Annotated in this window: 40 protein-coding genes and 1 pseudogene; 10 read left to right on the top strand and 31 right to left on the bottom strand. The window is 68.7% G+C overall.

Annotated elements, in window-relative coordinates; all coding sequences use genetic code 11:
- Positions 1-41 precede the first annotated feature (41 nt).
- The 8 genes from LRG07_RS10400 to LRG07_RS10365 all read right to left on the bottom strand — a co-directional run bounded on the left by LRG07_RS10400 (position 42) and on the right by LRG07_RS10365 (position 7,976).
- A complete protein-coding gene (locus tag LRG07_RS10400) occupies positions 42-440 on the bottom strand; it encodes a hypothetical protein (protein WP_201168191.1) in 399 nt (132 codons plus the stop codon).
- Entirely contained in the window at positions 437-2,110 is a 1,674-nt protein-coding gene (locus tag LRG07_RS10395; protein WP_238633663.1) for a secretin and TonB N-terminal domain-containing protein, read from the bottom strand. The genes LRG07_RS10400 and LRG07_RS10395 overlap by 4 nt, the downstream gene beginning before the upstream one ends.
- Positions 2,111-2,184: 74 nt before the next feature.
- Positions 2,185-2,772 (bottom strand): hypothetical protein, encoded by a 588-nt coding sequence (locus tag LRG07_RS10390; protein ID WP_238642299.1) that lies wholly within the window; start codon positions 2,770-2,772, stop codon positions 2,185-2,187.
- A 111-nt stretch (positions 2,773-2,883) separates the two neighbouring features.
- Complete coding sequence (locus LRG07_RS10385) at positions 2,884-3,552, bottom strand: hypothetical protein (protein WP_238642298.1); 669 nt, start codon at positions 3,550-3,552, stop codon at positions 2,884-2,886.
- Positions 3,549-5,276, bottom strand: coding sequence for a hypothetical protein (locus tag LRG07_RS10380; RefSeq protein WP_238642297.1), 1,728 nt, complete (start codon positions 5,274-5,276; stop codon positions 3,549-3,551). Before LRG07_RS10380 ends, LRG07_RS10385 begins: the two co-directional genes overlap by 4 nt.
- A gap of 82 nt (positions 5,277-5,358) precedes the next feature.
- Entirely contained in the window at positions 5,359-6,009 is a 651-nt protein-coding gene (locus tag LRG07_RS10375) for a hypothetical protein (RefSeq protein WP_238642296.1), read from the bottom strand.
- Between the two features lie 197 nt (positions 6,010-6,206).
- A complete protein-coding gene (locus tag LRG07_RS10370; protein ID WP_238642295.1) occupies positions 6,207-6,947 on the bottom strand; it encodes a response regulator transcription factor in 741 nt (246 codons plus the stop codon).
- Positions 6,948-7,112: 165 nt separating this feature from the next.
- Positions 7,113-7,976, bottom strand: coding sequence for a response regulator transcription factor (locus tag LRG07_RS10365; protein ID WP_238642294.1), 864 nt, complete (start codon positions 7,974-7,976; stop codon positions 7,113-7,115).
- A 390-nt stretch (positions 7,977-8,366) separates the two neighbouring features.
- Here LRG07_RS10365 and LRG07_RS10360 point away from each other — a divergent pair, with 390 nt between their 5' ends.
- Together LRG07_RS10360 and LRG07_RS10355 are read left to right on the top strand one after the other, a co-directional pair.
- Entirely contained in the window at positions 8,367-8,684 is a 318-nt protein-coding gene (locus tag LRG07_RS10360; RefSeq protein ID WP_201243074.1) for a c-type cytochrome, read from the top strand.
- Between the two features lie 8 nt (positions 8,685-8,692).
- Positions 8,693-9,997 carry an NAD(P)/FAD-dependent oxidoreductase gene (locus LRG07_RS10355; protein ID WP_238642293.1) on the top strand — a complete coding sequence of 435 codons (1,305 nt, stop codon included), beginning with the start codon at positions 8,693-8,695 and terminating at the stop codon, positions 9,995-9,997.
- A gap of 18 nt (positions 9,998-10,015) precedes the next feature.
- Here the strand turns inward: LRG07_RS10355 and pyc are convergent, their stop codons facing one another.
- Positions 10,016-13,459 (bottom strand): pyruvate carboxylase, encoded by a 3,444-nt coding sequence (gene pyc, locus LRG07_RS10350; RefSeq protein ID WP_238642292.1) that lies wholly within the window; start codon positions 13,457-13,459, stop codon positions 10,016-10,018.
- A 146-nt stretch (positions 13,460-13,605) separates the two neighbouring features.
- Positions 13,606-13,887 carry a hypothetical protein gene (locus LRG07_RS10345; RefSeq protein WP_238642291.1) on the bottom strand — a complete coding sequence of 94 codons (282 nt, stop codon included), beginning with the start codon at positions 13,885-13,887 and terminating at the stop codon, positions 13,606-13,608.
- Positions 13,888-14,015: 128 nt separating this feature from the next.
- On the opposite strand from LRG07_RS10345, the gene LRG07_RS10340 reads away from it, so the two are divergent.
- On the top strand, positions 14,016-14,606 hold the full coding sequence (locus tag LRG07_RS10340; protein ID WP_238642290.1) for a cyclopropane-fatty-acyl-phospholipid synthase family protein: 591 nt from the start codon (positions 14,016-14,018) through the stop codon (positions 14,604-14,606).
- Positions 14,607-14,679: 73 nt separating this feature from the next.
- Positions 14,680-16,224, top strand: a complete 1,545-nt coding sequence (locus tag LRG07_RS10335; RefSeq protein ID WP_238642289.1) for a deoxyribodipyrimidine photo-lyase — start codon at positions 14,680-14,682, stop codon at positions 16,222-16,224.
- 14 nt (positions 16,225-16,238) lie between these two features.
- Here LRG07_RS10335 and LRG07_RS10330 read toward each other — a convergent pair whose 3' ends face one another.
- The 5 genes from LRG07_RS10330 to LRG07_RS10310 all read right to left on the bottom strand — a co-directional run bounded on the left by LRG07_RS10330 (position 16,239) and on the right by LRG07_RS10310 (position 21,677).
- Positions 16,239-16,790, bottom strand: coding sequence for a hypothetical protein (locus tag LRG07_RS10330; protein WP_238642288.1), 552 nt, complete (start codon positions 16,788-16,790; stop codon positions 16,239-16,241).
- Between the two features lie 16 nt (positions 16,791-16,806).
- On the bottom strand, positions 16,807-18,939 hold the full coding sequence (locus tag LRG07_RS10325) for a TonB-dependent siderophore receptor (protein ID WP_238642287.1): 2,133 nt from the start codon (positions 18,937-18,939) through the stop codon (positions 16,807-16,809).
- 276 nt (positions 18,940-19,215) lie between these two features.
- Entirely contained in the window at positions 19,216-20,511 is a 1,296-nt protein-coding gene (gene hcp / locus LRG07_RS10320; RefSeq protein ID WP_201173012.1) for a hydroxylamine reductase, read from the bottom strand.
- A gap of 124 nt (positions 20,512-20,635) precedes the next feature.
- Positions 20,636-21,094, bottom strand: a complete 459-nt coding sequence (locus tag LRG07_RS10315) for an Rrf2 family transcriptional regulator (RefSeq protein WP_201241704.1) — start codon at positions 21,092-21,094, stop codon at positions 20,636-20,638.
- Positions 21,095-21,173: 79 nt separating this feature from the next.
- Positions 21,174-21,677: a hypothetical protein gene (locus tag LRG07_RS10310; protein WP_238633700.1), complete on the bottom strand. Its 504-nt coding sequence runs from the start codon at positions 21,675-21,677 to the stop codon at positions 21,174-21,176.
- Positions 21,678-22,015: 338 nt separating this feature from the next.
- Between LRG07_RS10310 and LRG07_RS10305 the strand changes: the two genes are divergently transcribed.
- Positions 22,016-23,221 carry a UbiH/UbiF/VisC/COQ6 family ubiquinone biosynthesis hydroxylase gene (locus LRG07_RS10305; RefSeq protein ID WP_238642286.1) on the top strand — a complete coding sequence of 402 codons (1,206 nt, stop codon included), beginning with the start codon at positions 22,016-22,018 and terminating at the stop codon, positions 23,219-23,221.
- Positions 23,222-23,236: 15 nt separating this feature from the next.
- Here the strand turns inward: LRG07_RS10305 and aspS are convergent, their stop codons facing one another.
- From aspS to LRG07_RS10280, 5 genes are all read right to left on the bottom strand, one after another.
- Positions 23,237-25,021: an aspartate--tRNA ligase gene (aspS, locus tag LRG07_RS10300; RefSeq protein WP_201173024.1), complete on the bottom strand. Its 1,785-nt coding sequence runs from the start codon at positions 25,019-25,021 to the stop codon at positions 23,237-23,239.
- Between the two features lie 95 nt (positions 25,022-25,116).
- On the bottom strand, positions 25,117-25,389 hold the full coding sequence (locus LRG07_RS10295; protein ID WP_207189707.1) for a circadian clock KaiB family protein: 273 nt from the start codon (positions 25,387-25,389) through the stop codon (positions 25,117-25,119).
- Between the two features lie 5 nt (positions 25,390-25,394).
- Positions 25,395-26,864 carry a circadian clock protein KaiC gene (kaiC, locus tag LRG07_RS10290; protein WP_201241700.1) on the bottom strand — a complete coding sequence of 490 codons (1,470 nt, stop codon included), beginning with the start codon at positions 26,862-26,864 and terminating at the stop codon, positions 25,395-25,397.
- A gap of 79 nt (positions 26,865-26,943) precedes the next feature.
- Complete coding sequence (locus LRG07_RS10285) at positions 26,944-27,300, bottom strand: FmdB family zinc ribbon protein (protein WP_201173038.1); 357 nt, start codon at positions 27,298-27,300, stop codon at positions 26,944-26,946.
- 84 nt (positions 27,301-27,384) lie between these two features.
- Positions 27,385-28,020, bottom strand: coding sequence for a hypothetical protein (locus LRG07_RS10280; RefSeq protein ID WP_238642285.1), 636 nt, complete (start codon positions 28,018-28,020; stop codon positions 27,385-27,387).
- Between the two features lie 85 nt (positions 28,021-28,105).
- On the opposite strand from LRG07_RS10280, the gene LRG07_RS10275 reads away from it, so the two are divergent.
- Positions 28,106-28,978: an SDR family NAD(P)-dependent oxidoreductase gene (locus tag LRG07_RS10275; protein ID WP_238642284.1), complete on the top strand. Its 873-nt coding sequence runs from the start codon at positions 28,106-28,108 to the stop codon at positions 28,976-28,978.
- A 6-nt stretch (positions 28,979-28,984) separates the two neighbouring features.
- Here the strand turns inward: LRG07_RS10275 and clpB are convergent, their stop codons facing one another.
- The 4 genes from clpB to rluD form a co-directional block, all read right to left on the bottom strand.
- A complete protein-coding gene (gene clpB / locus LRG07_RS10270; protein WP_201241698.1) occupies positions 28,985-31,597 on the bottom strand; it encodes an ATP-dependent chaperone ClpB in 2,613 nt (870 codons plus the stop codon).
- A gap of 103 nt (positions 31,598-31,700) precedes the next feature.
- Positions 31,701-32,987, bottom strand: a complete 1,287-nt coding sequence (locus LRG07_RS10265) for a diguanylate cyclase (RefSeq protein ID WP_238642283.1) — start codon at positions 32,985-32,987, stop codon at positions 31,701-31,703.
- 2 nt (positions 32,988-32,989) lie between these two features.
- Positions 32,990-33,742, bottom strand: a complete 753-nt coding sequence (pgeF, locus tag LRG07_RS10260) for a peptidoglycan editing factor PgeF (RefSeq protein ID WP_201173064.1) — start codon at positions 33,740-33,742, stop codon at positions 32,990-32,992.
- The gene (gene rluD, locus LRG07_RS10255; RefSeq protein ID WP_238642282.1) at positions 33,735-34,676 is read right to left on the bottom strand and encodes a 23S rRNA pseudouridine(1911/1915/1917) synthase RluD; all 942 of its coding nucleotides are present in this window, start codon (positions 34,674-34,676) and stop codon (positions 33,735-33,737) included. The genes pgeF and rluD overlap by 8 nt, the downstream gene beginning before the upstream one ends.
- A 69-nt stretch (positions 34,677-34,745) precedes the next feature.
- On the opposite strand from rluD, the gene LRG07_RS10250 reads away from it, so the two are divergent.
- Positions 34,746-35,507, top strand: coding sequence for an outer membrane protein assembly factor BamD (locus tag LRG07_RS10250; protein ID WP_201173069.1), 762 nt, complete (start codon positions 34,746-34,748; stop codon positions 35,505-35,507).
- Positions 35,508-35,534: 27 nt separating this feature from the next.
- Here the strand turns inward: LRG07_RS10250 and glnB are convergent, their stop codons facing one another.
- The 4 genes from glnB to sucC all read right to left on the bottom strand — a co-directional run bounded on the left by glnB (position 35,535) and on the right by sucC (position 39,650).
- Positions 35,535-35,873: a nitrogen regulatory protein P-II gene (gene glnB / locus LRG07_RS10245; RefSeq protein ID WP_201173081.1), complete on the bottom strand. Its 339-nt coding sequence runs from the start codon at positions 35,871-35,873 to the stop codon at positions 35,535-35,537.
- Positions 35,874-35,935: 62 nt separating this feature from the next.
- On the bottom strand, positions 35,936-37,567 hold the full coding sequence (locus LRG07_RS10240) for an NAD+ synthase (RefSeq protein WP_238642281.1): 1,632 nt from the start codon (positions 37,565-37,567) through the stop codon (positions 35,936-35,938).
- A gap of 8 nt (positions 37,568-37,575) precedes the next feature.
- On the bottom strand, positions 37,576-38,448 hold the full coding sequence (gene sucD, locus LRG07_RS10235) for a succinate--CoA ligase subunit alpha (RefSeq protein ID WP_201173085.1): 873 nt from the start codon (positions 38,446-38,448) through the stop codon (positions 37,576-37,578).
- A gap of 26 nt (positions 38,449-38,474) precedes the next feature.
- The gene (sucC, locus tag LRG07_RS10230; protein ID WP_238633710.1) at positions 38,475-39,650 is read right to left on the bottom strand and encodes an ADP-forming succinate--CoA ligase subunit beta; all 1,176 of its coding nucleotides are present in this window, start codon (positions 39,648-39,650) and stop codon (positions 38,475-38,477) included.
- 158 nt (positions 39,651-39,808) lie between these two features.
- Between sucC and LRG07_RS10225 the strand changes: the two genes are divergently transcribed.
- On the top strand, positions 39,809-40,093 hold the full coding sequence (locus LRG07_RS10225; protein WP_201242308.1) for a PP0621 family protein: 285 nt from the start codon (positions 39,809-39,811) through the stop codon (positions 40,091-40,093).
- Positions 40,094-40,167: 74 nt separating this feature from the next.
- Here the strand turns inward: LRG07_RS10225 and LRG07_RS10220 are convergent, their stop codons facing one another.
- Complete coding sequence (locus LRG07_RS10220; protein WP_305038535.1) at positions 40,168-40,626, bottom strand: pilin; 459 nt, start codon at positions 40,624-40,626, stop codon at positions 40,168-40,170.
- 157 nt (positions 40,627-40,783) lie between these two features.
- Here LRG07_RS10220 and LRG07_RS10210 point away from each other — a divergent pair, with 157 nt between their 5' ends.
- A complete protein-coding gene (locus LRG07_RS10210; RefSeq protein ID WP_201173096.1) occupies positions 40,784-41,404 on the top strand; it encodes an RNA ligase partner protein in 621 nt (206 codons plus the stop codon).
- Here LRG07_RS10210 and LRG07_RS10205 read toward each other — a convergent pair.
- Positions 41,365-41,850, bottom strand: a complete 486-nt coding sequence (locus LRG07_RS10205) for a transposase (RefSeq protein ID WP_201173099.1) — start codon at positions 41,848-41,850, stop codon at positions 41,365-41,367. The two genes, LRG07_RS10210 and LRG07_RS10205, sit on opposite strands and share 40 nt — an antisense overlap.
- A gap of 153 nt (positions 41,851-42,003) precedes the next feature.
- Here LRG07_RS10205 and LRG07_RS10200 point away from each other — a divergent pair, with 153 nt between their 5' ends.
- Positions 42,004-44,412, top strand: coding sequence for a Tex family protein (locus tag LRG07_RS10200; RefSeq protein WP_238642280.1), 2,409 nt, complete (start codon positions 42,004-42,006; stop codon positions 44,410-44,412).
- A 64-nt stretch (positions 44,413-44,476) separates the two neighbouring features.
- On the opposite strand, the pseudogene LRG07_RS10195 reads toward LRG07_RS10200, so the two are convergent.
- Positions 44,477-47,467, bottom strand: a pseudogene (locus LRG07_RS10195) (excinuclease ABC subunit A); the annotation flags it as partial.

The following is a 47,467-nucleotide window of genomic DNA, read 5'->3' as shown; positions in this document are numbered from 1 at the left end:
CGCGCGCAAGACCAGACCATCATCGATGCCCCGCCCCAGGATCAACCGCCGCCGTTGGCGGCACTTGCCCCGGGCAGCTCCTGAATGAAGTTGCCCCGACTGCGGCTCGTCACATAGAGCCGGCCAGAGTGAACCGCGAAAAGCGCCTCCACGCTACTGTCATCCCGCACCTGCGCCCCGCCCGATGTTGCCAGGGCGTTCCGTATCGCTGGGCCGATATCAAGGATTTGGTCCCGATCGAATCCTGCCCGTAGCATCGCCTCCGCCAGCTCATCGGCGCCTACCGGAGTAGCCTGGCCAACCGTGATCGGCGTCACCGCCTCCCGGCTCATGGCCACGCCCCGCTCTGTGGTCGCGCAGCCGCTCAATCCCAGGACGACTAGAAGCGCAAGCAGCAGCAGGCGCGGCCGACGCCGACTGCTCGCCTCTGCCCTGGTCATTCGTCCCTCCTTGCCCCGGTCTCCAGCCGGCTGAGGGCCGCTGCCAGCGCATCCCGGAACTCGTCCTCATCGATAACCTCTACCGGCGGCAGCTCGCGGCGTCCGTCGCTGAACAACCGATCCGACTCCTCGACGAGGGTGGCGGTCACGAACACGGCCACCTGCCGCGCCTCGTGGTCGAGTTGATCACTGCGGAAGGCGCGTCCGAGCAGCGGCAGCCTACCAACCCCCGGAACGCCGGTTCGCGTAAACCGCGAGCGCGTATCCACCAAGCCTGCCACGGCCGCCGTCCCCCCGTTCTCGACCTGCACCGTACTGTGCGCAGTGCGGCGGCTGACCACCGGCAGGTTCGACGCCCCCCGCCCGACCACATCGCTGACCTCGATATCCATGTCCAGGGTCAGCTCGCCGTTCGATCCGACCTGTGGCGTGATCGCGAGCACGGTTCCGGTCTCGATCTGCTCCAGCTGCGCGCGCGCGAAGGTCGTCGCATCCGTGGTTATCTCGAACCACTCCTCGGTGACGACACTGATCTCCGCCTCCTTGCCGTCCTGAGCCAACACCTGGGGGGTGGAGACGATGGTGGCCTCCTCATTCTGGGTCAGCATATTGAGCGTCATGGCCAGGGCGTTGGTGAACTCACGCCCCGGCGTGAACCCGATGCGCAGCCCCCAGGGCCAGCTCGGGCTCGTCTCGTCGTCGATGAACGTGCCCGCAGTGGCGGTGGGGAAGTCCCAGTTGACGCCAAAGTCGAGCAGATCCCCGCGCTCGAGCACTACGACCCGCGCGTCGAGCATCACATGCTGGCGCGGTATATCGATCGTATTGATATCCTCAAGGATCCGATCCGCGAGGTGGCGCGGCGCGCTGATTGCCAGGGTGTTCGACTCCGGATCGGCGCGCACGTATTCCTCGAGTGAAGCCGGCAGGAGCGCAAGCGTCTTTTTGGCACGGGCATGCTGCAGCTTGACGATGCGTGTGCGGTGGATATACGGCGTTTCGGTCGATGCAGGGCCCGGGGGCACATCAAGCCGACGGATCATTCTCAGGATTTCGGTCCGGTTTTCTTCCGGAGCGGTGACGGCAATCGTATTGCGACCGGGGTCCGTTCTGACGAAACGTTGCAGATTCTCAGGCAAAAGATTGCGCACATTCTCGGAGCGAATAAACTCGAGCGCCACGAATGTCGTGGCCTTGTCGTTACCCTGGTCGATAAGGCGCAGGTCGGCCACGATACGCTCCATGAGGTCAGTGGGCGCAGTGACTGCGAGGCGCTCGGATGCCTCGTCCACGCGCACGTAACGCTGCAGGGGCTGGGCGAGCAGGGACCGCGCCGAGTTCGGCGTGAGGTTGTCGAGCCGGATCAGCAGGGTCTGCGCAACATCCGTGAAGAAGTCCGCCGATGCGTCGGGATTGAACACGAGATAGTAGTCCGGCTGTCGCGAGACCCGAAAACCGGTTCCGGCGAGCACACGATCCAGCGCCCGCTCCAGCTCGACGCCCTCGAGACTGACCGAGATGATGCCACTCACGCTCGGGTCGGCGATGATGTTCACGCCGGTCTGCGCGGCGATGTCTTCAAGCGCCTGGCGCAGATCCGTCTGGAAGAAGACGTTGTCCACCGTCGGGGTCTCGTCTGCGGACGCCGTCGGTGGCAGAGCGATGACCATTGATAACGCCACGAGGCATGTCGCTGCGACGCCCCTGAAAGCTGAATTCACTGCCCCTCCAAGCCGTAGAGTCTTTACTCTTCCCTGGCGGTAATCGTCACCTGCACCTCGCCGCGGTAAATCCCGGGGTTGTCAAAACTGCGTGAGGCGACATCCCCCCACATCACGCCCGGCACCACATGAACCACGCCGGATATTGGCCCCTGCGCGGTATCCACCCTCGAAGTGGCTTGGTGCCCGGGATTCGTGCCACAGGGGTTTCCCAACCCGGCAGAGGAAGGCCCGCGTCCTCCGGATTCCGGCAGCTCGATGCACAGGTAATAGGGCAGCTCGGCCCCGGTATCGGAGAGCGCCTTTCCCGTGGGGCCGGTCCCGGAAGCCCGCCCCACAGGGCCCTCCGGCGGTGCATCCAGCACGGCGCCGGGCGCGGCCGAGACCGTCACTCGGGCGTTGCCGGACACGGTGAAAGGGACCTGCGCGCTGTCCAGATGCGGCGCAGGCCCGCGCGTGAACGGGCCGCTCCCTTCCAGCCCCTGTGCGCGGCTAGGGATGTGCAGCTCGAACACGGTGCCTTCGGGAAGCTCGAGCTGGGCGATGGGAGTGACGCGGATGGATATGTTTATCTTGGCGGTGTCGTCCGCAGCTGAGGCACGTTGCGCCATTGGTACACCCAGTGCGAGGACCAATGCGCTGATCACCCCCGCCTTGATTAAGCTCCAACTCACTTGCTGCAGCCTCGGTTACAGGGCCGCCCCGTAGCTGAGCGTGCCACGTCACAAGGCATCGGCGGAAACCGTTATCGTCACGTGCCCTGTGTACACCCCAGGGGATGGAATACCACCATGTACGGTCCAGTTTTCATTGGCCTCCAAGTGAATGACCCCTTCCCGTTCATAGCCGGTTTGTGTCAAATCGACCGTCAGGCCTGGAGTCGTCGGACCTGGTTCGAAACCTGGAAGGGTCGAAATCTGGACCGGTGAGGAGGGCTGCCCAAATCGCGGGAAGCGAAGCTCGATCGCGTACCCAATTTCTTCCGATCCAAGTGTTGCTTTTCCCAGCCAATCCTCCGGGCCATCGACTTTGACGAAATCATCCGGTTCAGCGGTAACCGTTGCGCTAGCGTTTCCGATTACTCTAAAACCAACTCCCTCCGCAGGGATAGTCGACGCAGGGGGCGGAATTTTCAAGCGGAGCAGGGCAGAGTCCAGCAGTTCCAGCTCAACAAACGAATCGACGGAAAGCTCCATCTGAATTTCGGCGCCGTCGGCTTCCCAAGGGTTTGCAAGCTGGGCCATTGCCGGCGCGCAGGTCAACATACCCATCAGGCAACCGGGGACCATTTTAACGGAACTTGAGCGCATGGCTTGGCGCACGGTTTTTATCTTAATCATTTTACACCCAATGATCGATTGCACTGCTAGACCATTGCGTATGCGATTCATTGAGATTCCTCCGGAGCCGTCTCCTCGACCGCGCCTTCTAATTCCGGTAATGCTTCTTCATCCGGCAAATCTATATCTGCATCGTCATCCAGTACTCGGACGCGATGAACCATGCTTCCGTTCTCGTCGGGCTCTGCGATCACTTCGATCAAAGTCTGCTCCGAAGCAGATAGCTGAAAGCCATACCCAAGCGAGGCACGAAGGGCGTAATAGCCCGGCTCGACCTCCGAGAAATCGAGCTTGCCGCCGAAATTGCGCCGCCCAAGGGGCAAAATCGGCCCCGGTTCGGCCGTCAGCCTCGCGCGGGCCAGGCTGCCACGGCCGCTCAGGACCTGAACTTCGCCAGAAGGCTCGAGATGCACATCGCCGCGGTTGGCGAAGCGGACTTGAATAATGTGTTCCGACGGCTCATCTCCCTCGGCGATCAGCAGCCGCTCGATCGCCCCCTCCGGCGCGGTTTCTACGCCGCTATGAACAAGATGCGCCACCGACCTTGTTTCGCCGGCACTCTGACCGTCGGCATAACGCCCCTGCAGGATCAGGTCGGCGTAGTAATTCGAATGGTCCAGTCCTTCCCGCGGTATGCGGCTGATCACGCGCACATTTCGCTGGCCATTGGGGCGCAGGGTAAACTCGCTCGGCCGTATCTCTGTCCAGCCCTCAGCCGAAAAGGCATCCCCGCGTAGATCGCCCATGGCGACACCGCGCAGATCGTTCGGCGTGCTTGCCGCCATCTGCACCGTAACGGCATCCTCGCCCGGGTTCGCGATGGAGACAACGGCCGTGCGCGTCGCGCCTGGCGAAACATTCATCTGCACCATCACAGGGTCAAGCACGAGCGCGGTGTCATAGGCAAGCGTGTCGATACTCGGGTCGCCCTCGAATTCCACGACCTTTTCAAGGATATCGGCGCTGCGCCCGTCGACGCGCAGCTCTCCGCGCAGCCGGTAGGTGCCCGACGGCAGACGGCGCTCGAGGTCATCGCCCAGGGAAAACGTCACCCCGGGAATGATGCTGCGCTCGGGGACATCGATCCGCGTGACAGGCCGCCAGCGATCGTTGCTCTCGCGGTCGACAGTAATCCGGCCCTGCACCCGTGAGTAGGTGCGGCCCTGATTGGTGATGGAAAGCTTGGCAAGCGTGGTTGGGTCGCGCCGGTCCTCTTCATCGACATCGTAGGTCATCATCACATCGTCGATCCGCACCTGCTGCCGCACCGACCTGCCCTGTGTCTGCATGATGATGGGGATCAGGAAGCGCACGCGCACCACCAGCCCCTGCGCATCAGCCGGGCGCGGTGTCTCGGCAATCAGCGCGCCGAAATAGGCGCCGTGCGCATCCCGGGGGACGTTCACATTAACCGTGGTTTCGACCCGGCCGGCGGCAGGCACCGTGATGCTGTCTTCCTCGAGACTCACCCAGTCGAGGAGCGAGGCATCATGGGGTGGCCCCTCCCCGCTGCCGGGGTTCACGACGTACCAACTGCCCGTGGGCGCCTGGGTCAGCTCCACCAAGCGCAGCTCGATCATCTGATCGCCGGTGGGCGAAGTGTTGTTGAGCCTCAGCGGCAGTTCGATGGTCTGGCCGGGCCGCGGCGCGGCTTCCAACATCATGGGCTGCACGTTGAAGCCCTGTGCCATCACCGGCGCGGCCGGAAAAAAGAGCAGAACGGCAACAACCGAGCAGACGACTGCCCCGCCGATATGTCTGAAACCGTGGCGCATGAGGCACAACTCCCTAGGTGCGGGGAGGGGGGTTGCACTCCCCCTCCCGCGCACTTTTCTCGTTTTACTAGAATCGAGCCGCTTACTGGGCTGCGATCGTGTAGATCACTTGAAAATCTTGGCCGTCCGTGACCTCCGGCAGGCCATGGCGCGCCTCAGCGGCGTAATCCACTTCCGTAGAGGTAGCCGAGGTGCCCGCGGTCCCGCTCAGAATAATTTGCGGGTTTCCGGGTTGCGACCCAATGTAGTCGCTATCATCCCGGCGCCACGTTACGATTTTTTCCGCCATAGCTTGATCGTGCTGACCGACCCCATTGTACTCCCCTCGATTCTGGATGTCGGCGAGAACATGGAACATCGTCCAGTCTGGAATATTCCCTTCGATGTCGACGAGCACCTCATAGTCGACATTGGCGACGTGGTAAACCGTGTCTTCGACGATACCTCCCGCAGGGATAATGCCCGCAGCGTTAGTGATTTCCAGCGATACGGCCGGGTCGCCATCACGCGCCTGTCCGGTCCCGATGGCGGACCACACTTCGCCCCACTTGCCTACGACGATTTCAACATTAACTTCCGCGCCGTCACCTTCCCACGGATTATCGAAAGCCGAAGCCGCACCCGCGAATCCCATGGCCGCAAGCGCGACGAGGCTCACTGAAAGTTTCCTGTTCATCTTTTTTCCCTCTTGAGCAATTTTTTCAACAAGAGCCGCAGAAGTGGTCTTCGTCATATTCCACCCCTAACGTTGTCTTGTGATTCCCCACACTTGGATATCCAGGGAATCCCGGCCGCACGAATCCGTGCACGCCGCATACTAGCCTCGGGGCATCCCTACGCGAATCGGCCATAGCTCCATGATGTATCCGCCACCTCGATAGCCATTGGTAGGAGTCCGCTCCACCCCGCGCGGAAGGCGGCTTCTGGACACTATCCCGCCCCCTGCCCTGACCGCGCCCCACTCAGGTACCGCCACCCGATCAGGGCCGCGGCCGTCCGGTTGGCGACACCGAGCTTGCGGTAGATGCTGTAGAGGTGCGTCTTGACCGTGCACACGCTCATGCCCAGCTCCCGCCCGATGGCCTCGTTGGTCGCGCCCTCGCCCAGCGCACCCAGGACCTCGCGCTCCTTGGCGGTGAGCCCATCCAGCCGCGCGCGCTCCGCGGCGTCACCCGCTTCGGGCATCGCAGCGGTTGCCGCGGCCGGAGTGATGCCCTCCCTGCGCAGCTGCAGCAGATACTCGTTCAAGGCCTCCCGCGGGAACCACAGCTCGCCGTCGAGCATGGCCTGCACCCCGCGGACCAGCTGATCCGGCCCCGTACCCTCCGGGAAGACGCCCAGGATCCAGCTGTACGCCAGGTAGCGTCCGAGCTCGACGCCAGGAGGCACATTCAGCAGCGCCAGGCCGGCCCCGGCGGGGGCACCGGCCTCTTCCATCCGGAAGATCCGGTCCAGGGCGGGAGCGCTCGAGGCCATGTCCAGCAGCAGGAGCCGGGCGGCGCCATCATGGAGGAAATGCTCCAGGTGAGCGTCATCCGCCATCCGGCACTCAGGGGGCAACTGTTGGTCGAGATGCTCCGCCAGCAGCCGGTTCTGCAGCCACGGCTTACAGAGCAGGCAGACCTCCGCGACGGTCACCTCATACACCATATCGTTGCCGGACGCGGGCATAGGGCATCCTTCCTCGGCGATGGCCTCTCCGGGTGCACTACCTGGCCAGCAGGCGTTCTTGCGGGTTACCCGTCGGAACCCGGATACCAGGCAAGGTAGCGCGCGGGGCTGCGCCGAAGTACCGACCAAGGGTCTAGATCACGGACGGCTCCGGCCAGGCGTGCGCTAGTAGAAAGGTGGGAGATCCGACTCTGGTCTACGACTTTCGGGTAGGGCGTCCAGCCAGCGGCACGCCCAGATGGCCGCCTCGACCCGGTTGGCGACCCGCAGCTTGCGGTAGAGCGCGTTCAGCTGGGCCTTGACGGTATGGACACTGACGCAGAGCCGGCAGGCGATGGTCTTGTTCGGCGCCCCTTCCACGAGCGCCTGAAGCAGCGCACGCTCGCGGGCTGTAAGCGCATCGAGCACCCCGCCCGATGCCACCCCCGCTGTGGCGGGTCGGCACCGCTCCGCCGCGATCCAGGCGCTGAGCGCGCGGCGCGGCAGCCAGATCTCGCCATCGAGCATGGCATCGACCCCTCGGAGGAGGATCTCCGGCGACGTGTCCGCGGTGAACCCGCCCACGAGGCCGGGGCACCCGAGCAGCGGCGCTACGTCCTCCGGACCCGGGACATCGAGCAGGGCCACCCGGCTGCAGGCCGCGAGCCCCGCCGCCTCCCAGGTAGACGTCGACGGCTGCTCTTCTCCAAGGCAGCGCCACGGAACCAGGAACAGATCCCGATCACCGCCGGCTATGGCCGCGTCCAGCGAGGCCGGCTCGATCAACTCGGCCCGGCAGACACCACTGTGCTCAATCAACTCGCGCAGCAGGCGCGACTGGATATCGGCGCGGCCCACGAGTGCTACCCGCTTCGACGGCAGTTGCGCGCTGCCGGCAGAGCGCCCCGGCGCCGGGCGTGCGGGGTGGGTCGGTGCATCTCCACGAAGTGGAGCCCCGCCGGCAGCGGCGTAGCACGCCGAGCTTGCCGCGACCGGGCCCAGCTGGTTCTCTCCGCAGCCAGCCTGTCCACTGGCCTGTTCGTCGGTCATGCCTCGCCTCCGATACCGGACATCCGGCGCCTCATCCTTGACATTCGTTAGCTCCCTGGTGACCGAGTAGAGCGAGACATTAACCGAACACAAACACCACCCGGAGTGTAGCAGTAGCCTCAGATCCCTGCCCCGCCGGAAACGCAGCGACGAAACCAGCTAAAAACCGTCCTCGGTAGCGAGGTAACGCCAGGGGAGGCTCTCCAGCGACGCGTCCATGCCGAGCGCCGCGAGCTCCAGCCCTTTCATCCCAAATAGCGCGCGGCCACCCCATCCAGTAGCACGCCTCCCTCAATCCGACCAGCCAGCCATACACTATATACATGTTGTACCATGCATATTTAGACTGTTGGTGTTTCGTCTTCCGTCAGCGAAACAAAGGAGGGAACCATGCAGCGACGCCGACTGATCACGACCGCCGCGATCGCTGTACTGGCCGGATCACCCCTCGCAGCCCAGAGCGATGACGACTCGTCCATCTCCCGGGCGGAGCTCATCGCCAACAGCTGCTTCGCCTGCCACGGTGAGGATGGCCAGGGAGCCGGGAGCATGCCCCCCATAGCCGGCTGGGACCCAGAGATCATGGAGGATTTCATGAAAGGATTCCGTGACGGCAAGCGCGATCCGACGGTCATGGATCGGCACGCCACCGGCTATACCGACGAGGAAATCCGCGAGGTCGCCGAGTACCTCAGCGAGCTGGAGTGAGGAGCATCATGAGCGCAAAGATCACTCGCCGCCACTTCCTGCAGCTGAGCGCGACAGGGCTCGGCGCTGCTGCAATCGCCCCACTTGCCGGCCCGTGGACGGCCCGTGCCGGTGAGCGGCTCGATGCCCGGATCGTCGTGGTCGGCGGCGGCTCGGGCGGGGCCACCGCGGCCAAGTACCTCAAGCACTATGCCCCCGGGGTCCGCGTGACCCTGGTCGAGCCGCAGGAGCGTTACTACACCTGCTACGCCGGGAACTGGTATCTCGGCGGCTTCCGGGAGCTCGAGAGCCTCGGACACGGCTACGGCAATCTGCGCGACCGTCACGGGGTCGAGATCATCCATGATCGCGCCACGGCGATCGATCCGACCGGCAAGGCGGTCGAAACCCGGGAAAACGGCAGCCTGACCTACGACCGGCTTATCGTCGCTCCCGGCATCGAGTTCGCCTGGGACCGCGTCGAGGGCATGGGGCCGGAAGATACCGAGACGATCCCCCACGCCTGGGAGGGTGGGCGCCCCTTCGAGATCCTGCGCCACCAACTCAAGGATCTGGAGGATGGCGGGACCGTGATCGTCTGCCCGCCCGACGAGCCGTATCGCTGCCCGCCGGGTCCGTATGAGCGCATGGCGCTCATCGCCTACTACCTCCAGCAGGAGAAGCCCCGCTCCAAGGTCCTCGGTCTCGACCCCAAAGACACGTTCTCCAAGCAGAGTCTCTTCCAGCAGGGTTGGGAGGCGCTGTACGGGGACATGATCGAGTGGATCCCGGGCTCCGAGGGCGGCGCCCCGGAGCGGATCTCCGTCACCGACCGCAAGATCTTTACAGACGGTGGCACCCAGGCCCACCCCGGAGACGTCATCAACTTCATCCCGCCGCAGCGGGCCGGAGCCATCGCCCAACAGGCGGATCTCACCGATGACAGCGGCTGGTGCCCCGTCAACCAGAAGACCTTCGAATCGGATCGCTACAGTGATGTCTACGTCATCGGCGATGCGGCAGTGGCAGGCGCCATGCCCAAGTCCGGGCACGCGGCGAACAACCAGGGCAAGCTGGTGGCCGCCACCATCGCCAGCGATCTGCGCGGCGAGAGCCTGCCCGACTTCCCGACGGTGAACACCTGCTACAGCCTGGTCGCGCCGGATTGGGGCATCACCGTGGCCGGCGTCTACGAGCACCAGGAGGGCGACATCGTCGGCGTAGACGGTGCTGGCGGCCTCAGCCCGCTCGATGCCGACCGGGATCAGCGGGAGCTCGAGGCCATGTACGCGCCCGGGTGGTACGAGTCCATCACCGACGATATCTTCGGCTAACCGGCTGTTGGCTGCCCCCTAGGCTGCGAACTCGATCAGCAGGTCCTTGGCCTCGATCTGGCTGCCGGGCTGAACGTGTACGGCTTTGATCTCGCCATCGCGCTCGGCTTGCAGCGCCATCTCCATCTTCATCGCCTCAATGGTCAGCAGCAGATCACCGGCCTGGACATGCTGCCCCGGTGTTGCGGCCACCGAGACCACCACACCGGGCGTGGGAGCGCCCACATGGGCGGAATTGCCCGACTCGGCCTTGGGGGCCTGCACCACGTTCGCCTTGGCCTTGCTGTCCGCCACACGAACGGTCCGGGGCTGTCCATTGAGTTCAAAGAACACGCGGCGCTCCCCGTCGTCACCCGGCTCGCTGACGGTCATCAGCCGGATCTCCAGGGTCTTGCCGTGGTCGATGTCAACGCTGATCTCCTCCTCCGGCTCCATGCCGTAGAAGAAGTTGCGCGTTGGCAGAGCGCTTACCGGACCAAAGCGTTCGCGACGCCGCATGTACTCGGTGAAGACCTTCGGGTACATCAAGTAGCCATGGAGGTGCTCGTCGTCGATTGCGGCGCCGTCGAGCGCGTCGCTGACCTGTTGCCGGGCTGCTTCCAGATCGAGGGGCTCGAGGTACTTGCCGGGGCGATCCTGCAGCGGCTGCTCCCCTTTGAGCACTTTCTGCTGGATACCCTGCGGCCAACCGCCGGGCGGCTGCCCGAGGTTGCCGCGCAGCATGTCGATGACCGAATCCGGGAAGCTCACCTCCACGGCCGGGTCCTCGACCTGCTCGCGGGTCAGGCCCTGGCTCACCATCATCAGAGCCATATCACCCACCACCTTGGAGGAGGGGGTGACCTTCACGATGTCGCCGAAGATCTCGTTCGCGTCGGCGTAGGCCTGCGCCACCTCGTGCCAGCGCTCCTCCAACCCCAGCGAGCGGGCCTGCGCCTTGAGGTTGGTGAACTGCCCACCCGGCATCTCGTGGAGGTAGACCTCGGACGACGGTGACTGCTGGCCGGTCTCGAAGGCGGCGTAGTGGGCCCGCACCTGCTCCCAGTAATTGGAGATCGCACGGACATCCGCCATGTCGATCCCGGTGTCCCGCTCCGTGTGCCGCAGCGCCTCGACGATGGAGCCCAGGACCGGTTGCGAGGTGTTGCCCGAGAAGGCATCCATGGCCACGTCGGCCACATCGACGCCGGCATCGGCCGCGGCGAGGATGGTGGCACCGGCAATGCCACTCGTGTCGTGGGTGTGGAAGTGGATCGGCAGCCCCACCTCCTCCTTGAGCGCCCGGAACAGCACCCGCGCCGCCGCCGGCTTGAGCAACCCGGCCATATCCTTCACCCCAAGGATGTGGGCACCGGCATCACGCAACGCCTTGCCCATCGCCACGTAGTACTTGAGGTCGTACTTGGCGCGGCCCGGGTCGAGGATATCGCCGGTGTAGCAGATGGTCCCCTCACACACCTTGCCACTCTCCAGCACCGCATCCATCGCCTCGCGCATGTTCTCGACCCAGTTGAGGCTGTCGAAGACGCGGAAGACGTCGACGCCGCTCTCAGCGGCCTGGTGGACAAAGGCGCGCACCACGTTGTCCGGATAGTTGGTGTAGCCCACGCCGTTCGAGCCGCGCAGCAGCATCTGCGTCATCACGTTCGGCATCGCCTCCCGGATCTGCCGCAGCCGCTGCCAGGGGCACTCCTGCAGGAAGCGATAGGCGACATCGAAGGTGGCCCCGCCCCAGCACTCGACGCTGAACAGCTGCGGCAGATTGGCCGCATACGCCGGCGCAACCCGGGCCATATCGAAGGTGCGCATGCGGGTTGCCAGCAGCGACTGGTGGGCATCGCGCATGGTGGTGTCGGTGAGCAGCAACTCCTTGCGACCCGCCAACCAATCGGCCACCGCCTGCGGCCCCCGCTCTTCCAGCAGGTTGCGGGTACCCGGCACCGGCTCACCGCGCGGCGCAGGCGGCACCGGCAGGGGCAGCCCAGCCGCCGGCCGGGGCCGATCGAGGACCTCCGGGTGACCGTTGACGGTGATCTCGGCCAGATAGGTCAGCAGCCGGGTGGCCCGGTCCCGGCGCTTGTCGAACGCGAAGAGCTCCGGCGTGTTATCGATAAAGCGCGTGGTGTAGGTGTTTTCGAGGAACACCGGGTGCTTGATCAGATTCTCCACGAACGGGATGTTGGTGGACACGCCACGGATGCGGAATTCGCGCAGGGCGCGATCCATCCGCGTAATCGTCTCCGCCGGTGTGGGCGCCCAGGCCGTTACCTTCACCAACAGCGAGTCGTAGTAGCGGGTGATGACCCCGCCGGCGTAGGCCGTGCCGCCATCGAGCCGGATCCCCATGCCGGTCGCCGAACGGTAGGCCGTGATGCGGCCGTAGTCCGGGATGAAGTTGTTCTGCGGATCCTCCGTGGTGACCCGGCACTGCATGGCGTGACCGTTGAGCCAGATCTCGCCCTGGTCGGCCTTGCCCGTGGCCGTATCCAGGTGCTCGCCTTCGGCGATTCGGATCTGCGCCTTGACGATGTCGATCCCCGTAACCTCCTCGGTCACGGTGTGCTCGACCTGGATGCGCGGGTTGACCTCAATGAAGTGGAAGGCACCGGTCTCCATGTCCATGAGGAACTCGACCGTACCCGCATTCCGGTAACCCACATGACGGGCGACCTTGAGCCCCAGCTCACAGACCTCGGCGCGCTGCTCCGGGGTCAGGTACGGCGCCGGTGCGCGTTCCACCACCTTCTGGTTGCGCCGTTGCACCGTGCAGTCGCGCTCGAAGAGGTGGTAGAGGTCGCCGTGGGTATCGCCCAGCACCTGCACCTCGACGTGGCGGGCCCGCTCGATCACCTTCTCGAGATACCCTTCGCCACTGCCGAAGGCCGCTTCCGCCTCGCGCCGCCCCTCCAGGACTTTCGCTTCCAGCTCTTCGGGGCCGTGGATCGGTCGCATGCCGCGTCCACCGCCACCCCAGGAGGCCTTGAGCATCAGCGGGTAGCCGATCTCGTCCGCCCAGCGCCGGGCGGCCGCCATGTCCTCTCCAAGCACCTCGGAGGCGGGGATCACCGGAACACCGGCAGCGATGGCCACCCGCCGTGCGCTCGCCTTGTCCCCAAGCTCGCGCATCGTCTCCGCCCGCGGCCCGATAAAGGTGATACCGGCGCGCTCGCAGGCGTCGACTAACTCAGGGTTCTCCGAGAGCAGCCCGTAACCAGGGTGAACGGCGTCCGCCCCGGCCATCTTCGCGACCCGGATGACCTCGTCGATGGAGAGGTAGGCCTCGACCGGCCCCATGCCCTGGCCAATCTGATAGGCCTCGTCCGCCTTGAAGCGGTGGAGCCCGAGCTTATCCTCCTGGGCGTAGACGGCGACGGTGCGCTTGCCGAGCTCATTCGCCGCACGCATCACCCGAATGGCGATCTCGCCGCGATTAGCGATCAGGATTTTGTGAAACAGAGCCATGGATTCCCCGTGCAAACAGTGAGTATTGCGTCAGTCTACACGGCACTGAGCTCTGCAGTCCGCCCCTTCATGGAGCCGTTAGACGAGCCAGGACGCCCCCAGGAAGCTGGGGGGCGCGGCGTCCTTGAGTTCCATTGAGGGCCCCGCTACGGCATTTCGGCGGCGAGTTCCTCGAGTTGGCGGACCTCATGGGGACCACCACCGGTTAGGGAGCGCACCTCCCCATCCGGATCCTCGTAGACCAGTCGCGGCACCTGCGCGATACGGGCTGCCTGTGCCTTTTCCGTGTTGGCATCCACAGCCGCCGCGGCATCATCGAGGCGGCGCTCCGCGTCGAGCCAGTCGATGGCCCCGGCCCGCGCTTGATCGCCCAAGTAAGCCACGGGCACCCAGCGCCACTCGATGTTGGGGGTGGGCTGATCCGCCACGGCTCGGCGTAACTCAGTGCACGAGGGAGAGTGAGTCGTGGAGCCCTCATTAACCGCGCGATGGACGCCGCGCCCCGACCCGGGTAGCGTCCCGGAGCAACACATCCGGAAAACGCGCAAGCGCGAGCATGTGGGACGAACGTTACGCAGACCCCGACGAGTACGCCTACGGCACGCAGCCAAACACGTTCTTCGCCAGTGAGGCCTGGCGCATCCCCGACGGCCCGGTGCTCTTCCTGGCCGAGGGCGAGGGGCGCAACGCGGTCTGGCTGGCCGAGCGCGGCCACGCCGTTACCGCGGTGGACGGCTCTGCCGTGGGGCTGGAAAAGGCACGCCGGCTCGCGGCTGAGCGCGGCGTGGAGATCGAAACCGTCCACGCGGATCTGGCCAGCCACCCCATCGAGCCCGGGGCGTGGGCGGGGATCGTGTCGATCTTCGGCCACCTGCCCCCCGACATCCGCCGCGAGGTGCATCGACGCGCCGCAAGCGGGCTGCGCCCCGGAGGCCTCTTCCTGCTCGAGGCCTATACCCCGCGGCAGCTGGCCTACGGCACCGGCGGACCACCAACGGCGGAGATGATGATGGACCTGGCGGGCCTGCGCGCCGAGTTGCCGGGCCTGGAGCTGCTGGTCGGTCAGGAGATCGAGCGCTGGGTCGAGGAGGGGCGCTACCACAGCGGCCTGGCCCACGTCGTTCAGGTAGTGGCGCAGGCCCCGTAGCGTCGAGCGGGATCGCGGGCAGCCGGCGCACGGCCGGGCCAACCCCACCCCAGGACATCCGTGCGGAGGAGTCGTGGCTACCGAGATTCAGCTGGTCTGGTTCAAGCGCGACCTGCGCATCCACGATCACGCCCCGCTCACCGAGGCCGCACGTCGTGGCGCGGTCCTGCCTCTTTACGTGGTGGAGCCGGAGCTCTGGCGCCAGCCCGATGCCTCCGCTCGGCAGTGGCACTTCGTGCGGGCGAGCCTGAAGGATCTTCGCAAGGCGCTGGCCACCCTCGGCCAGCCGCTGGTGGTCCGCCGCGGGGACCTCTGCGAGGTACTGGCGGAGCTGCAGCAGCACTACACCATCGCCGCCGTCCACGCGCACCAGGAGACCGGTAACGGCTGGACCTACGCCCGCGACCGCCGCGTTGCCGCCTACCTGAGAGCTGCCGGCATCCCCTGGCTGGAGTACCGACAGCACGGGGTGGTCCGCGGCCTGCGCTCCCGTGACGGCTGGGCGGATCAGTGGGAGGCGCTGATGGGCGCATCCCGGGCAAGGGCGCCGCAGGCCATTGCGCCCCTGCCCGGCCTGGACATCGGTCCCATCCCCGAGTGGCCAACGCCGGAGCTCGCCCCGGAGCCACCCGAGATGCGCGTGCAGCCCGGAGGGCGGCGCATGGGACGCACCGTGCTCTTCGACTTCCTCTCCAACCGCGCCGAGCACTACTCCGGCGGGATCTCCAGCCCTGGTCCGGCCTGGCTGGCCAGCTCGCGCCTGAGCCCGCACCTGGCCCACGGCACGCTGAGCCTGCGCGAGGTGGTCCACGCCACCCGTGCCCGACGCGCGGCGCTGCGCGAGCAACCCCGCTCCGCTGAGCGCGGTCAGTGGCTGCGCTCCCTGAAGGGCTTCGAGGAGCGGCTGCACTGGCATTGCCACTTCATGCAGAAACTCGAATCGGAGCCGCGCTTCGAGCACGAGAACATGCAGCGCGCCTGCGACGGGCTCCGCGAGGCAGAGTTCGACCCGGCGCGATTCGAGGCCTGGTGCCACGGCGCCACCGGGTTTCCGCTGGTGGATGCCTGCATGCGCCAGCTCAACGCCCGGGGCTGGCTGAACTTCCGCATGCGCGCGATGGTGGTTGCCTTCGCCAGCTACCACCTGTGGCTGGACTGGAAACGGACCTCGCCCTTTCTGGCGCGACAATTCACGGACTACGAGGTGGGCATCCACTGCTGCCAGATGCAGATGCAGTCCGGGACGACGGGGATCAACACCCTGCGCATCTACAACCCGGTCAAGCAGAGCCAGGAGCAGGACCCTGCGGGCGCCTTCATCCGGCAGTGGTTGCCGGAGCTGGCCCACGTGGCAGACCGCTGGCTCCACGAGCCGTGGCATATGCCCACCTCGGTGCAGCGGACCACGGGGTGTTGGATCGGCCGTGACTACCCGGCGCCGGTCGTGGATCACCAGCAGGCCGCCCGGCACGCCCGCGAGCGTTTTCGCGCCATCCGCCGAGACCCTGCCGCCCATCGTGAGGCGGATGCCATCCAGCAGGCCCACGGCAGCCGCCGCCGCGCCCCCAGCCGCCGAAGGCGCCCGAAACCGGACGACCACCAGGGCCGGCTCTTCTGATCAACGGGAGCACCTCACTCAAAGCGATAGGCGCTGTGGCAGGCCACGCAGTTGTCCTGGAGCTCGGTCAGCTGCCGCTGGGTGCGGGCCGGATCGGCCACCTCGCGGGCGTCGCGGGCGATCTCCTGAAAGGCCTCGTGCTGGTGGTGCATCATGCCCTGATACGCCTCCGGCGTGGCCGCCTCCATCCGCTCCGGGCGGCCGGAACGCCCCATCCCGGCCCCGCCCTGGCCGCCCCCGCCCTGGCCCGCCTCGCCGCGGCCTTCACCGTCCGCCCCGGCGCCCCGCGCCGGTACCTCGGCATCCGCCAGGTCATCCTCCCGGTAACGATGTGGCACCGCGGTCAGGGCGTGGCTGCGCACGGCCTCCATATCCGGCTCGAGCGTGGCGCGCAGGATCTCGTTGCTCACCTCCAGGTACAGGCGCATCCGCTCCAGGCAGTGCGTCCGATCCTCCTCGGTCAGCTCGATGGCCCTGCGGTCGTCGGCCGCCAATCCGCCGATGGCCATCATCAGACCCACGGCGGTGGCCGCTGCAAGCGTGCGCCGGGACAGTCGGTTGCGCATGGTATCGCAGCCCTCCTCAGAAGCTAGCCCGCAGGCCGAGCCGGGCGTAGCGACCCGGATCGGCGTAGAGCGAGGTATCGTTGCTGGTATCGAAGACGTTGTCGATGCCGGCGTAGAGGCGGACCTGCTCCCAGGCAGGCGGCCGGTAATGGCCCTGCAGATCCACTTGGGTGAAGGCCTCCTGCGCCTGCTGGTCATCCGGGTCGATCTCATCAACATGGGAGCCGGTGTACTGCACCCGCGCCCGCCAGCCGAAGCGCTCCCCGTGCTCGCCGGCCAGGGCCGCCCGGGCGCTCCACTCCGGGGCGTAGGGCAGCTCGTGTCGCTCGCCACGCTCGATGGCGTCGAGCCAGGTCACCCCCAGATCCACCCGCAGCCCGGCTGGCAGGGCCAGCTCGAGGCTGCCCTCGCTGCCGCCAATCCGTGCCTCGTCGTCAAGGTTGTAGAAACTGACATAGGGCTCGCCCCGCCGTTCACGGGTGATGCGATCCTCGATGATAGTGTGGAAGACCGCCAGGTCGTAGCGGCTCTCGCGCACCGGGCCCAAGGCCCCGAGACTGCCGCTGAGACCGATCTCAACACTCTCGCTGCGCTCTGGATCGAGGTTGTGGGGGGCTTTCTCCGACGTCTCAACGGCGGCACCGAGCTGGCGCCTCCCGGAGGGCTGCGCCGTGTCGGCGTAAAGATCACGCGCTGCAGGCGCACTGTACCCTTGGGCGTAATTAAGCCGCAGCCGCGCCGCCGGCGCGAGGGCATAGACGATACCGCCTTCGACCGCGGTATTGTCGGCGTCGTCCAGGCTGCTGTCGTCGTAACGGGCGCCGTAGACCAGATCCAGCCGGTCGGTAACCGCCCACTCGTGCTGCGCGAAGGCGGCGGCATCCCAGCGGGTTTCGCTGCCGCTGACCAGCTGGTGGTCCTCGTACTCGTGGTCGCAGTGCTCGGCACCGAGTTGCACGGTGTGCGCCGGCCCCGGGGTCCAGCTGGCGATCAGTTCCTGGCGCCAGTCCGTGAGTGTCACGTCCCGGTCGCGCTCCTTGGGCCGCTCCCCCGCGGAATAGCCCAGCGTGGTCCACGGCTCGCTGGTGACGATCCGCTCCTTCTCGTAGACGCTACGGTAGCTGCGGAAGAAGAGGTTGAGCGTCTCGGTGGCCTGCCAGTCCGCCGCCGCGGCGAGCCCCAGGCGCTGGTTGTCATCGAGCCAGCGGGCGGGGATGTTCGCCACCGCGCCGTCATTCCCATCATCAACCTGCGTCGGTCCGATGTTGATGTAGTCGCGCTCCCGCTCTTCGTGCAGGTAATCGGCCTGCAGGGTAACCTGCAGGTCATCGGTGAAGAAGTGCTCCAGCGTACCGGCCAGGGTGTAGACGTCGGCTTCGTCCCGGCGAGCTTCGTCGATGGTATAGCGTTCTTGGACGTCGTAATCCGCAAACTCGTCGGGCTTAATGCCCCGTCGCCCCTCCGGCAGCGCCGTGGCGGTCTCGCTGTATGCCGCCCGGGATGTAGCCTGGGCGTCGACCCGGAAGCGGGTGTCGAGACCGCCGCCGTGCAGACCGAGGGCGGCCTTGTAACGATCCGCCTCGGCATCCTCCATGCGGGCACCGGCCTGCACGTCGATGTCCCCATGGAGACCGGGTTCCGGCTTGCGGGTGATGACATTGATCACGCCCCCGAGGGCGTCGGCGCCGTAGAGCACGCTGCCCGGCCCCTTGACGATCTCGATGCGCTCGATGCTCCCCGTGGGGATGCGGTTGAGCTCGTAGCGCCGGCTGGGCTCGCCGAGGACCCGGCGGCCATCGATGAGGATCACGTTGTCCTCGCGCCGCGCCCCGCGGATGCTTGCCTGGGTGCCGTCGGGGCTGACGAACAGGCTCGACTCGCGGCGCAGGACCTCACCGAGATCCGCGCCGCCGCTGCGCTCGATCTGCTCACGGTCGATGACTTCCACACTGCTCGGACTCCGCTCCCGCGCCCGCTCGCTGCGGGTGCCCGTGGTGACGGTCACCTCGGGCAGAACCTTGGCGTGGGCCGGATCGACGCCGCCGCTTGCCGGCGCCTGCTCAGAGCCGGCCATCGCCCATCCAGAGCTGACAGCCAAGCCGAAGATCCCCAATAGGATCAGGGAACGGCCCGGTTTCCAGGTGGTCATATCGATGCCCTCTCTCGGATGCCTGCAGGATACGGGCGTAATCTAAATGAGAACGCTTCGCATTGCTATTGATGCAGCGCAATCACCGGGCCGGAAGAGGGCAGTGCGCCTTTCTGCCGCACATGGCAGGCCCCAGCGTCGGCCCAACTAGGCGGCCGGATCGAACGGCCCAGGCGAGCCGCTCAAAGGCATCGGGCTGATTCCGGCATGGAGCGACGGCGGAGCCACAGGGCTCCGCCGCCGATGGGCTGGTTGTATGGTGGTGGTGACGCCAGCTCAGGCCGTGGCGGCCGCCTGCTGCGCGTCCAGCTGCGGGGTGTCGCCGGTAAGTCGCAGGTCGTAGCGCTCGGCCAGGGCCCGGAACAGGTTGTCGCTGAGGAAGGCCGGCGGGTTGGGCCCGAGGGTGATCCCCCGCACGTCAAGGCTGAGCAGTGTCAGCAGCACCGCCACCGCCTTTTGCTCGAACCAGCTGATAACCAGGGTCAGCGGCAGGTCGTTGACGTTGCAATCGAGCGCCCGGGCCAGGCCCAGAGCCACCTGGATGGCGCCGTAGGCGTCGTTGCACTGGCCCATGTCGAGCAGCCGCGGGAAGCCCAGGTGGGTACCGAACGACTGGTCGCGGATGCGGAATTTGCCGCAGCCGAGGGTCAGCACGAAGCTGTCCGCCGGGGTGGCCGCCGCATAGTCGTTGAAGTAATTCCGGCTGCGGTGGGCGCCATCGCAGCCGCCGATCAGGTAGAACTGGCTGATCTGACCGTTCTGGTAGGCCTCGAGCAGCGTGCCGGCGTTCTCCAGCAGGACGGTGTGGTGGAAACCGACGGTGGATTCGCCCGTGATCGCCTCGTCACAGGGCGCGCAGCGACGCGCCGCCTCGATCACCGGGGTGAAGTCGCCGTCGGTGATGCGCTGGCCGCCGCTGACCGCCGTGCTGCGCGTGGTGAACAGTCGCTCCGCATACCGCTCGGCGGGCGGCATGACACAGTTGGTGGTAACCAGGATGGCCCCGGGGAACGCCTTGAACTCGCGCTTCTGCTCCTGCCAGGCCCCGCCGTAGTGACCGGCCAGGTTGGGGTGCTGGTGGAGCGTCGGGTACATGTGCGCCGGCAGCATCTCGCCGTGGGTGTAAACCTGGATGTCGGTCCCCTCCACCTGCTGGAGCAGATGGTAGAGGTCGAGCAGGTCGTGGCCGCTGACCAGGATCCCCGGACCCGCCCGGGTACCCTCGGGTACGGTGGCCGGCTGCGGCTGACCGAAGGTCTCGACATGGGCGGCGTCGAGCATCTCCATGACCCGCAGGTTCATCTGCCCGCAGCGCAGGCAGAGCTCGAGCAGCGATTCGAGATCGAAGTTGACGTTGGTCATGGTGGCGAACAGCGCCTCCTCCATGAAGGCTGCCACCTCCGGGTCGTGACGGCCGAGCCGGCGGGCGTGGTGGGCGTATGCGGCCATCCCCTTGAGGCCGTAGAGCAGCAGCTGCTGCGCCGAGTGGCAGTCCTCATCCTTGCCACAGACGCCGGGGGAGACATTGCACGCCTCCTGACGGCGGACTTGCTCGCACTGATCGCAGAACATGAGCACCCCCTCACTTAACGATGTATTTTTGGTACACCGAATAGTGCCCAGTCGGCTGCCCTCGGTCAAGGGACCGGGGCCCGGCGGTGGCCGGCAGCGATGGCGAGCGGCCGCGGGCGGTGGATCAGCCCCCGGCGAAGGTGGCCGGGGTCTCGTTGAGGGGCAGGCGCCGCAGCTGTTGCGCCGTGCCGGGGTCGGCAAGCAACTGTTCGAGGGTGAAACCGTCCAGGTACTGGATGAATTGGTCCCGGGCGCCGTTGAGGACCCGTTTGAGCGAGCAGTGCCCACACAGGGGGCAGGGACCGCGGTCGCAGTGGATGAGCTCCAGACTGTCCTCCATCAGGCGCACCACCTCGCCGACGCGGATCTCCGCCGGCTCACGGGCGAGCTGCAATCCGCCCGACCGGCCCTGGGTGGTGTGCAGGTAGCCGTGGCGGGACAGCCGATGGACCACCTTGCGCAGATGCTCCTGAGAGATCCCGTAGGCGCCGGCGATCTCGCGCATGGTCACGCGCCTCGCGCCCTGGGCGCCGGCGTAGAGGAGCACGCGCAGGGCATAGTCGGTGTAGTAGGTCAGCTCCATGGCGATGGGTCCTTGATCGAACCCACCCAGTATACCTATACCGCCATCGCCCCGCGTTCGCCGTGCCGGGCGCGCACCCTCAGAAGCGTGCCAGGACCGCCTGCGCCTGCTGCCAGTCGGCGCCGTCCGGGGCGGTGGCCACCGAGACGCCGGCGTCGTGGTCCCGCACCAGATAGAGCACGCCGTCGAGCATAGCAACGAGGACCTCGTGCTCGGTCTCGGCCCGCACGATCTCCTCGAACCACCGCTTGCGGGCCGGCCACGCCAGCTGGGGGTCCACCAGCACGACCTTGCGTGCAGCCACCAGTCCCTGGTGGTTACGCTGCAGCCGCTCCCGGGTCTCCATCAGCAGGGCGGCGACCGCCCCGCGGGGGTCGAGCGGCGTGGCCTGGCGCGCCTCGTCGAGCCGACACTGGACATGCTCAGCGAAATCGATCAGCCGGACCACCGCCGCCCGCTCGGCGGCGAGCGCCCCGGGCGAGGCGTTGAGCGCCAGGATCATCTGCATGCTCTGGAACTGCGCCTCGCTGGTCAGGCAGGTGCAAAGGGTATCGAGTTCTCGCGGGGTCCGGATCGCCGACATGGCAGGGTTGCTCCGTGTGGGTGACTGCTCCAGTGCAGGTTCCCTTGCTTGAGCAGGTTCCGTGCCAATGCGCTGCAGGCGTTGCCCGGCGGGCGCTCCGCGCCGCAATGCCCGGCCCTTGAGCTGGATTTGTAAGATTTCCAGACAGACGGCTGAGCCGCGGCCTGGCGCGCCCCCCCACCGCCCGGCCCGGATAAAGACGCGAGCGGCCATTCGTCGGTTTTTTTGACACCCGCTCGGGCAGCCCGCGGAATGCGGTCGCCGCGGCGGACGCGCCTGACAGCGTGCGCGCGCTGGGCTACATTGCAGGCTGGGTACCATGATGCGGGAGGTCGCAGGTGAACACGCCCCGGCTTTGCCACGATGTGGTGGTCGTCGGCGGTGGCATGGTGGGCGCCGCCGTGGCCGCCGACTTCGCCGGCCGCGGCTGGCGGGTGGGACTGATCGAGACCACCGGCCCCAAGCCCGTCGACGCCGGCACCCCCTACCGCCTCCGGGTCTCGGCACTGAACCTCGGCTCGGAGCACTACCTCGATGAGCTCGGGGCCTGGCACGCAATCCGCACCACCCGCGCCTGCCCCTACCGGCGGCTGCAGGTCTGGGACGATGACAGCCCGGCCCGGCTGACCTTCACCGCCGGGGTGCTCGGCCCCGACACCGATCACCTCGGGCACATCGTGGAGAACGACCTGGTCCAGGACGCGCTCTGGTCGGTGCTCGAGCACGCCGGCACGGTCCACCGGTACTGCCCGAACGAGACCAGCCGCCTGGAGCCGGCCCCCTTCGGCGCCACGGTGCGCCTCGATGACGGCCGCCGGGTCCACGGCAACCTGGTCATCGCCGCCGACGGTGCGCAGTCACGGCTGCGCCAGTCGGCGGGGATCCCGGTGACGGTCCGCGACTATCGCCAGCACGCAGTCGTCGCCGAGGTGACCACCCGGCCGGGACAGCAGGACATCACCTGGCAGCGTTTCCTGCCCGAGGGACCGCAAGCCTTCCTGCCACTGCTCGGCTCGCGGGCTTCGCTGGTGTGGTACACCACCCCGGACCGGGCTCGACAACTCGCCGAGCTGGCGCCGGAGCAGCTGGGCCAGAGCATCGAGGCGGCCTTCCCGGCCGAACTCGGCGGGATCGAGTCGGTGGTGCAGCGGGCCAACTTCCCGATCCGGGCGCAGCACGCCCACTGCTACCAGGCGCCGGGCCTGGTCCTGATCGGGGATGCCGCGCACACCATCCACCCGCTGGCCGGCCAGGGCGTCAACCTGGGGCTGCGGGACGCCCGGGCATTGGCCCGCCACGTGTCGGCAGCGGTCGAGGCGGGCTACGCACCGGACGACCCGCGGGTGCTCAGCGCCTACGCCCGCGAGCGACGCCAGGACAACCAACTGATGCAGTCGGCGATGACGGCCATCCACGGGCTCTTCGGCGCCCCGTGCCGGCGCCTGGCCTCTCTGCGCCGCTTTGGGCTGCGCCTGGCCGACCACGCCGGGCCGGCCAAGCGCCTCGCCCTGCGCTACGCCAGCCACGGCCGGTGGGCCGGCTGACGCGGCGCCGGGCGGCTACTCGGAGCCGCTGACCCGCCGCAGGCGGATGCCCAGCTCGCGCAGCTGCGCCTCGCCCACCTCGGCCGGCGCCTCGGTGAGCATGCAGGTGGCGGTCTGGGTCTTGGGGAAGGCCATGACCTCACGGATCGAGTCGGCGCCGGCCATGAGCATGACCAGCCGGTCCATGCCGAAAGCGATCCCGCCGTGGGGCGGGCAGCCGTACTGCAGGGCGTCGAGCAGGAAGCCGAACTTGGAACGGGCCTCTTCCTCGCCGATACCCAGAAGCCCAAAGACCGCTTGCTGCATCTGCGGGTCGTGGATACGGATCGAGCCGCCGCCGAGCTCGACGCCGTTGAGCACGCAGTCGTACGCCCGCGAGACCAGCGCCTCGGCGTCCTGTTGCTGCAGCTCGGCCGGGTCCTGGACACACGGTGCGGTGAACGGGTGGTGCAGGGAGTAGAGACGCCCGTCCTTCTCGTCGTACTCGAACATCGGGAAATCGACCACCCACAGCGGGCGCCAGGCGTCCTCGACCAGTTCCATGTCGTGGCCGATACGCACTCGCAGCGCGCCGAGGGCGTCGTTGACGACGCTGGCCCGGTCGGCCCCGAAGAAGACCACATCGCCCGCCTGGGCGCCGGTGCGCTCGAGGATACCCTGTACGGCGTCCTCGGTGAGGAACTTGACGATGGGCGACTGCAGCCCCTCCACGCCCTGGCCCGGGTCGTTGACCTTGATGTAGGCCAGCCCCTTGGCGCCGTAACGGCCGACGAACTCGGTGTAATCGTCGATCTGCTTGCGGGTCAGCGCCCCCCCGCCGGGTACGCGCAGGGCCGCCACGCGGCCGCGCGGATCCTGCGCCGGCGCCGAGAAGACCTTGAAGTCCACGTCGCGGACCAGGTCGGCCACCTCGATCAGTTCGAGCGGGATGCGCAGATCCGGCTTGTCGGAACCGAAGCGGTCCATGGCCTCGGCATAGCGCATGCGCGGGAAGGGATCGGGCAGCTCGACGCCGAGGACCTGGCGGAAGAGCTGGCGGAGCATCCGCTCGGTGACCCCCATGACGGCCTCTTCGTCGACGAAGGCGGCCTCCATGTCGAGCTGGGTGAACTCCGGCTGGCGGTCGGCGCGCAGGTCCTCGTCACGGAAGCAGCGCACGATCTGGTAGTAGCGGTCGAAGCCGGCCATCATCAGCAGCTGCTTGAACAGCTGCGGCGACTGCGGCAGCGCGAAGAAGCGGCCGGTGTGGGTGCGGCTGGGCACCAAGTAGTCGCGCGCGCCCTCGGGGGTGGCCCGCGTCAGCATCGGCGTCTCGATGTCGAGAAAGCCCTCGTCCTCCAGGTGGCGACGGATCACCGAACTCACCCGGGCGCGCAGCTGCAGTCGCTGCTGCATCTCGGGACGGCGCAGATCCACGTAGCGGTGGCGCAGGCGCACGTCCTCGCCCACCTGCTCGTGCTCGTCGAGCTGGAACGGCGGGGTCTTGGCGGTGTTGAGCACCTCCACCGCCTGGCCCAGGACCTCGACCCGGCCGGAGTGCAGGTCCGGGTTCTCGGTGCCCTCCGGGCGGTGCCGGACGCGGCCGGTGATGCGCAGGACGTACTCGTTGCGAGCGCGGTCGGCGGCAGCGAACGCCGCCTCGGTGTCGGGATCGACCACCACCTGCACCAGGCCGGCCCGATCGCGCAGATCGATGAAGATGATGCCGCCGTGGTCCCGCCGCCGGTGCACCCAGCCGCAGAGCGTGACTTCAGTGTCCAGGTGGGTTTCGCAGATCTCGCCGCAGTAGTGACTACGCATGGTTTTTTCCGGATTGGTGGTCGGGCCAAAGGGGGGCAATGGTAAGCACGCCCCCCGGGGGGTGCAAGCAAACGGGTCGCAACGCGGCGGGACGCTCAGCCCTCCTTGAGGTCGAGCCCGATGAGCACCTTTTCTCGTTCGGAGAGGTCGCCGACCACCCGGCGCACGGGGGGCGGCAGCTTCTTGATGACCACCGGAGTGGCCAGGATGCGCTCGTCCTCGGCCAGCTGGGGGCGCTCGAGGATATCGATGACTTCCAGGTCACAGGAGGCGTCGTCGCCGTAGGCCTCCCGGATGATGCGTTCAAGGTTGCGGATGGCTCGTTCCGCCGCCGGCGTCCGCCCGGCGATGTAGAGCCGCAGGACCATCTCGCTCACGACGCTCCCCCCGTCTCGGCACCATTGGCCACGTGCACGCCGTCTCCGGACAGGTAGTACTCCAGAACCCGGTCCGAGGTCGGCAGACCGCGCGCCTTAACGACATTCAGCAGCCTGCACAACCTGCCGTCACGCTCGTCGCGGCGCAATTTGATCCAGACGTCGATAATGGAGGAGACATCCATGTTGCTGACACCATCACTGTAGTCGGGCAGCAGTTCCGTAGCCAGGACGGTCACGCCCTCGCGCTTGAGCATGTAGAACAGGCGCAGCAGCATCTCCTTGCCCTGGCGGTCGTCGTGGGGATCGCCCAGCGCGCTGGCCGGGTCGAGGACCACCACGCCCGGGGTCTGCCCCTGCACCGAGCGCATCACCCGCAGCAGGTGTTCCTCCCAGCCCAGTTCCACCGCCAGCAGCGGCTCCAGCACCAGCCGGCCGCTATCGATGCACGACGCCAGATCCAGGCCCACACTGCGCTGATTGCGCAGCAGCTCCTCGGTGGCCTCCTCGAAGCTGAGGTAGAGCACGGAGTCGCCGGCCCGGCACGCGGCGGCGGCGAAGGCTGCGGCGAAGCTCGTCTTGCCGGTGCCCGACTGCCCCGAGACCATCACCGCCGAGCCGCGGTACGGGCCGCCGCCCCCGAGCATGGCGTCGAGGCCCTCGACGCCGGTGGTGTGCCGCTCCGAGGAGGGCCGGGCCTCGAGCCGCGTACCGGTGATCGGGGACAGGAACACCCCTTCGTGATCGAGGAGGAAGGGGAACTCGTTGGTGCCGTGTCCGCCACCGCGGCGCTTGAGGATGCGCAGCAGGCGGGTCATGCGCCGGTAGCGCACCTCCTGGCGCAGGAGGATGACGCAGTCGGCAATGTAATCCTCCAGCCCGAAGCGCTCGCTGAAGCCGGAGTGTTCGCCGGAGGTGATCAGGGTGGTGGCGTCGCGCTCGCGGATCCAGTCAAACACCCGGGTCAATTCCGCGCGCAGGCTGTTGCCCGGGGCGAAGCTCTCGTCCATGCCGTCGATGGCGTCCACCACCAGCCGCCGTGCGCCGAGGGCGTCCAGGGCGTAGCCGATGCGCGCGAGCAGCGCCGTCAGCTCGACCTCACCGCCGGAGACCAACTCGGAGCGATCGGGGCGCATGTCGAGGATGCGCCCCCGCCCCGCCGCCAGGTGCTCGTCCAGCGGGAAGCCGAGCGCGTGGGCGTGGCGCGTAAGGGCTTCCGGCGACTCGTCGAAGGTGGCCAGCACCGATGGCTCGCCCTGCTCCAGCCCGTGGCAGAAGAAGGTCAGCGCAATCGCCGTCTTGCCGGCCCCCGGGCCGCCGCGCAGCAACGTCGGCTGCCCCTCGGGTAGCCCGCCGTCGAGGATGAAGTCCAGACCCTGAATGCCAGTGGCCGCGGTCTGCGCCCCGCGCCGGGCGGCGCTGCTGCGCCGGGCGCGTTCGCTCGCGGAGGTGCTGCCTTGTGCCATGCCTTGCTCCGAGGTGGGCTGCCCGTCTGGCAGCGTGCCAAAAAGCGCCGACGGGGTCCAAGGCCGGCGCCGCGGCGTTTCAGCTGGAAGCAGAACCGGAGGAGCCAGCCGCCGCAGCCCCCGACTGCCCACCGCCACTGCCTGCGGAGGTGCCCGCCGATGACGCCGACTTGTCGCCGCTCTTGTCACTGCTCTTGTCGCTGCCGCCCTTGTCGGCGCCATTGCCGCCCCCCTCGGCGACGTTCTTGCGTTGGCCCGACTTGAAGTCGGTCTCGTACCAACCGCCGCCTTTCAGGCGGAACGCCGCCGCCGAGACCAGCCGCTTGAGCGACGCCTGGCCGCACTCGGGACAGTCGGTCAGCGGGCCGTCCGATACGGACTGGATGGCCTCGAGACGGTGGCCGCAGCCACAGCACTCATACTCGTAAATCGGCATCGATCCTCTCCCTCCTGGTCAACCACCCAAGCCGTGACGGCTTTTGAATGGGGACTGCCACGGCTGAAAACAAGGCCCGCCCGCTCAGCGGCAGAAGGGCCAGAACTGATACCACCGCCAGCACTGCAGCTCGTCCTCGCACTCGGCCAGCTGCTGCTCGTAGCGCCGGGCCCGGGACTCAACATTGCGGGCGACGCGCTGCAGGGTCGGCTTCTGGCGGTACGTGCCCCGCCGGTACCCGCCGTGCCCCTCGTGATAGGCCAGATACAGCCGCCTCGGGTCGTCCAGATCGACCCCGACCCGCTCCCGGGTGCGCTGGTTGTACCAGCCGATGAAATCCAGCGCGTCGCTCATCCGGGTCCGGTGGGCGTCCCAGTGAGCGGCATCCTCCCGATATTCGCCCCAGACCGGATCCTGCGCCTGTGCGTAGCCGTAGGCGGAACTCGGCCGGCGCCAGGGGATGATCCCGAGCAGCCGGCGCCGCGGCGGGCGGGCGTCGGCGATGAACGACGACTCCTGATGGACGAAGGCCATCTGGATGGGGATCGGCGTCCCCCAGCGCTCCTCGGAGCGCCGGGCGTGATCATACCACTCGGGGTTCTCCTCGAAGATGACGCAACTGTCGTCGATGTCCGATGGCTGCGGGCGATGGGCGCATCCGACCAGCACCACCAGCAGCACCGCAACCCCAAGGATCCGCAGGATTCGCCCTGGCGTCATGCCCGCCTCACGCGACCGGTCCTCAAAGAGGCGACAGGATACCCGATGTGGAGATCGGCGGGCGCAGGCTTTAGCCTGTCGGGCCATGAACGACGACCACACCGATCACCGCCCCGCGCTGCTGATCACCGGCTGTTCCAGCGGCATCGGCGAGACCGCTGCAGCGCACATGGCCCGGCGCGGCTGGCGGGTCTTCCCCAGCGCCCGCCGCAGCGAGGACGTGGCCCGCCTGCGCGAGGCCGGCTGGGAGGACGCCCTGGTGCTGGACCTGGCCGACAGCGCCTCCATCGAGGGCGCGGTGGAGCAGGTCGCCGAGCGCACCGGCGGGTGCATCGACGCCCTGTTCAATAACGGGGCCTATGGTCAGCCCGGCGCGGTGGAAGATCTCTCCCGGGCGACGCTGCGCGAGCAGCTAGAGACCAACCTGCTCGGCACCCACGAACTGACCACGCGGGTGCTGCCGTACATGCGCCGCCAGGGCCACGGGCGCATCGTGCAAAACAGCTCGGTACTCGGTTTCATCGCCCTGCCCTACCGCGGCGCCTACGTCTGCTCCAAGTTCGCCCTCGAGGGGCTCACCGACGCCCTGCGCCAAGAACTGCGCGGCAGCGGCATCCACGTGAGCCTGATCCAGCCCGGGCCCATCGCCAGCCGTTTTCGCGACAACGCCCACCGCACCTTCCAGGCCCGGATCGATCCACAGAACAGCGCCCACGCTGCCACCTATCGTGCGGTGGAGCAGCGCCTGGCCGGCGCCGGGGCCTCGACGCCCTTCACGCTCGAAGCCGAGGCGGTGGCCACCAAGCTGGTCCACGCCCTGGAGCACCCGCGCCCGAAGGCCCGCTACCACGTCACCGTTCCCACCCACCTCTTCGCCGCCCTCAAGCGCCTGCTGCCCACGCGCTGGCTGGACCGGCTCCTGCTGGCGGCCACGGCCTCGGAGCGCCGCATCCGCTAGCCCGGCTCAGACCACCTCGCCCTCGACCACCGGCTCGCCGCGCTCGAAGCGGAACGCGCCGTCTTGCACATCGACCCGGATGCGATCGCCCTGCCCGAAGTTGCCCTCGAGCATCTCCCGGGCCAGCGGGTTCTCGACCTCGTGCTGCAGGACCCGCTTGAGCGGGCGGGCGCCGTAGACCGGGTCGAAGCCCGCTTCGCCGATGCGGTCCAGGGCCGCTTCGCTGAGTTCGAGCGCCATGTCTCGCTCGGCCAGCCGCTCGCTGAGGTAGCGGACCTGGATGCTGGTGATGGCGCGGATCTGCTCCCGCGACAGCGGCCGGAAGACCACCACCTCGTCGATACGGTTGATGAACTCGGGACGGAAGTGGGTCCCGACGATGTCCATCACCGAGCTCTTCATCCGCTGGTAGTCCTCTTCCTCCTCCCCGGCCATGCTCTGGATGATCTCCGAGCCGAGGTTCGAGGTCATCACGATGACCGTGTTGCGGAAATCCACGGTGCGGCCGTGGCTGTCGGTCAACCGACCGTCATCGAGGACCTGCAGCAGGACGTTGAAGACGTCAGCGTGGGCCTTCTCGACCTCGTCGAGGAGGATCACCGAGTACGGCTTGCGACGCACGTGCTCGGTGAGATAACCGCCCTCTTCGTAGCCGACGTACCCCGGCGGCGCACCGATCAGCCGCGCCACGGAGTGCTTCTCCATGAACTCGGACATGTCGATGCGCAGCATGGCCTCTTCCGTGTCGAACAGGAACTCGGCGAGCGCCTTGCACAGCTCGGTCTTGCCCACGCCGGTGGGGCCCAGGAAGAGGAACGAGCCATTGGGGCGGTTCGGGTCCGACAGCCCGGCCCGGGAGCGGCGGATGGCGTTGGCCACCGCGGCGATGGCCTCATCCTGGCCGACCACCCGCTCGTGCAGGGCCTGCTCCATGCGCAGGAGCTTGTCCCGCTCGCCCTCGAGCATCTTCGAGACCGGGATGCCGGTCCACTTGGAGACCACCTCGGCGACCTCCTCGTCGCTGACCCGGTTGCGCAGCAGCTTCATGTCGTACATGTCCGCCTGCGAGGCCATGTCCAGCTGGCGCTCCAGTTCGGGGATGCGGCCGTACTGCAGCTCGGACATGCGCTGCAGGTCGCCGGCGCGACGGGCGGTCTCCACCTCCTGGCGGGCGCGCTCAAGCTCCTCCTTGATCGACTGCGTGCCCTCGACCGCGGCCTTCTCGGAGTTCCAGATCTCCTCGAGGTTCCCGTACTCCTGCTCCAGCTCGTTGATCTCGTCCTCGAGGGTCGCCAGGCGCTTTCTGGAGGCGTCGTCCTCCTCGTTGCGCAGCGCCTCGCGCTCGATCTTGAGCTGGATCAGCCGGCGCTCGAGGCGATCCATCGACTCCGGCTTGGAGTCGATCTCCATGCGGATCCGCGACGCCGCCTCATCGACCAGGTCGATGGCCTTGTCCGGCAGGTTGCGATCCGTGATGTAGCGGTGCGAGAGCGTCGCCGCGGAGACGATGGCCGGGTCCGTGATCTCGACACCGTGGTGGACCTCGTAGCGCTCCTTGAGCCCGCGCAGGATGGCCACCGTGTCCTCGACGCTCGGCTCATCCACCTGGACCGTCTGGAAGCGGCGCTCCAGGGCGGCGTCCTTCTCGATGTTCTCGCGGTATTCGTTGAGGGTGGTGGCACCGATGCAGTGCAGCTCGCCCCGGGCGAGCGCCGGCTTGAGCATATTGCCGGCGTCCATGGCGCCTTCGGCCTTGCCGGCGCCGACGATGGTGTGGAGCTCGTCGATGAACAGGATGATCTGCCCCTCCTGCTGACCGAGCTCCTTGAGCAGCGCCTTGAGCCGCTCCTCGAAGTCGCCGCGGTACTTGGCCCCGGCGAGCAGTGCACCGAGGTCGAGCGACAGGACCCGCTTGTTCTTGAGCCCCTCGGGCACCTCGGCGTTGACGATGCGCTGGGCCAAGCCCTCGACGATGGCGGTCTTGCCGGTGCCCGGCTCACCGATGAGCACCGGGTTGTTCTTGGTCCGGCGCTGGAGGACCTGCACCGTGCGCCGGATCTCGTCGTCGCGGCCGATGACCGGGTCGAGCTTGCCCTGCTCGGCGCGCTCGGTCAGGTCGATGGTGTACTTCTCCAGCGCCTGGCGCTGGTCCTCGGCGTTGGGATCATCCACCGCCTGGCCGCCGCGCACCTGCTCGATGGCCTGCTCAAGGGGCTCCCGCGCGGCACCGGCCTGCTCGAGGATCTTCGCCAGCCGGCTCTTGCCATCCTCGAGCACGGCGAGCACGAAGAGCTCGCTGGAGAGGTACTGGTCCTTGCGCTTCTGTGCGAGCTTGTCGGTGAGATTGAGCAGCCGCCCCAGCTCGTTGGACAGGTGCACCTCGCCGCCGGTGCCGGAGACCTGCGGCATCTGCTCGAGGGCCTCGCCGAGCTGCGAGCGCAGCTTGTTCAGGTTGACGCCGGCCTGCTGGAGCAGCGGACGCACGCCGCCGCCCTCCTGATCGAGCATGGCCAGCATCAGATGGACCGGTTCGATGAACTGGTGGTCGCGCCCCACCGCCAGGCTCTGCGCCTCGGCGATGGCCATCTGGAATTTGGTGGTCAGCTTGTCCATCCGCATGTCTCTACCCCCTTGGCCGCATCACGGGCCGACAATCCGCTCCACCGCGCCGCGGCGGTGGCTGGTTTCTTGTCAGGATAGATGGGGCAGCGGCGACGGGTTTTCAATCCGGCGCGGGCACGCCGGCGACACGGTTGCGGCCCTGGCGCTTGGCCTCGTAGAGGGCCAGATCGGCGGATTTCAGGACCTCCTCGACGGAGCCGCCGTCGAGCACGGCCACGCCGACGCTGGCGCTGAGGGCCACGGTCTCGCCCTCGTAGACCAGCTCCAGGGTCTCGATGCCATTGCGGATACGCTCGGCCAGGGTCCAGGCACCGGGACCATCGATCCCCACGGTGACAATGAAGAACTCCTCGCCGCCGGAGCGGATGAGCACGTCGGCGCGGCGGACGGTCTCGCGCAGCTGCGCAGCCACCCGCTGGAGCACCGTATCGCCGCCGAAGTGGCCGAGGCGGTCGTTGATCGCCTTGAAGTGATCCAGATCGACCACCAGCGCCGCCAGCGGCTGCCGCGTCCGCCGCGCTGTCTCGCCGAGCTGATCGGCGATCTCGTCGAGGTAGAGCCGATTGTGCAACCCGGTCAGCGGGTCGCGCCGGGCCCCTTCGCGGGCCTCGCGCAGCAGCTCCATCAGGTCCACGTTCTGGTTGACGCGGACGCTGAGCTCCTCCTCCAGGAAGGGGCGGGTCAGGAAGTCGTCGGCCCCGGCCTTGAGCAGCCGCGCGGAGAGCAGCCCCGAGCCGTGACTGGAGACACCGATGATCCCCAGCCGCGGGGCCGCGTGCCGGCGGCGCAGCTCGCGGATCAGGGTGATGCCGTCCATGCCCGGCATGTTCTGGTCGCAGAGCACCAGGCGGATGGTGGCGTCCTCATCCGAGGTGATCCGTTCCAGCGCCTCTTGGCCATTGCCGGACTGGTAGCAGCGGAACCCCCAGCGGCTGAGCAGGTGCACCAGGTACTCGCGGGCCGAGCGGGAGTCGTCGACCACCAGCACGCCGATGGACCGGTTGCGGTGGATGCGCTGCAGGGTACGCAGCACCGAGTCCACCGCGTCCGGGGCATCCTTGAGGATGTAGTCGCACACCCCGGCCCCCACCAGCTGATCGCGCAGGTCGTCCTCGATGGTGGCGGTCAGAACCACGGAGGGGATGTCGCGCTCCACCAGGTCCCCGACCACCTCGCCGCGCGGAGCATCCGGCAGGTCGAGATCGAGCACGGCGGCGACGATCCGTTCACCGTCATGCTCCAGCAGCTGCCGCGCGGCGGCGCGGCTGCCGGCGACCAGCGCCTTCAGCCCCAGGGCGTCCTCGATGCGCCCGGCCAACCAGCCGGCCACGGAGCGACTGTCCTCCACCACCAGGATGCGGCCGGCGGCGTACTGCTCCTCGGACATGATTACGGCTCCTCTCGGTAGATCAGGCTCGCCATCCGGCCGGTGGATCCGTCCCGGCGATGGGAGAAAAAACGCGCCCGATCCGTGTGCGTGCACCAGCCGCCACCGTGGACCGATGTCACCCCGGCCTGCCGCAGGCGACTCCGAGCCAGGCTGTAGAGGTCAGCGTACCAGCGATCACCGGCCGCGGGGGTGAGCCCCTCGGCCGCAGCCGGATCCCGTGCGCGCAGCGCCTCGGCCACCTCCGGCCCTACCTCGAAGGCGTCGGGCCCGATGGCCGGCCCCAGCCAGGCGTGGAGTTCGCCGGCCGGCACCGGCAGCGCCGCCACCACGGCCTCGAGGATGCCCGCGGCGAGGCCCCGCCAGCCGGCGTGGGCGGCGGCCACCGCCCGCCCGTCCCCGGCGGCGAGGAGCACCGGCAGGCAGTCGGCGGTGAGCACGGCGCAAACCACGCCGGCGCGATCGGTCCAGGCCGCGTCGGCACGTGCGCCGGGGGCGACCCGGTGCGCGGCGACCACCTCGGTGCCGTGGACCTGCTCCAGCCACACGGGCTCGGCGGGCAGACCGGCGCGGGTGCGCAGCAGATGCCGATTGGCGGCCACGGCGGACGGGTCATCCCCGGTATGCTCGGCCAGATTGAGGCTGTCGCGCGGCGCTGCGCTGCAGCCGCCGCAGCGCAGCGTGCTCAGGGCCCGCACACCCTCCGGCGCCGGCCACCGGGGCTTGAAGAACAGGCCACCGTCCACCTCATCCATGGCGCAGGGCCTCCAGCAGGTGGTGCCAGTCCTCCGGCGGCGGCGCCTCCCAGTGCATGGTCTCGCCGGTGCGCGGGTGCTCGAGGCGCAGATGGCGGGCGTGCAGGGCCTGGCGGCGGAAGCCGTCGAGGACGGCGCGCAGGGTGTCGCTCGCGCCCCGCGGGTAAACCGGCCGACGGCCGTAGACGGGATCACCCACCAGCGGCAGCCGGACGTGCGCCAGGTGCACGCGGATTTGGTGGGTGCGGCCGGTCTCCAGTTCCACGTCGAGCAGGGTGTGGGCGCTGAAGCGCTCCGCGACCCGGTAATGGGTCACCGCCGGGCGACCGGTGGCCACCACGGCCATGCGTTTGCGGTCCCGGGGGTGGCGGGCGATGGGGGCGTCCACCCGCCCGCCGGCGGTGGGGCGGCCGACCACCACGGCCTGGTAGCCGCGCCCCACCGTGCGCGCCTGCAGCTGCGCGACCAGGGCATGGTGGGCGGCGTAGGTCCGCGCCACCACGAGCAGCCCCGAGGTCTCCTTGTCCAGCCGGTGCACGATGCCGGCCCGTGGCAGGGCTTCGAGCCCCGGATCGTGGTGGAGCAGCGCGTTGACCAGGGTGCCGCCCGGATTGCCGGCCCCCGGATGAACCACCAGCCCCGCCGGCTTGTCCACGACCAGCAGATCCCCGTCCTCGTAGAGCAGTCGCAGCGGGATGGGCTCCGGGGCCAGCGGGGTCTCCGGCTCGGGCGCGGCATCGACGTGGATTCGCTCGCCGGCGTAAACCGGATCGCGGGGACGGCGCACGGCGCCGTCGACGGTGATCCAGCCGGCCTTCACCCACTGCTGCAGGCGGCTGCGTGAATAATCGGGAAACAGGGCCGCCAGGGCCCGATCCAGACGCTGCCCGGCCAGTTCCTCGGGGACGTCGGCTTGGTGACGGGGTCGTTCCATACGTATAGTACGAGCCTTTGCTATCGCTACAATGACGAGCCTGCATCAGGCCGCGGAGTCACGGAAATCATGCACCGCATCCAGCGCTGGGCCACGATCGCCCTGGTGGCACTCTTTCTGGCCGGCTGTGCCGGCACCGACCCCGACGGGGCCGCCGAGCGCAGCGTCGAGGAACTCTACGCCGACGCCCGCAGCAGCTTGAGTTCCGGGAACTACTCACAGGCCGTGGAGCGCTTCGAGAACCTGGTGGCGCGCTACCCCTTCGGCGATCACGCGGTTCAGTCCCAGCTGATGATCATCTACGCCCACTACCTGGCTGGCCAGCACGAGTCGGCGATCGCCGCCGCGGAACGCTTCCAGCGCATGCATCCGCGCAATGAGCACGTCGCCTATGCACTTTACATGAGCGGCGTGGCACGGCAGGCCCAGGGGCCCGGCGGCCTCGGCGATCTGTTCAATGTCGACCCGAACTTGCGCGACCCCGAGCCCAAGCGCCGCGCCTTCGCCGACTTCCGCGACCTGACCGAGCAATACCCGGACAGCGAGTATATCGACGACGCCACCGAGCGCATGGAGCAGATCCGCACGGCGCTGGCCGAGCATGAACTCCACGTCGGGCGGTTCTACCTGGAGCGGGGCGCCTACATCGCCGCCGCCAACCGGGCGCGGACGATCATCGCCCGCTACCCCGGCACGCCGGCCGTGGGCGAGGCCATGGGGATGCTCGCCGAGGCCTACCGCAGCCTTGGCCTCGACCCCCTGGACGAGGACGTGGAGCGGGAACGGCGCGAGCGCCACGAGGTTCCCGCCCCGGAGTTCGGCGGGCGGTAGGCCGCACAGCGGCCCCCGCCCGGGGAACTAGATGGCGTTCTCGTCCTCTTCGCCGGTGCGGATGCGGATGACCCGCTCGACGTTGGTGACGAAGATCTTGCCATCACCGATCTTGCCGGTCTGGGCCGCCTGGGTAATAGCCTCGACGCAGCGGTCGACATCGGCATCCGCCACGACGACCTCGAGACGCATCTTGGGCAGGAAGTCGACCACGTACTCGGCGCCCCGATACAGCTCGGTGTGCCCCTTCTGACGGCCGAACCCCTTGACCTCGGTGACGGTCATGCCCGTGATCCCGATGTCCGAGAGGGCCTCCCGGACGTCGTCGAGCTTGAAGGGTTTGATGATCGCCTCGACTTTCTTCATGGGAGCAGCTCCTTGGGGTGGGGCACGGTTCGGTTTGATTTTCCAGATTCAGGACTCAGTTATCAGGATAGCGTGGGCCAGTCCCCACAGCCCTGACAACCGGACCAGCCCGAGGTAATCGGGTAACGCCGGTCACGCCCGAAGGCGCGCCGGGTCACCTTCACCCCGGGGGCCGCCTGGCGGCGCTTGTACTCGTTGCGGTAGAGCAGCCGGATGACCCGGCAGAGTTCCGCCTCGTCCAGCCCATCGACACGGATCTCGTGCTCGGCGGCGTCGGCCTCCAGGTACTGGCGCAACACGGCATCGAGGACCGGATACGGCGGCAGGCTGTCACTGTCACGCTGATCGGCGCGCAGCTCGGCGGTGGGCTCGCGCTCGATGATGGCCTGCGGCACGGCGGGCCCGAGGCTGTTGCGGTAGGCGGCCAGGCGGTAGACATCGGTCTTGTAGACGTCCTTGAGCGGGGCAAAACCGCCGCACATGTCGCCGTACAGGGTCGCATACCCCACGGCCAGCTCACTCTTGTTACCGGCTGCCAGCAGCATGAGCCCGAGCTTGTTGGACAGCGCCATCAGGCAGTTGCCGCGGATCCGCGCCTGGATGTTCTCCTCGGTGGCGTCCGCCGGGCGCCCGGCGAAGGCCGGCGCCAGGGCCTGCTCGTATTCGGCGAAGAGCGACTCGATGGGGATGCTCCGGTAGTCCAGTCCGAGCGTCTGCGCTGCCGCGCGAGCGTCTTCCAGGCTGCGCTCGGCGGTGTAGCGGGTGGGCATCATCACCGCCAGCACCTGCTCCCCGCCCAGGGCGTCGGCGGCCACCGCAGCCACCAGGGCCGAGTCGATCCCGCCGGAGAGCCCGAGCACCACGCCGGAGAAGCCGTTGCCACGGACATAGTCGGCGGTGGCCCGGACCAGCGCCTGGTAGATCGCCGGCGGCCCGGTGGTGCGCTCGGCGCATTCGCCGCGCAGCGCCCCGCCCTGCCAGTCGAGGGGGTGGAGCCCGTCGGCGAACGCCGGCGCCCGGGCAGTGACCGCACCGGTATCGTCCAGTGCGAAGGAGCTGCCATCGTAGACGACCTCGTCGTGGCCACCGACCAGGTTGGCGTAGAGCAGCGGGATCCCGGTCTCCGCCACGCGGCAGGCCGCCACCTCCTCGCGCTCGGCCTGCTTGCCGTCGTGGAACGGCGAGGCGTTGATGCTGATCAGCAGCTCGGCGCCGGCGCCGGCGGCCTCGGCGGCCGGCGTGGCCGCCCAGATGTCCTCACAGATGGTGACCCCGATGCGCCGGCCGGCGACCTCGACCAGGCAGGGGGCGTTTCCGGCGCGGAAGTGGCGGTTGTCGTCGAAGACGCTGTAGCTCGGCAGGCAGCGTTTGTAGGCCACTTCGGCCTCGGCGCCGTCGGCGAGGACCACGGCGGCGTTGCGCACCACGCCGTGGCGGTGGAGCGGCGTCCCCACCACCGCGGTGATCCCGGTGCACGCCGCAGCGATCCGGCCGAGCGCCCGCTCGACGGCGGCATGGAAGTCGCTGCGCAGCAGCAGGTCGTCGGGCGGGTAGCCGGTCACCGCCAGCTCGGGGAAGACCACCAGATCGGCGCCGAACTCATCCCGCGCCCGGCCGATGGCGTCGATGATGCGCGCGGCATTGGCGTCGATGGCGCCGACGGGGAAGGCCAGCTGGGCGGTGACGATACGCACGGTGCGCCTCAGCCTGCCGTCAGCTGCCGAATGCGTTCGCCGATCTCCGTCGGCGAGCGCACCGTGGCCACGCCGGCGGCCTCGAGGGCCGCGAACTTGTCATCCGCCGTCCCCTTGCCGCCGGAGATGATCGCCCCGGCGTGACCCATGCGCTTACCCGGCGGCGCAGTCACCCCGGCGATGTAGGCGACCACCGGCTTGCTCATGTGGTCACGAATGAACGTCGCCGCCTCCTCCTCGGCGCTGCCGCCGATCTCGCCGACCATGACCACGCCGTCGGTGGCCGGGTCAGCCTCGAACTGCGCCAGGCAGTCGACGAAAGACCACCCCTGGATCGGGTCGCCGCCGATACCGACACAGGTCGACTGCCCCTGCCCGGTGTCCGAGGTCTGCTTGACCGCCTCGTAGGTCAGGGTCCCGGAGCGGGAGACGATGCCGATTCGCCCGGGCAGGTGGATGTGCCCGGGCATGATGCCGATCTTGCACTGGTCCGGGGTGATGATCCCGGGGCAGTTGGGCCCGATCAGGGCCACGTCCTCGCCCCGCAGGGCCTCCTTGACGTGCAGCATGTCGAGCACCGGGATGCCCTCGGTGATGCAGGCGATCACCCGGATGCCGGCGTCGGCGGCCTCAAGGATGGCATCGGCGGCGAAGGGCGCCGGGACGTAGATGACCGAGGCGTCGGCGCCGGTCTCGGCCACCGCCTCGCGGACCGTATCGAACAGCGGGCGGTCCAGGTGTGTGCCGCCGCCGCGCCCCGGGGTCACGCCGCCGACCACCTGGGTGCCGTAGGCGATGGCCTGCTCGGCGTGGAAGGTCCCCTGCTTGCCGGTGAACCCCTGGACGAGCACCCGGGTGCTCTGATCGACGAGAATGCTCATGTTCTGCTCCTCTCTTGACCTGGGGATCAGGCCGCGTCACCGGCGATGTCGACGATCTTGGCGGCGGCGTCTGCCAGGTCGTCGGCGGGGATGAGGTCGAGCCCGCTGTCGGCGAGGATCTGCTTGCCCTGCTCGACGTTGGTGCCCTCGAGCCGGACGACCACTGGGACGTCGACCCCGACGTCGTGGACGGCGGCCACGATGCCCTCGGCGATCATGTCGCAACGCACGATCCCGCCGAAGATGTTCACCAGGATCCCCTCCACCGAGGGGCTGGAGAGGATGATCTTGAAGGCCTCGGCCACCCGATCGGCGTTGGTGCCACCGCCGACGTCGAGGAAGTTGGCCGGCGAGCCGCCGTGGAGCTTGATCACGTCCATGGTGGCCATGGCCAGGCCCGCGCCGTTAACCATGCAGCCGATGTTGCCGTCCAGGGTGATGTAGTTGAGGCTGTGCTCGGCGGCCCGGACCTCGGTCTCGTCCTCTTGGGTCAGATCGCGCATGTCCTGAATCTGCGACTGCCGGCCGATCTCCACGGCATTGTCGTCGACGGTCACCTTGGCATCCAGGGCTAGCAGCCGCCCCTCGCCGGTGACGATCAGCGGGTTGATCTCGACCAGCGACAGGTCCCGCTCCAGGAACAGACGGTAGACCCCCTGCATCATCCGCGTCAGCTCCCCCACCTGCGCCTTGTCCAGGCCGAGGGCGAAACCCAGCTGCCGGCACTGGTACGGCTGCAGCCCGGCGGCCGGGTGGACCCGCACGGTGTGGATGCGCTCGGGCTCGCTGGCCGCCACCTCCTCGATGTCCATGCCGCCGGCGGCCGAGGCCATGAAGACCACGCGCTGGCTGGACCGATCGATCAGGGCGCCGAGGTAGAGCTCACGGGCGATCTCCAGCCCCTCCTCGACCAGCAGGGCGTGGATCGGCTGACCGCGATCGTCGGTCTGGTGGGTCACCAGGCGCTCGCCGAGCAGTGAGTCCGCGTAGCGCTCGATCTCGTCGGTCTTCCGGAGCACCCGGACCCCTCCGGCCTTGCCCCGTCCGCCGGCGTGGACCTGGGCCTTGACCACCCAGGCCGAGCCACCGAGGCGCTCGGCGGCGGCGCGGGCCTCGGCGCTGGAGCGCGCCACATACCCGCGGGGGATGGCGATCCCCGCCTCGGTGAAGAGGTGCTTGGCCTGGAACTCGTGCAGATTCATTGAACAGCTCCTCCCATGGGGTCGCGGTCGCCGGGCGGTCGATTATAGTGGTTCAGCGACCCGCGCTTTTCAAAACCGTCCGGCCGTGCCAACTTGGTTGGCCGCGCGCCCGGGCCTCTGCGCCCGAGGGCTCAAGGTAATCACGGAAAAGCACGTGCATGCTAGGCCAGATCCTTCTTGTCATCCTGCTCATCCTCGCCTGGATCGGTGCGCGCAGCCTGCTTCAGAAACGCCTGCGCGATGATGGCGAGGGACAGCGCAACCAGGGCGGCGGCGACGGCGGGCGCACCGAGGAGATGGTGCGCTGCGCCCGATGCGGCGTCTTCCTGCCGCGCTCGACCGCCTATCCCCGCGACGGCGCCTACTACTGCTCGCCGGAGCACCGTCGGCTGGGACGGGATGACCACCCGTCGGCCAGTTCCGGCCGCGACCGGCGGGGGTAGCGCGACGGGCAGGCCGGGGCGGCCTGATCCCCCGGCCCGGCCGGCGAAGGCCGGGCCGGCTCGGGCGGCGCCGGTCACTCGGCACACAGGCCGGTGGCGATCTCCGCCAGGCCGCCTGGATCGCAATCCCACCCCCAGGCGCCCTCATCGTCCTCCTGGCCAGTGAAGGTCACCGACTCGCCGGCCAGCTCGGTGTTGACCCCCTCGTCGGCGAACTGCATGGACACATCCACCGTGTCCCCGCCGGCGGAGACGTCGATGGCATCGACGTAGTCGCCACCATCGGCCCCCACCAGCTCCTCGATGCGTCCGGCGTCCAGCCCGTCGGGGCCACGCAGATGGACCTCGGAGTCCACCGCCGTACGCACACCGGAGAAGAGGGTCAGGGCCTCGGCGAACTGGGTGCGGGCGACGTAGTTCTGGTACTGCGGGACCGCGATGGCGGCCAGCATGGCGATGATCGCCACCACGATCATCAGCTCGATGAGGGTGAAGGCGGCGCAGAGCCGGCGCCGCTGGATACGCGATTGCATGGCTCACCTCCCTGTGAGTCCGGAAAAGTGCGTTTGAACGGATCAGTCCGTGCCGCCGGCGGTCAGGCGGCGGATCACGCAGCCCGGGGCCGATGGCCAGGACGCCGCGCAGGTTGTAACGTGCCGGGTGAAACCTCGCCACGACGGGCCCGGAACCATGCGCCGATTCGTGCTCGATACCAGCGTCTTCACCAACCCCGACGTCTACCTGCGCTTCGATGAGGAGCCGATGCAGGCCATCTCGGTCTTCCTCGGGCTCGCCCGGCGCGCCGACGCCGAGTTCTACATGCCGGGGCCGGTCTATCAGGAGCTGTGCAACCTGCGCTCGATGGACATGATCGGCGCCGAGTTCGAGACCGAGGTGCACATCCGCTCGCCCCGGCGTTTCTCGATGACCATCCCCTCGGAAGTGCTCTACGAGTTCATCGAGGAGGTGCGCACGCGCATCCAGCGGGGCCTGCGCATCGCCGAGGAGCACGCCCGGCAGGCCGGCCAAGCGGAATCGCTGCCGCCGGAGCTGATCACCCAGCTGCGCGAGCGCTACCGCGAGGCTATGCGCCGCGGGATCCTCGACTCGCGGGAGGACATCGACGTGGTGCTGCTCGCCTACGAGCTGGACGCCACCCTGGTCTCCGCCGACGAGGGGATGCGCAAGTTCGCCGAGCGGATCGGCATCAAGCTGGTCAATCCGCGCTACCTGCGCGGGGTGATGCAGAACCTCGCCGGCGAGGAGCCCAGTCACACCGCCCCCGACGGCCCCGACCAACCGACCGGGTAAAGCCCGGCGGCCTGGCAGCGGCGAAAGGAGCTATAGCGCCACCCCTCGGGGCGGCCGGCCAGCCCGCGGCGCACCGGCTCCCAGTGGATCTCGTCGAGGGCCTCGCGCCACCGGTCCGGCTCCACCTCCCACCAGTGCACACCGGGCTGCCAAAGCCGCCCGCGGGGCAGCCCCGGCCAGTTGCGCAGGTGGCGGGTGCAGTGGGCCTTGGCCGCCTGCCAGCGGGGCCGCGGGTCCGGGTCATCCCGGGGCAGGCGCCACAGGCCGTGGACGGCGTCGGGCAGGACGACGGCGGCGTCCCAGGTCAGCGGACGGCGCCGGGCCACCTGGCGGAAGGCGGTGCGCAGCCGCTGTACGGCCTCGGGCCGGGCCAGCCACGGGTGGTTGCCGTGCGTGGTCAGGCAGAAGCGGACGCACCGCTCCTGCCGGCTCACCTCCTGGTGCATGCGCGCTCCTCCCTGAACGCGTTGTCTCCTGCTTATCGTGCCAGCCCGCCGCCGGCTGTCAATCGGCCGGGGCACAGCGGCGCGCGTCGCTGGCAGCCGGCGGCGGCTCGGTTATCATGGCGCCTTTTCCACGGCACCGAGGTTTCACGAGAGATGGTCAGTGAGTCGATCCCGCAGCGCATCGCCCAGGAGCTGGGCGTGGGCAACCGGCAAGTCGAGGCCGCCATCGAGCTGCTCGACGGGGGCGCCACCGTCCCCTTCATTGCCCGCTACCGCAAAGAGGTCACCGGCGGCCTCGACGACAGCCAGCTGCGTTCGCTCGAGGAGCGGCTGACCTACCTGCGGGAGCTCGACGAGCGCAAGGAGACGGTGCTCAAGGCCATCGACGAGCAGGGCAAGCTCACCGACGAGCTGGCCGAGGCGATCCGCGCCGCCGAGACGAAGACCCGCGTCGAGGACCTCTACCGCCCCTACCAGAAGAAGCGCCGCACCAAGGCGCAGATCGCCCGCGAAGCCGGGCTGGAGCCGCTAGCCGACAGCCTTCTGGCCGATCCGTCCCTCGTCCCCGAGGAGGCGGCGGCCCCCTACGTCACCGGCCCCGCCGAGGAGGAGCAGGAGACCCCGGCCGTGGCCGATGTCGACGCTGCCCTCGACGGCGCCCGGCAGATCCTCATGGAGCGCTTCGCCGAGGACGCCGATCTGCTCGAGGAGCTGCGCGACTACGGCTGGCGCAAGGGCTACCTGGTCAGCCGCGTGGCCGCGGGCAAGGAGAAGGACGGCGCCCGCTTCCGGGACTACTTCGAGCACGCCGAACCGCTGCGCAAGATCCCCTCCCACCGCGCCCTGGCCATGCTGCGCGGGCAGAGTGAGGAGATCCTGCGGCTGGAGATCGCCTGGTCCGACGCCGAGGCGCGGGGCGAGAGCGACGAGCCGAGCGTCGGCGAGGCCGCCATCGCCCGGCGTTTCGGCATCGCCGACCGGGGTCGGCCGGCCGACGCCTGGCTGGCGCGCACCGTGCGCCTGGCCTGGCGGGCGAAGCTCTCCACCCACCTGGACCTGGCGCTCAAGCGCCAGCTGCGCGAGCAGTCCGAGGAGGAGGCGATCCGCGTCTTCGGCGCCAACTTGGAGGACCTGCTGCTGGCCGCACCGGCGGGCCCGCGCCCGACCATCGGCCTCGACCCGGGACTGCGCACCGGGGTCAAGGTAGCGGTCATCGACGCCACCGGCGCCGTGGTCGAAACCGCCACCATCCACCCCTTCACCAGCCGCAACAAGGACCCCGAGGGCTCGCTGAAGACCCTGGCCGAACTCGCCCGCAAGCACCAGGTGGGGCTGGTGGCCATCGGCAACGGCACCGCCTCCCGCGAGACCGACGCCCTGGTCGGCGAGCTGATCAAGCGCCACCCGGAGCTGGGCCTGCACAAGGTGGTGGTCTCCGAGGCCGGCGCCTCGGTCTACTCCGCCTCCGAGAACGCCTCGCGGGAGCTGCCGGATCTGGACGTCTCGCTGCGCGGGGCGGTCTCCATCGCCCGGCGCCTGCAGGACCCGCTGGCCGAGCTGGTGAAGATCGAGCCCAAGTCCATCGGCGTCGGCCAGTACCAGCACGACGTCAACCAGAGCCACCTCGGGCGCAAGCTCGATGCGGTGGTCGAGGACTGCGTCAACGCCGTCGGCGTGGACGCCAATACCGCTTCGGCGCCGCTGCTCGCCCGCGTCTCCGGCCTGGGTCCGGGCCTGGCCGAGAAGATCGTCCAGCACCGCTTCGACAACGGCCGCTTCCGCACCCGCAAGGACCTGCAGGAGGTGCCCCGGCTCGGTCCGAAGGCTTTCGAGCAGGCCGCCGGCTTCCTGCGCATCCCCCAGGGGGACAACCCGCTGGACGCCTCCGCCGTCCACCCCGAGGCCTACCCGGTGGTGGAGCGGATCTGCGCGGAGACGGGCCGCAGCGTGGGCGAGCTGATCGGCGATGAGGGTTTTCTCGCCACCCTGGATGCGAAGGCGTACACCGATGAGCGCTTCGGCGAGCCGACGGTCCGCGACATCCTCGGCGAGCTGGCCAAGCCGGGCCGCGACCCGCGCCCGGAGTTCCGCACCGCGGCGTTCCGCGAGGGGGTGGAGAAGATCGACGACCTGGAGCCGGGGATGGTGCTCGAGGGCACGGTGACCAACGTCGCCAACTTCGGCGCCTTCGTCGACATCGGCGTCCACCAGGACGGGCTGGTGCACATCTCCGCCCTCGCCCACGAGTTCGTCCGCGACCCGCGCGACAAGGTCCGCACCGGCGACGTCGTTCAGGTGAAGGTCATGGAGGTGGACCTGGAGCGCCAGCGCATCGGCCTGTCCATGCGCCTCGACGACGACCCCAACGCCGAGCGGGCCGACGGCGGGCGTAAGGGCGCCGCAAGCAAAGGCACCGGCGGCGGCAAGGGCACCTCGGGCGGCAAGAGCAAGGGCGCCGGCCAGGGCGCCGGGCGTGGCGCGAAGAAGGGCCGCAAGACCGAGAAGCCCGAGCCAGCCGCCAACACCGCGCTGGCCGAGGCCTTCCGCAAGGCGCGTTCCTGAACCCTCCGAGGCTTGCCGGGCCGGCCGCCTGCGGCCGGGCCCGGCAGCGCCGGGAAAGCACCGCTTAGGCGGTACCCGCCCCCCGCTCGGCGAGGAAGGCCCGCAGGGCCTGTCCGGTGGGCGTCTCCATTGCCGCCACCGCCTCCGGCGTGCCCGCCCCGACGATACGACCGCCGGCGTCCCCACCCTCCGGGCCCAGGTCGATGACGTGGTCCGCCTCGGCGATCACATCCAGGTTGTGCTCGATGACCACCACCGTGTGGCCGGCATCAACCAGGGCGTGGAAGACATCCGTGAGCCGCTGCACATCGGCGATGTGCAGGCCCACGGTGGGCTCGTCGAGCAGGTAGAGCGTCGGCGCCGCCTGCTTGCCCCGCGCCGGGCCGCCATCCACCGGGCGGGCCTTGGCCAGCTCGGTGACCAGCTTCAGGCGCTGCGCCTCGCCGCCGGAGAGCGTCGGGCTCGGCTGCCCCAGGCTCAGGTAACCCAGGCCCACATCGCAGAGCAGACGCAGGACGTGGTGGATGCGCGGATGGGCGCTGAAGAACCCCGCTGCCTCCTCGATGCTCAGCGCCAGCACCTGGTCGATGCTGTGGCCGGCGTAGCGGACCTGGCGCGTCTCCTCGTCGAACCGGGTACCGCCGCACGCCTCGCAGGGGACCTTCACGTCGGGCAGGAAGCTCATCTCCACGGTCTTTACGCCCTGACCACTGCACGCCTCACAGCGCCCCCCCTTGGTGTTGAAAGAGAAGCGCGCCGCGTTCCAGCCGCGCAGCCGTGCCTCTTCCGTGCCGGCAAAGAGCCGGCGGATGGGATCCCAGATCCCCACGTAGGTCGCCGGGCAGGAGCGGGGGGTACGGCCGATGGGGGTCTGATCCACCTCCAGGACCCGCCGCAGGTGCTCGGTGCCGGCCAGCGCCTGACACCCGGTGGGCTCCGGTAGGGCCGCGCCGCGCTTACGGGCGAGCCGGGCACGGACGCTGGGCTCGATCACCTCGCGGACCAGGCTCGATTTGCCGGAGCCCGAGACGCCGGTGACCCCGATCAGGCGACCAAGCGGCAGCGCCACATCCACCCGCTGCAGGTTGTGGCGGTGGGCGCCGGTGACCGTAAGCTGCCCCGCCACCTCCTGGCTGCGGCGCTCCCGCGTGGGATGGCGCGGCGGTTCGGCGAGGACCCGGCCGGTCAGCGACTCGGTGTTGCCGGTCAGGGCTGCCAGGTCCCCCTCGGCGACCACACGCCCGCCGTGGCGGCCGGCACCGGGGCCGAGGTCGATCAGGTGCCCGGCGGCGCGAATGGTCTCCTCGTCGTGCTCGACCACCACCACGGTGTTGCCGGCCTCGGCCAGCTCGCGCAGAGCGCCGAGGAGCATGGCGTTGTCGCGGGCGTGGAGGCCGATGGTCGGCTCATCGAGCACGTAACAGACGCCCTGCAGGCCGGCACCCAGGCTCGCCGCCAGGCGGATGCGCTGCGCCTCGCCGCCGGAGAGGGTCGGCGCGGCGCGATCCAGCGACAGGTAGCCGAGCCCGACCCGCTCCAGGAAGGCCAGCCGCGCGCCGATCTCGGCGATGACGTCTGCGCCGATGGCGGTCTCGCGCTCGTCGAGGGTCAGCGCCTCGAGCCAGGGCCGGAGCTCGGCCACGGAGTCGGCGGTCACCTCGGTGATGCTCCGGCTGTGGAAGCGCACGGCCCGGGCCACGGGGTTCAGCCGCCCGCCCTGGCAGGCCGGACAGACCCGGGCTGCCTCCAGCTCCGCCTCTTCGGCCTCGTCCGGGTCGCGGACCAGCAGCCCGGTGCCGTGGCAGCCGCTGCACCAGCCGTGGCGGGCGTTGAACGAGAACAGCCGCGGATCCGGCTCGGCGAAGCCCTGCCCGCAGGCCGGGCAGGCCCGGCGCGTGGACCAGACCCGCTCGGCGTCGGCGCCGCTGCCGTCCAACGGGGCGATGCGCACGGTCCCGTTGCCGTGATCCAGGGCCTCCTTGAGGCGCTCGCGCAGATCCGCCTCGACATCGGCCCGGATCTCGATGCTGCCCAGGGGCAGATCGATGTCGTGCTCCCGGTAGCGGTCCAGCCGCGGCCACTGCGCCGTGGGCTGGAGTTCACCGTCCACACGCAACTGCTCGTATCCGCGGCCGGCCGCCCAGGCCGCCAATTCCTTGTAGATCCCCTTGCGCGCGACCACCAGGGGGGCGTAGAAGGCCATCCGCTGCCCACGGTGTTCGCGCAGCAACCGCGCGGCGATGCCCTCCGGCGTCTGCGCCTCGATGGCGACCTGGCACTCCGGGCAGTACTGCACGCCGAGACGCAGGTAGAGCAGGCGCAGGTAGTGGTAGATCTCGGTGAGTGTCGCCACCGTGGAGCGGTATCCGCCTCGGCTGGTGCGCTGCTCGATGGCCACCGCCGGCGGGATGCCGGTCACCGCGCCGACGTCCGGACGCGAGGCCGGCTGCACCAGCTGTCGGGCGTAAGCGTTGAGCGACTCCAGGTAACGGCGCTGGCCCTCGGCGAAGAGGATATCGAAGGCCAGGGTCGACTTCCCGGAGCCGGACACCCCGGTGACCACGGTCAATCGATCCCGGGGGATGGCCACGTCGATGTTGCGCAGGTTGTGCTCGCGGGCCTGGTGCACCTCGATCGCGGCCGGAGCGTCCACGGCATACGGCGCTGCCGCCTCGGCCACGGCCGGGGGCGCCAGGGGCCCCGCGTCCTCCTCCAGACCGGTGCCGTAGTCGGCCAGGGCACGCCCGGTCGCCGTGGCGGAGGCCGCCAGCTGCGCCGGCGTACCACTGGCCAGCAGCCGGCCGCCGCCCTCACCGCCCTCCGGGCCGAGGTCGAGGATCCAGTCGGCGTTGGCGATCAGATCCAGGTTGTGCTCGATGACCAACAGGCTGTAGCCAGCGTCCACCAACCGCTGGAAGGCGTCGAGGAGGACCTGGCAGTCGCTGAAGTGCAGCCCGGTGGTGGGCTCGTCGAAGATCAGCAAGGTGCCGGTGCCCGGCTCGGCCCCCTTACCCCGCCCCTTGCCGCGCTCGGCCAGGTGCCCGGCGAGCTTGAG

Source organism: Halorhodospira sp. 9622 (assembly GCF_022228025.1).
GTDB lineage: Bacteria > Pseudomonadota > Gammaproteobacteria > Nitrococcales > Halorhodospiraceae > Halorhodospira > Halorhodospira halophila_A.
This window is presented reverse-complemented; position numbering and strand designations above follow the sequence as displayed.

Excerpts from the sequence above, each read along its gene's own strand:
- LRG07_RS10400 (WP_201168191.1), bottom strand. The coding sequence starts at position 440 with ATGACCAGGGCAGAGGCGAGCAGTCGGCGTCGGCCGCGCCTGCTGCTG.
- LRG07_RS10395 (WP_238633663.1), bottom strand. The coding sequence starts at position 2,110 with ATGGTCATCGCTCTGCCACCGACGGCGTCCGCAGACGAGACCCCGACG.
- LRG07_RS10390 (WP_238642299.1), bottom strand. The coding sequence starts at position 2,772 with ATGGCGCAACGTGCCTCAGCTGCGGACGACACCGCCAAGATAAACATA.
- LRG07_RS10385 (WP_238642298.1), bottom strand. The coding sequence starts at position 3,552 with ATGAATCGCATACGCAATGGTCTAGCAGTGCAATCGATCATTGGGTGT.
- LRG07_RS10380 (WP_238642297.1), bottom strand. The coding sequence starts at position 5,276 with ATGCGCCACGGTTTCAGACATATCGGCGGGGCAGTCGTCTGCTCGGTT.
- LRG07_RS10375 (WP_238642296.1), bottom strand. The coding sequence starts at position 6,009 with ATGACGAAGACCACTTCTGCGGCTCTTGTTGAAAAAATTGCTCAAGAG.
- LRG07_RS10370 (WP_238642295.1), bottom strand. The coding sequence starts at position 6,947 with ATGCCCGCGTCCGGCAACGATATGGTGTATGAGGTGACCGTCGCGGAG.
- LRG07_RS10365 (WP_238642294.1), bottom strand. The coding sequence starts at position 7,976 with ATGACCGACGAACAGGCCAGTGGACAGGCTGGCTGCGGAGAGAACCAG.
- LRG07_RS10360 (WP_201243074.1), top strand. The coding sequence starts at position 8,367 with ATGCAGCGACGCCGACTGATCACGACCGCCGCGATCGCTGTACTGGCC.
- LRG07_RS10355 (WP_238642293.1), top strand. The coding sequence starts at position 8,693 with ATGAGCGCAAAGATCACTCGCCGCCACTTCCTGCAGCTGAGCGCGACA.
- pyc (WP_238642292.1), bottom strand. The coding sequence starts at position 13,459 with ATGGCTCTGTTTCACAAAATCCTGATCGCTAATCGCGGCGAGATCGCC.
- LRG07_RS10340 (WP_238642290.1), top strand. The coding sequence starts at position 14,016 with ATGTGGGACGAACGTTACGCAGACCCCGACGAGTACGCCTACGGCACG.
- LRG07_RS10330 (WP_238642288.1), bottom strand. The coding sequence starts at position 16,790 with ATGCGCAACCGACTGTCCCGGCGCACGCTTGCAGCGGCCACCGCCGTG.
- LRG07_RS10325 (WP_238642287.1), bottom strand. The coding sequence starts at position 18,939 with ATGACCACCTGGAAACCGGGCCGTTCCCTGATCCTATTGGGGATCTTC.
- hcp (WP_201173012.1), bottom strand. The coding sequence starts at position 20,511 with ATGTTCTGCGATCAGTGCGAGCAAGTCCGCCGTCAGGAGGCGTGCAAT.
- LRG07_RS10315 (WP_201241704.1), bottom strand. The coding sequence starts at position 21,094 with ATGGAGCTGACCTACTACACCGACTATGCCCTGCGCGTGCTCCTCTAC.
- LRG07_RS10310 (WP_238633700.1), bottom strand. The coding sequence starts at position 21,677 with ATGTCGGCGATCCGGACCCCGCGAGAACTCGATACCCTTTGCACCTGC.
- aspS (WP_201173024.1), bottom strand. The coding sequence starts at position 25,021 with ATGCGTAGTCACTACTGCGGCGAGATCTGCGAAACCCACCTGGACACT.
- LRG07_RS10295 (WP_207189707.1), bottom strand. The coding sequence starts at position 25,389 with ATGGTCCTGCGGCTCTACATCGCCGGGCGGACGCCGGCGGCGGAACGA.
- kaiC (WP_201241700.1), bottom strand. The coding sequence starts at position 26,864 with ATGGCACAAGGCAGCACCTCCGCGAGCGAACGCGCCCGGCGCAGCAGC.
- LRG07_RS10285 (WP_201173038.1), bottom strand. The coding sequence starts at position 27,300 with ATGCCGATTTACGAGTATGAGTGCTGTGGCTGCGGCCACCGTCTCGAG.
- LRG07_RS10280 (WP_238642285.1), bottom strand. The coding sequence starts at position 28,020 with ATGACGCCAGGGCGAATCCTGCGGATCCTTGGGGTTGCGGTGCTGCTG.
- LRG07_RS10275 (WP_238642284.1), top strand. The coding sequence starts at position 28,106 with ATGAACGACGACCACACCGATCACCGCCCCGCGCTGCTGATCACCGGC.
- clpB (WP_201241698.1), bottom strand. The coding sequence starts at position 31,597 with ATGCGGATGGACAAGCTGACCACCAAATTCCAGATGGCCATCGCCGAG.
- LRG07_RS10265 (WP_238642283.1), bottom strand. The coding sequence starts at position 32,987 with ATGTCCGAGGAGCAGTACGCCGCCGGCCGCATCCTGGTGGTGGAGGAC.
- pgeF (WP_201173064.1), bottom strand. The coding sequence starts at position 33,742 with ATGGATGAGGTGGACGGTGGCCTGTTCTTCAAGCCCCGGTGGCCGGCG.
- rluD (WP_238642282.1), bottom strand. The coding sequence starts at position 34,676 with ATGGAACGACCCCGTCACCAAGCCGACGTCCCCGAGGAACTGGCCGGG.
- LRG07_RS10250 (WP_201173069.1), top strand. The coding sequence starts at position 34,746 with ATGCACCGCATCCAGCGCTGGGCCACGATCGCCCTGGTGGCACTCTTT.
- glnB (WP_201173081.1), bottom strand. The coding sequence starts at position 35,873 with ATGAAGAAAGTCGAGGCGATCATCAAACCCTTCAAGCTCGACGACGTC.
- sucD (WP_201173085.1), bottom strand. The coding sequence starts at position 38,448 with ATGAGCATTCTCGTCGATCAGAGCACCCGGGTGCTCGTCCAGGGGTTC.
- sucC (WP_238633710.1), bottom strand. The coding sequence starts at position 39,650 with ATGAATCTGCACGAGTTCCAGGCCAAGCACCTCTTCACCGAGGCGGGG.
- LRG07_RS10225 (WP_201242308.1), top strand. The coding sequence starts at position 39,809 with ATGCTAGGCCAGATCCTTCTTGTCATCCTGCTCATCCTCGCCTGGATC.
- LRG07_RS10220 (WP_305038535.1), bottom strand. The coding sequence starts at position 40,626 with ATGCAATCGCGTATCCAGCGGCGCCGGCTCTGCGCCGCCTTCACCCTC.
- LRG07_RS10210 (WP_201173096.1), top strand. The coding sequence starts at position 40,784 with ATGCGCCGATTCGTGCTCGATACCAGCGTCTTCACCAACCCCGACGTC.
- LRG07_RS10205 (WP_201173099.1), bottom strand. The coding sequence starts at position 41,850 with ATGCACCAGGAGGTGAGCCGGCAGGAGCGGTGCGTCCGCTTCTGCCTG.
- LRG07_RS10200 (WP_238642280.1), top strand. The coding sequence starts at position 42,004 with ATGGTCAGTGAGTCGATCCCGCAGCGCATCGCCCAGGAGCTGGGCGTG.